Here is a 47,310-nt window from a genome sequence, read left to right as displayed (position 1 = left end):
GTGTTGCACTTGATTTGACAATTCGGGCTTATAATTAAAGTAATATATTTTTAAATGTTAAATTGACAACAATTTGTGCTTTCTCTATAATACATAGGTATGGATCAGTAGCTCAGCTGGATAGAGCATCCGCCTTCTAAGCGGACGGTCGTGAGTTCGAATCTCACCTGATCCACTAATTTAAAAGCAATGGTACTTAATAAGTATCGTTGCTTTTTTTGTATCCAAATCAAAATTATCAAAAAAGAGACTTCCAAAGAAGTCTCTCAATCTATTTAATAATTATTATCCTGACGATCGTAATTAACCTTATTCTTTGTAAAGAATGCTTCTTCCAATTCATCAGCTGAGAATCCCAAACCATGAATTACTAGTTTTAAAAACATGTGCCAAGCATGCGTGTAATCAGAAGAACGATTATACGTATAAGCTGAAAATAACATCGCTTTTAAACCCAAGTATGTTTGATTAAGATTCATCTCTCGCTTGTCGCTACTATACTTCTCTAAAGTTTCATCATCGACAACAATCAAATGATTCCACTGATTTTGATTAGCTAACAGCAAGAAGAAATCAACCGCATCCGCACATTCTTCAAGTAACGTTTCACGAGCCGTCTTGCCATCAGAACTTTTACCTCGATGTTGTTTCCACACCTTAAACCATTCTGAAGCATTAGCAATTTCTGCTAACTCAACATCTAAAGATACATAAGTATTCAAAATTCGATCATTATCTTTAAAAACGATATTGTGTTTGGCACGAATATCACGATCCAATTGAACTGAAGTTTGTAGCATTTTTGCCCAATCCAAATTTATCACCTACATTACAGATTTAAGCTTAAGACTCTTAACATTGTTCATATACCAAGTCCGCATAAAATCATTATCATTCAGAATATTAAAGAGTGAAACAGATTCTTTAGGATCAGCAACTTTCATTGCCCATTGATGATTCTTTTCATCTGTTTCAACAATTGAAAAGACCGTTTCTGATGGCAATTCTAGATATCCACCATTCATATCTTCAACATTCAAGAATACTTTCTTATTTTGATGAGAAGATACAAATAGCTCATCCAAAACTTGTGTTGGTAATCCAAGACTATCCAAGTAGTAAATTTTACTATTTTTAACATCAAACATATTGAAGTCAACTTTAAAATCATAGACTTTTTGTAATAATCTTCCAAATTCAGAAAATAGTTGAATCTGATTGTCTACAACCTGATGATCAATAGTCTCATCATCAGTAAAGTACAATTGATTAATTGCATCAGTATTAAATTCCATGGTCTTAGAACCGAGGTTCATTGAGAACAATGTCCGATTGCTTGCTTGTTCGGTATAGTTCGCAATACCATTATTTGCAACAAAGCGGAAAGTTTGTTCCGTCCCCTTCCATGAATGAAATAATTCTTCAACTGGAGCTTGATCTGAAATGTTTAGATTTAAGTTTGTTGCAACATGATGTAGCTCTAATAAACGAGTCATAAAGATTAGATAGTTGTCACTTGGTTCAAATTGATGTGGAAATCTAACGAACTCACTATCAATTTTAAAATCAAATAGTGCTTTTGCTGAATCAAACAACTCTTTTAAATCAGTAGTGGTCGTCAATGTTCCAAACAACTTAGCAAACTCCTGACCGTGACTTAATCCACTATTAAAATTATCACGGTAAGTTAGTAGTTTGCCCATTAGTTGTTGTTTATTGATAGAACTGGTTTCTTCATTAGCCATTATTCTTCACCGACCCTTTACCAATCAAGCTGGACAAGTAGTCAACGTATAAGCGTTTGACATGATTTTGAAAACTTTCAAAGGTTTTGAATGTATGTGTAAGAGCATCTTTTTCATAACCCAACGTTGTATCTTCTTTTGAAAGAGCTAAGATTTTATTTTGATTATCTTTAATCGTTTGTGGAGCAGAACCGCTAACTTCGTCTAATTTATCTAATTCAGCGATTTGATTAGCAATATCTTGACGTTCTTCTTTTAACTTGCCAGATTCAAAGAGTCCACCCTTATCTGAAAGCTCACTTTGTTGTTTAACTAACTCTTCACGTTTTTTACTACGCTTATCAGCATCTGTTAAATGATTCTGTAAATTTTCATTTTCTTCAGAAAGTTTGACAATCTCGTCTGAATTGATTGTCTTATCATCTTCAATCTTTAGAACTTGTTCTAACTTATCGAGTTCATCAGCTTTGAAATTGAATTCAACGTTCAATACGTCTAATGTTCCAAATTCTCTACGATCCCACCAGTTACCAAAGAACACTGTAAATTGGCCACGTGATACTTCGTGATAGTAAAAGAACGGAAACTTTTCAGCAAGGTAATCAATCAAGTTATCACTCAAAAAGTGAGCAACTTCTTCTCTTTGATCTTTAACCAAATCAAAGGGATGATCGCCATATTTATTTTTATATGAATCAGTAATTTCAGCTTTATAACGTAATGGACCAATTAATTGATAAATTTTTAAATCATCATGGTCATCAATTGCCTGAGCAAGATCATTAATATAGTCATTTTTGAGCTCTAAATGGTGTATTAATAAATCTTTGCTAGACAAAGCTTGATCATTTGGAATATTGTCTGCCATTGTTATCTCTCCATTCTTAATACTATCCCTATGTTACCGAAAAAAACGGTATAAATAAAGTGTTTTCATGATTCATTTCACCCTTTTAAACATATTTAAGTATTATAACTACAAAAAAAGAGACCGAGTTATTCTCGATCTCTTACATAAATTAGATTTTAGAACATTTCCAAATATTGATCACGTTCCCACTGAGTAACTTCTTGACGGTAAGAAGCCCATTCTAACTTTTTGGCTTCTAGGAAGCTTTGATAAATATGATCACCCAATGCTTTTTTCATGATTGGATCAACTTGGAACTCTTTAAGTGCGTTATGAAGAGTCGATGGCAAATCAACAATATGTTGGTCATCACGTTCTTCAGCATTCATCCGATAGATGTTTCGGTCCACAGAATCTTCTGGATCGATTTTGTTCTTAATACCGTCCAAGCCGGCTTCAAGCACTGAAGCAATGGCAAGATATGGATTTGCTGATGGATCAACGCTTCGAACTTCAAAACGAGTTGATAATCCACGACTTGATGGAACTCGAACCAATGGTGAACGGTTGGATCCAGACCAAGCGACATATACAGGTGCTTCAAATCCTGGAACCAAGCGTTTATATGAATTAACAATTGGGTTGCAAACAGCTGTAAAACTACGAGCATGCTTCAAAAGTCCACCTAGGAACCAATAGGCTTGCTGTGAAAGTTGCATATCTTTATCAGATTCATCGTAGAAGATGTTTCCATCTTTTCCGAATAATGACATATTTAGATGCATTCCTGATCCATTAATACCATCAATTGGTTTAGGCATGAAAGTAGCGTGTAAGTTATACTTTCTAGCAACAGTCTTAACGACTAATTTAAAGGTTTGAATATTATCTGCAGCTGAAAGTGCATCAGCGTACTTAAAGTCAATTTCATGTTGTCCGGGAGCAACCTCATGGTGAGAAGCCTCAACATCAAAGCCAAGCTTTTCAAGTTCTAGAACGATATCACGACGACAATTCTCACCTAAGTCCATTGGAGCTAAATCAAAGTAGCTTCCCTTATCATTCAACTTAGTAGTTGGTTCACCGTTCTCATCGAGCTTCAACAAGAAGAATTCTGGTTCAGGTCCAATATTGAAATCTGTAAATCCGGCTTCACGCATTTCGCGTAAAACACGAATTAAGTTATTTCGAGGATCACCTTCAAATGGCTTACGGTCGCTGGTATAAACTTCACAAATAATTCGAGCAACCTTACCATGTTCATTACCCCATGGAAATACCATCCAAGTTGATAAGTCAGGATACAAATACATATCACTTTCTTCAATTCGAACAAATCCATCGATAGAAGAACCATCAAACATTAGCTTATTATCTAATAGTTTGTCTAATTGACTAATTGGAACTTCAACATTTTTGATCATTCCAAATAAATCAGTGAACATCAATCGTAAAAATTGAACATTTTGTTCTTTTACTAAACTACGAATCTCGTCTCCGGTATAGACTTTCTTTGCCATTTGGGCGCCTCACTATTATGTATTTGTTAAATTCGACGGCGTGGTAACTTTGTTAAGTTATCTTCCAACATCCCGCCACTATTTAGCAATTCTTTTCTTAGCATTCGACGAACATCTGCATCAGATAGCTTCTGACTCTCTTCAGCAGCTGCCTGTGCTTTTTTCATTGCATAGACTTTTCGAATGCCTTCCATATTGAAACCATCATTTAGATAATCCTTAATTTCCAATAAACGATCAATATCATTCAATGAGTACATACGGCGGTTTCCTTCGCTTCGTTCCGGAAAAACCAACTCTTGTGTCTCATAATATCGAATCTGTCTAGCACTCAAGGATGTCAACTTAATAACTGTACCAATTGGAAGAACTGCTAATGACCGACGTAGTTGCTTTTCGTTCATATAAACAATCTCCTTTAACATGACATCATTCTACCAATTTTAATTTTGTGTGTCAATTTCCATGTTATAAAACCTAACATCAATTAAAAAAAGTATCCAGAACTGCCCGGCATATCGCAATTTTAACATGTGAATAGTTTAATCCACCTTGAATGTAGAGTGTGTATGGTTCCCGAATTGGACCATCAGCAGAAAACTCGATACTTGCTCCTTGGACAAAAGTACCAGCTGCCATAATGACAAGATCTTCATAACCAGCCATCTCTGAAGCTTCAGGTACTACGTAAGAATCAACCGGAGAATTCTTTTGAATTGCTTGAGCAAAACTAACCATTGACTCTTTTTTACCAAAGTTAATTGTCTGAATTAAATCAGTTCGTGGATCTGACCATTTTGGCGCAACATCCAACCCACATTGCTCTAATATGGCACTTTCAAAAATAGCGCCTTTGATTGCATCACCCGTGACTGTTGGTGCTAAAAAGAATCCTTGGAACATTCTTCTTAGACTGCCTAGTGATGCTCCTTCATCACTTCCAGCCCCAACGTTAGTAAGACGGTTAGCCACTAAATCAATCAGTTTTCGCTTACCAACCACATAGCCACCAGTTTGAGCCATTCCGCCACCGGCGTTCTTAATTAAAGATCCGACCATGATATCTACACCAACTTCAGTGGGTTCAATCATTTCGGAGAATTCGCCGTAACAGTTGTCAACAAAAATCGTGACATCGGGATCGATTGATCGAATAAACTCAACCATTTCTTTAATCTGATCTACTGTAAAACTTGGTCGACTAGCATATCCACGAGACCTTTGAATTGCAACCACTTTGACTTTATTATTCAATTTGCTTTTAATACCATCAAAATCAACTTGATTATCAGAAGCTAATGGGACATAGTCAAAATCAATGCCAAAGTCCTTGAGTGATCCTTTTCCAGGTTCACCAACTACACCTATCACTTCTTGAATTGTATCGTAAGGCATGCCAGTCACATATAATAATTCATCTCCAGGTCTCAGCAATCCAAACAGCGTCGTACTGATTGTATGAGTACCAGAAACAAATTGAGAGCGCACTAATGATCCCTCAGTTTTGAAGGTGTCAGCATAAACTGATTCAAGGACATCACGTCCCATGTCATCATAACCATATCCAGTCGTACCATTTAAATGTTCTTCAGAAACATTTTCTTTCGTAAAAGCATCCAATACCTTTTCCTGATTAAAAGTTACTTGATCGTCAATTTCCATTAATCGTGACTGGATTTGTTGCTCTGTCTTCTCAATAAGCTCTTTTACTTCGGGTTTAAAACTATCTCGCCAATTCATCATTTTCTCCATTGTTCAATCTGACTTTCTACCATTTTTAAACTTTCAGAATCTTTAATTAAATCAAACCAATTCACGTCCATTTTATTTCTAAACCAAGTTAATTGACGTTTAGCATAGTGTCTTGAATCAAGTTTAATTTGATCGATTGTCTCTTGTAATGTTTGTTGAGATTCAAAGTACTCTGGCCATTCTCGATATCCAATACCTTTGTTTGCTTGCTTAACATCAACTTGTCGGTAAAGCCATCTGGCCTCTTCTTCCAATCCCTCATTAATCATCTCATCAACTCTAGAATTAATACGTTTATAAAGCTGTCCACGATCTGTATTCAGACCAATAACAAGAGAGTCATATTTGGGGTGACCATTTTCCTGTTCAGAAAAAGGATGTCCTGTGTTATCAAATACTTCTAAAGCTCTAACTACTCTTCTAACATTGCTAACAGGGATTGAGGTAGCACTTTTACTATCAACTTTATTTAACTCATTCCAAAGTTCTTCTTGAGTATGTTGTTTAGCAAAGTCTTGCCATTTTAATCGATTTTTATTTGTAGCGTCATCACTACCACCTAAGTTCAAGTTATCGAGAACTGCTTGCAAGTAAAATCCCGTTCCACCAACAATGATTGGTAGTTTCCCTCGTTGCGTGATTTCTTCAACTAGATGGTCGACACTCTTTTTGAATTCAGAAACAGAGAATGTTTCTTGAACAGTTCTATTATCAATTAAATGATGCTTAACACCTCGCATCTCTTCGGGTCTAATCTTGGCAGTTCCAATATCTAAGCCCTGGTACACTTGCATTGAATCGCCTGAAATAATCTCACCATTAAACTTCTGGGCAATTTTAATCGATAGACCAGTTTTTCCAACAGCTGTGGGGCCCACGATGGCTAAAACTTGTTTCATTCTTATCCCCCTTGAACCTCTCTTCTAATACTTAAAGCTCGTTCAGGATAATCTGTAATGATTCCCTTCAACTTACGTTTGTAGCAATATCTCATATCATCTTCAGAGTTGACTGTCCAAGGTCGTAATTGAATCCGTGGCAAAAAGAAACGGTGACTTCGTACCCATGCAATGCTTGGATGCCAATCTTGGATTAATTTGCTCTTAGCAAATTTTTTAGCCGATTTAGTTCGCAATTTAAATAAGCTTGCTGCTTCTGTTTCTGGGCAAAGCTTATGAATTAGTTGAACAGTTTTTGGACGAAAACTAGAGTAGATTAAATGAAACGGTATTTCTGTATTTTTAAAATACTTGGCTACTTGTGCCTCAATACCTGAGTATTGAATCTTATCGGTCTTTAGTTCTAAGTTAAATTCACCTTTAAAGTCCATCTTAATTAAGAGTTCAACAACTTCCTGTAAAGTTGGAATACGTGTACCCAAGTATTCATATCCAAAATAAGCCCCAGCATCAAGCTGCTTGAGTTCAGATAGAGTTTTATCAAAAATACGTCCGGTACCATTAGTCGTTCGATCGACAGTTTCGTCATGCATAATAATCATGGCACCATCTTTTGAAAGATGAACATCTGTTTCAATGCCATCAGCACCCTCTTCAATCGCCTTAATAAATGCAGGGATTGTATTCTCTGGACGGATTCCAGAGCTACCTCGGTGTGCAATAACTTGTGTTAGCATGTATAAACTCCTTACTTTATTCTGGTATTTAATAGTGTTTCAGCGCATAATTAGTTTATCAACTAAAGGAGGCTGAGACTATTGAGTAAATTTTTTAAAGGATTCCTATTTGGAATTATTTCAACCATTAGTGCAATCGCTGGTGCGCTATACGCTTTCCATCGGATTGTTGTTCAACCAATTGAAGATCAAGAAAATCGAGCATCAGAGAATAGACGCCGAGCACAACGTAAACAACGTTCAGCACATAATAATTAAAAAGAGATTGGTTACAATAATATTGTAACTCAATCTCTTTTTTAATATTTACTTTTTTTAGTTTTACCATTCCAACGCTGAAAACCAGTTCTTAGGATATACAACTTTGTATATCCTTTTTTTGAAAGATAAAGTGCTGCTCTTGAACTAAGAGTGCGACCTTGATCGTATAAATAAACTGGTAAATCAGTACGTAATTCAGTAAGACGATTTTTTAATTGTGAATAAGGAATATCACGAGCACCTAGAATATGTCCGGCGTCAAAATCCTTTTTCTCTCGCAAATCGATTACCTGAGCTTTACGCATGCCCTCTTTGAAATCTTCTTCATCCAACAGGGTTGAAACGCGACTGCGACGCCACATATTAAATGCTTGATACAAGAAGTAGATAACAATAAGAGTAATCAAGACGGCATTTACCCAAAAACCGCCGGAAAACTTTGCTGATCCAATATACATACAATTACCTCGATTTAATATTATTTATTATGCAAATACGAGGGCTAGTGATGCTGCACCAATAACTCCGGCATCATTACCTAAGCGTGCTAATTTTAATTGTGTTGAAGAACGAACTGTAGAGAAGGCATATTGTTGATAGTACTTGTTAACACGGTCTAACAAGAAATCACCAGCAGCTGAAACTCCACCACCGATAACAATGCTTTCTGGGTTCAAAGTATTAGCTAGGTTACCTAATGCTAATCCAAGTAAGTGTGAAACACGGTCAACAACACGCAATGCTAATACATCACCATTTTTAGCAAGATCGAATACAAGCTTAGAAGTAATATCTTGTCCATCATCTGTTTGTGTCTTTAATTCTGATTCGCCAGAGAATTCTTCTGCCATATCACGAGCAACGTGAACAACACCAGTTGCACTAGCGTATTGTTCTAGACATCCACGTTTACCACATGTACATAAGTAGCCATCTGGTTCAACCGTAACGTGACCAATTTCACCAGCTGCCCCAGCAACACCATGAAGTAATTCACCACCGGCGATAAGTCCACCACCGATACCTGTACCAAGAGTTACAAAAGAAACATCGTTTCCGTTTTCTCCAGCACCCTTCCAGCGTTCACCTAATCCAGCAACGTTAGCATCGTTATCTAACGCAAACTTGATACCTGTACCTTTTTCGATTTCATCTTTAACGTTTTGTGTTTTCTTCCAGTTTAAGTTAAAGGCACCAATAACAGTTCCTTTATCACGATCAACTGTTCCGGGAGTTCCCATTCCAATACCAACAAATTGATCTTTGTCCATCTTATAAAGGTCTAAGTGATGATTAATTGAATCAACAATGTCTGGTACGATATGTGATCCTTCATCAAGAATGTTTGTTTCAACACTCCATTTTTGTTGTACATCACCATTTTCGGTTAAAATAGCAAACTTGATTGTTGTTCCACCTAAATCGACACCAATTAACTTACGTTCCATGTTACTAATTCCTCCATTAAATGTTTTTATTTGGATGTTTCTCTCGAAGCTCTTCAATATGATATTCCCGGCGCAATACCAAGATGGCCTTCATATACTGGTCATCTGGAACGACTCCTGCTTTATGTAAATTCTGTAATTCAATTCGCATCAAATCAATATCCCATTTACGTTTTCCAACATAAACGAAAATCCCAAATTTTTTTAAAAGTTGCTGCACATCATAAAGTGTTCTCATAACATCATCTCAGTCAATTATCCCAGAATATATGCTAGATGTAAACGCTAAATTAACGTCCATCCGCTAATTATTATTAATACTAAAACACTAGTAATTCGCTTCCAATTTGAAACCTTTCCAAACTTCGGAAAACCTATTGCGTAGCTTAATAGGAATCCCCCAATTAGGCCTCCAATATGAGCGAATATATCAATTCCTGTTCCAAAAAAGCTTCCAACCAAACCTAGCCCGATGAATAGTAACATTTGTTGTCCCATTCCACGAAATAGTGGTTGATTAGGATACTGTTCAGCTAGCATCAACCAAATCCCAATAATTCCAAAAATGGCTCCACTGGCTCCAATCGAAACTGTATTTGGATTAGACAATTGAATACTAATCAAATTACCAAAAATACCAGAAAGCATGTAAATGATAAAAAATTTAAAATGACCAATTACTCTTTCCAAAATTCTTCCAATAAAGTACAACATCACCATATTTAAAGTAATATGTTCAATTCCACTATGAAGAAATAATGAGGTAATCAAGGTGTCATAGCCACTACCACTTTTAACTACTGCCGGTATTAACCCACCAAAGTTAATTAGAACATTAATATTAGAACTACCACCACTGAAAAACATTAATACAAAAACAATCACGTTAATTAAAACTAAACCAACCGTTACATAAGGTTGGCTTTGTAGTTCATTAATTCTATTTTTCATAAACCACACCATCTTTAGAAATGATTTGTTCTAAGTCGATATCAAATCCATCAACCGGCCATTCAGGTTTCTCTAGCAATTGTGGCGTAAGAGCTAATCCAACAGTTTTGCCATTATAATCAGCCAGATAGCGATCATAATAACCAGCACCAAAGCCCACTCTAAAACCTGTTTTAGTCTCAAATCCCAATCCTGGAACCACAATTAGATCGATTTGCTCAGGTTCAACTGTATCTTCACCTACTGGCTCTAATATGCCAAACTTTGTTCGTTCTAATCGTGTATTCGCAGTTAACGCATTAAAAAACATTTTACGACCGGCGATTGTTGTACGTGGCACAACAATAGTTTTATTCTCTAACTGAGCTTGTTGAATGACCGGTTTGGTATCAAATTCCAAGTCATCACTCAGTGTTGTTGCAACTGTTTGAGCACTTTTCCAAGATTCTGACTGAAATAACGAATCTAAGATTTGTTTAGACTCCATTTTACGATTATCAGTCGAGAATTCTTTAAGCGCACTAATCTGTTTAACTCGAAAATCTTTCTTATTCATATGGATATCACACCTAAAAGTAAACAAAAATCCGAGACAAAACTAAGTTTTGTCCCGGCTATTTTTGAGTTATTTTGTTTCGCGATGTAAAGTAACTTTACGATCACGTGGGCAATACTTATTCAATTCCAAGCGATCTGGATTGTTACGCTTGTTCTTGCTTGATAGGTATTGTCGATTATGACATTCTGTACATTCTAATGTAATGTGCACGCGCATTGAAATGACCTCCAATATGTTTCATATATAATCTCTAAAATCGTTAACGATAATATGTTACCACGTTTATGACTAATTGACTAGTGTTGATTACCGACTATTTAAATTTTGAGCCGCACTAGTTGAAGTTGCCTTAGTTGGATTCTTTAAAGTTGACTTGTCTTGAACAAGCTTCCAATAGGCTTTATAAATCTCTTTAGCTGCATCCATATTGTTATCTTCAGCATCTAATCCTAATCCTGGCAAAGCGAGGGCTACAACAACGTCGGGGTCATTTGATGGAGCAAATGAGGCTAATGATAATGTAACCGTAGAATGTCCATTAGTTGTTGTTTGTGCTGTACCAGTCTTAGCCGAAATTCCTGGAGAAATACCAGCAAGCGGTCCACCGGTCTTATACTTATTGTTACCATGAACAACATCATATAATCCTTGCTTTACGACTGCACGTTGAGCAGCGCTTTCCTTGACGTAGTTTAATACGTTAGGTGTCGTTGTGTTTTCAACTGCTCCCAACTGACCATCACTTTGAGAACCACGAATTTGTCCAACAATTCTTGGAGCAACACGGTAACCACCATTGGCAATAGTTGACATGTATTGAGCAACTTGAATTGTTGTATAGGCATCGTAGTTACCAAATGAAAGATCCAATGCTTTACCAATATTAGCAAAACCTGTTGGTCCCTTAAATCCTGAAGACTCACCTGGTATATCAATACCAGTCTTAGTTCCTAAACCAAACTGTTCAAAGTAACCACGCATCTTATTGAAAACCATTGGGTTCATCCCAGCCAATCCCTTACCAGAAGCATAAGTGAATCCGCCCTCTTTCATAGCTAACTGCATCATGTAAGAGTTAGATGAAACTTGTAAGGCTGTTGGTGCATCAACAGCCATATTGGCATTACCATCATGATTAAACCATGAACCTTTTGATCCAGTTCCAGCAAGCTTAATTGGTTCATCGGTCAAAACATTATTTTCAGGAGTAATAACCCCATCCATTAACGCACCCGAGACCATAGCACCCTTCACAACTGATCCCATAACAATCGGTTCATTAATCGTACCTAAAGCATTAGTTGTTATTTTACCATCACTAGGTGAACGGTCGACACCTGCCATTGCATAAATGGCTCCTGTTTTGGGGTTCATAACGACCGCATAACCACCCGTTGACTCACCACCAGCACTTTGAACCGTATCATGCATAATCTGTTGAACTTTGTCTTGAAACTTAGCGTTGATAGTTAGAACTAAGTTATCACCCTTTTTACCAGCGTACTTTTCAACTCGCTTAGTAATTTGATTGCTGGAATTTAGTTCTACCTGTGTCTGAGATTTAGAACCTCTTAAAATTGGTTCATATTGTTGTTCTAAATAGCTTTGACCGACACTGTCATTTCGAGCATAACCTTGAGCAAGCAAAGTATTAACTTGATCACTAGGAAGTCCGGACTTAGAACTAGAAACCGTTCCGGTCAAAGACTTTACGCCATTTCCTTCAGGATAACTACGTGTCCAACTCGTTCCAACCTTAACACCTGGCATCTCCGATAGATGTTCACCAATTTCAGAAAGTTCACGTCCTGTAACATCACTTTCTTTAATATAAATAGTTGATAATTGATAGGCACCATCCATTAGTGTATAAATTCGTGCCGCATTTTTTTGACTACTTGTTAACTTAACGTTGTCTTTTTTAACAAGATCTACTGCTTTATTAAATTGAGCTTTTGGTCCTAGCTCACTCTTATTTGAAATCTTAGCCATGTATTTCTTTAAAGTAGTTGGATTAGCTAACAAATATTGAGCAATATTAGTATCAGTTAAATTTGTATCTCCAACATTTAAATACTCACCTAATGTATTGGCAGTTTTATATACGTCAGATGATAGTGTTCCGACACCTTTTGTATACAGAATGGCTTGGTGAGAGTCATTTCCTACCAGTACACGACCAGTTGAATCATAAATCATTCCTCGTTGAACATTACCAGTCTCAATCGTATTGTCTGTTCGGTCTACCTCTGCCTGAAACTTTGATCCATACAATACCTGTAGATAACCTAATTGCCCCACCAGAAGCAATAGGAGTGCAAATACAATGAAAAATATCAAGTTTAATCGAAAGGGTAGCTCAGACTTACGTTGTTGATTGTACTTTTCTCTCTTCATAGTCGTCGAAGCTCCTTAATAATCACTTTGTTAATCATACCAAAAAAAAGCACTTCTTACTATGTAAAGAAACGGTTTTTACCGCATCTTATGATATGCTATTAATACATAGTTGGAGGCCTCATAATGCCAGAAAATAACCATTCAAAATCTAAAAAACTTTTTTTATTTGGTAGTTTTTTTGTACCATTTTTAATATTAATTCTTTACTTTTTTTCACGTCAAATGTTTCCATTTGGCAATTCCAGTTTATTAACTGTAGATATGGGACAGCAATATGTAGAATTCTTTGCTTATTTTAGACACGCAATTCTACATGACCCTCTGAGTATCTGGTATTCGTTCTCTAAAGGCCTCGGCGGTGAAATGACTAGTACATGGTCATATTATCTGATGAGTCCCTTGAACTTAGTTTTACTATTATTTCCACGCGGTACAATTACTGCTGGAATTATGCTGGTAACTCTTCTTAAATATAGTTTAGCAAGTCTTTCTTTCTACTGGATGCTAACTAAGTTATTCAAATTAAATAATTTAATTATGCTCAGTGCATCTGTAGCATATAGTTTATCTGGTTTTGCAATTGCTAATCAACTTAATCTTTTGTGGCTAGATGCCCCGATTATTCTTCCACTGATAATACTTTCATTAATCTGGCTGGTTGATAAGCATATCAAAAGATTCTTTATCATTTCAATGACTGTCATGCTTATCGTTAACTATTACATGGCTTTTATGATTGCAATTTTTAGTTTAATCTTTTTCTTATGGTATGTAACTAAAGAAAACTTTCAAAAAAGTATCAAAGCATTTTTAATTAGCTGGGTAAGTATTATCGGATTAAGTGCTTGGTTATGGATGCCAACATTATGGACGTTATTACAGAGCAAGGCTAATTATACTGAAACAACCCTAAAATGGTCGTTTGAATACTTTCCACTGAATATGTTAACCAAGCTCATAACTGGTGCCTTTAGTTTCCATCAAATGTCCGATGGTTTGCCCAACATCTATATTGCAAGTTTCTTTTTAATTAGTTTTATTACTTACTTCTTCAATACAAAAATTAATTTAAAAACCAGACTTAAGACTGCCTTAGTTACATTGTTTCTGATCATCTCACTTTGCTTTGCTCCATTAGATTTAGTTTGGCATGCAATGCAATTCCCCTGGTGGTATCCTTACCGCTTTAGTTTCATTTTTATTTTTTGGATGATTTTGATTGCATGCAAAAATTTGGAGGTTGGTTCACCCAAGATTTGGATTAGCTCACTAATTACGGTACTAACTTTTATTTTAGTAATTGGTACAAGCTTAATTGCACTCAGAAAAAATGGTGACTATCTATCAATAAATCAAATCGTTATCTCTGGTGTATTTATCTTAACCACCTTGGTATTTATTTCAACTTTTAACAATAGCCAAACCAAAACTTGGCCGGTTGCTTTAATTATTATGTCTTTTGTTTTTATTGATGTGGGAACTAACCTTTTCCTATCATTAAACAAAATTGCTTATGTTACTCAATCTGAGTTTTCTAATTATTCAGATGCATTGACTACTAATATCAATTCAATCAAAAATATTGATTCTAGCGGATTCTATCGCATTGGAACTTCATATCTCAGAACTAAAGATGATCCAATGCAAGCCAACTATAATGGTGGCTCTCATTTTAGTTCGTCACTTGAAACAAATCAGATTAATGCACTTGGAACCCTCGGACAACCGGTAAGTTCCGGAAATGCTTCGTATATTAATGGATCACTCGTTACAGATGCTCTGCTGAACTTTAAATATTGGAGTATTAATAATGGTCAATCAATCGGAAACCCATTACCAACTGCTAGCGTCCGACAGGACCTTCAATACTATTCTAAGATTTCAGGAACTAACTTCGCCAATACTTATCAGAATCCCTATGCACTCGGACTAGGTTGGGCTTCCAGTAATCGAATAAATCATATTACAACTTTTAAACCGATCGATTACCAAACCGATTTATTAAATAAAGCTTTATCCGGAGATCCGAAAGATCCATTATTCACATACGTTAAGTACTTTAAAATTGTTTATCATAATGTAAATATGCCTCAAAAACTAAATGATGCTTTTTTGACTAAGCAAGATTTAGGTAAACCTGCTTCTGTTGATGTGACTTTTACACCAACAACCAAGAACCCAACGTATATGACATTAGGAACCGGTTTATCGCATAAGAATGTTGATATCATTGTTAACGGCCATCATTTCACTGAAAATGCAGAATTCAGAAAAACAATTACAATGGCGATTGCTAGCAATAGTAAATCTAAACCGGTTAAGATAACCTTTAACCTCAAGAAGAGTTCTTTGTTATTAAACGATTTAAGTTTTAATGAGTTGCACATTTCAAGCTTTAAACAAACAATTAGCAAATTAAAACAGCATACTTTAAAAATTCGGCATCACTCGTCGATTAATATTGTTGGCACACTTAAAACAACTAAAGATCAACCTAATCTATTTACATCAATTCCTTATTCCGATGGTTGGAAAGTATTTGATAATGGACATCAAGTTACCTCAATCAAAAGCGGTCGTTATTTCTTAGGTGCTAAGCTTAATCCAGGAACACATCATTTGAAATTGATCTACATTCCGCCCTATCTAATAATCGGAATTGTAATTTCTGTTCTCACGCTTTTGATCACAATCTTAATTTATAAAAGATAGGCAACAAAAAAATCCAATTCACAATAATGTGAATTGGATTTTTTGTATTATTTAACAGATAAAATCTTAACTTGCATTGCTCCAGCAGGAGTTGCAATTGAAACTTCGTCACCTTTTCGTTTGCCTAGCAAGGCTTTAGCGATTGGAGAATCATTAGAGATCTTTCCGGCCATTGGATCAGCTTCAGCTGCACCAACGATAGTATATTCTTCTGGTTCTTCATCAGGAAGTTCTTTAAACTCAACTGTCTTGCCAAGAGATACTTCATCTTTATCAACATCGTTATTGTTGATGATTTCAGCATTGTGAAGCATGTTTTCAATCGTACTAATACGACTTTCCACCATACTTTGTTCATCTTTAGCTGATTCATATTCTGAGTTTTCAGATAAATCACCAAAACTACGAGCAATCTTAATTCGTTCAATAACTTCTGGACGAGTTTTTGTTTTTAATTCTTCAAGTTCTTCTTCTAACTTGTTTTTTCCTTCTTCAGTCATAGGAAAAGTTTTTTCTTCAGCCATTCTTTCACCTCTTAGTATTTATTATAATGTGTGTCGCGACCATCCTCAGAAAGAATGTCTCTCACTTTAGTTACTAATAAATCAATTGCAACTGTATTTTGTCCACCTTCTGGAACTATGATATCAGCGTAACGTTTCGTTGGTTCGATAAACTGATGATACATAGGCTTCACAGTCGTTAGATACTGAGTAATGATTGAATCTAATGTTCTACCGCGTTGTTCCATATCACGACGGATTCGACGAATAATTCTAATATCATCGTCCGTATCAACGTAAACTTTGATATCTAACATATCACGAATACGCTCATCATCTAGAATCAAAACGCCTTCTAAAATAATCACATCGCGTGGCTCTTGTAATACAGTTTCTGCGCTTCTGGTTGACTCCTGATAATCATACACCGGAATTTCAATTGATTGATTCTGCTTTATTTCCATCAGATGTTCCACTAATAAATCAGTGTCAAAAGCAAGTGGATGATCATAATTGACTGCTGCACGTTCCTCCATTGTCATTTCAGCTTGATTCTTATAATAAGAATCCTGTTGAATAACAGAGATAGAGTGCCCAGACAACTGATCATAGATCTTTTTACTTACAGTAGTTTTTCCGCTACCTGAACCACCGGTTACTCCGATAATAATGGGATTATGTGTTGTGCTCATTTATAAATATCCTCGTTATTTACCTTCTGGATTATACTTGCTAACAGCTTCGTTAAATGAATTAATATCCTTGTAGAATAAGACATCACCAACATTGTATTTAGATCCTGGAACCTTCTTAGTAACAGCAAAGAAGAACATATTGCCGTCTCCACGATCCGCATTGACAATCGCCATCACTGATCCTTCACCTGGATTATCAACAGGCCCTGGTGGGAATCCTGGGTTAACACGGGTATTGTATGGACTAGTACTCTTCAAATCTGATTGACTCAACAATTGAGTAGCAGATTTTTTAACAGCATATCTAGTAGAAACATCCGAACCTAAAGTTTCGCCCTTATCGATTCGGTTTAAGAATACCCCGGCAATTTTGGCACGATCTTGTTCTTTGCTACCTTCCATTTCAACTAATGATGCAATACTTAATGCTTCTTGTACGGTTAAGTTATTGCTCTTAAGTTTAGAATAGTAAGGTTTAAGAATTGCATCCTCTTTACCAACCATTTGTGTAACCAAATCCTTTAGACTTGAATCTTTTTGAATTGGATAAACAGCTGGGAATAGATATCCTTCAAGTCGGTATCTAACGTCCTTAGCTTTCATTGCTGAGCCAAGTAAATCAGGATACTTCTTAGCAAGACTACTAATAAAGGATTGATCCTTCATCAAATCTTTGAATTCGCCTTTCTTAAAATGACCACCCTTATCAATGGAATCTGAAATTTGGTCGATCATTTCACCTTCACGAATCAAAATCTTAGGACCGTTAACCAAAATAGGTTGAGCGGCGCCACCCTTTTGTAAGCGAGTTGCGACTTGGTTTAAGGTCATCGAAGGCTTCAAAACATAATACCCAGCCTGGAAGTTGTTCAAATTATGTGACTTAGCATAATAATTAAAAACTGAACCACTCTTAACAACTTTTTTATCTTGTAAGATAGAACCCACTTGTCTAGGAGCTGCTCCGATTGGAACATTAACTTCAATTTGTTGATTACTGTTAGGATTCATTGGTTGCATCGCAGAGTTGAAATATCTATAACCAAGGAAAACTGTTACAGCAACAACCGCAATTAGAATACCAATAACCCATTTTATAATACTAGGACTATTTTGAGGACGAGGCGCATTCATTCTTGAACGGCTTCGACTCATATTATTATCGTCGTTATTCACGCTAAATTCCTCCATACGTAATTACACATCTAGGCTATTATACAAAACATTTACCAATCCTGCATTATCGTAACAGAATTTTAAACATCACCTAATGGTTACACCTAATTCAGTTTTTAGTTGTTCGACTAGTGATTCAAATTCTTGATTAACAACTTCTTCTTGCAAGGTTGCTTTAGAATCTTGATAAGTTAGTTGATAACCCAATGATTTCTTACCTGATGGCAAGTGACTGCCATTGTACACATCAAACAAGTTGATATTTACAAGGAATTTTTGTTTTGAACTATTAATTACATCTAAAATGTTTTGATTTGTAACATCTTCATCCACCAGTAATGCCATATCACGAGAAATACTTGGGAACTTAGAAATCATTTCGTAATGTTGACGTACTTTAGGTTGAGCGATAAGTGTCGACAAGTTAAGCTCAAAAACATATGTTTCAGAAATCTTATATGCTTTTTGCGTCTCAGGATGAACTTGTCCCACAAAACCGATGTATTGATCATCAATAAAGATGTTAGCAGTGCGTCCTGGATGCATTTCTGGATATTGATCTGTTGCACGGTATTGAACAGCACCATTCAAATTAAGGTTTTGAAGATATTGATCTACTACACCCTTCATTTGGTAGAAATCTACTTTTTCATCCTTGTTAATCCAACTACTATCAATAAGTGAACCAGTAATTGCTCCAGCAATATGTTCAATTTCAGTTGGTTGAACATTATCACCAGCTTTTTTAAATACGCGTCCTTGTTCATATAGAGCAATGTTATCAACCGAACGTGCTTCATTATAAGCAATGTCATCAAGTAATCCTGAAATCAAACTCATTCTTAAGGCTTCATGGTCTTTAGTCATTGGCCAATCAACCTTAACAGTTTCGCCGTCTGCCATAATAAAATGACGAGCTTTATCAATTGTCGTCAAGCCATAGCTCATGGCTTGGTTCAATCCAAGACCCTCTAGGGTTGTTCTTGAATCACGAATAATCTTTTGTGTATCAGTTAGACTGCCAATTGTTGTTGGTCCCACTGGTAATGTAGATGGCAAATTATCATATCCATAAATTCGAGCAATCTCTTCTAATAAATCAGCTTCGATAGAAATATCCCAGCGACGAAGTGGTGCTACAACGTTAAAGTTACCATTTACTTCATCCAAATCGTATTCAAATCCAAGACGATCAAAGATGTCTCCAACTTCATCAGCACTTAATTCAGTGCCCAATACTTTATTAATACGCACTAAACTAATTTTGATTTGTTTTTCTTCTGGAATAACTTCATTTCCCACAACCGTGTTTTGAGAAATTTGACCATTACCAAGTTGAGCCATCATTGTAGCAGCTTCATCTAAAGCATTATCAATAGAAGAAAAATCAATTCCACGTTCAAAACGTGTTGCGGCTTCACTGTGTAAAACATGGTAACGAGCTGTTTTACGGACTAAGATTGGATCAAAGATAGCAGCTTCAAGTGCCACCGTCTTAGTTCCATCACTAATTTCTGAATCCATTCCTCCCATCACACCGGCAAGTGCAACAGGAACATCACCAGATTTAATTAACAAATCATCTGCACGAAGATCGCGTTCTTCACCATCTAAGGTTGTAAACTTAACATTTTCGCCAGCCTTATCAACAGTAATAGTTTTTTCTGGTAATTGATCGTAATCAAACGCATGTAAAGGTTGACCATACTTAAGCATAATGTAGTTTGTAACATCCACTAAATTGTTAATTGGTCGAATTCCAGCCTTCATAAGACGTTTTTGTAACCAAAATGGACTATCTTCCACAGTTAAGTTATTAATAACCTTCATTTTATAGACTGGTGCAAATACAGGATCACTGACTTTCACACTGATCTGTTCGTTACTATCTTGATCTGATTGATCTGAATCAGATGGAACGATTGATTCAAATGTCACATCTTCATTCAAGATGGCACCAATCTCAGTAGCATTTCCATTCATACTAAACATGTCACCACGATTTGGTGTGATATCTGTATCAATCACATCGTCATCCATGCCAAGTGCTTCCATGACTGAGTCGCCAGGTTCTACACCACTATCAGCTGGGAAAACATAGATCCCATCAACATAATCCTTAGGAACAACAGCATCATCAAAACCAATTTCTTGTAGAGCACAAATCATTCCGTTTGAAGGAACACCACGCATCTTACTACGTTTAATTTTAACGTTGTCTTTAATTCGAGAACCGTGCATTGCAACGATTACATCTTGATCTGCGGCAATGTTAGGTGCACCACATACGATTTGGATGGGTTCTTCTTCACCAACATCAACTTGAACAATGTGTAAATGATCTGAATCTGGGTGCATTTCAACTTCTAAAGTGTGACCCACTACAATTTTTTTCAATTTGTAGTCTAATCGTTTAACAGAATCCACTTCAACAGCTGTTCGTTCAATTTTTTCTGCTAAATCCTTAGGCTCAATGTTTAAATCTAAATATTCTGATAACCATTCGTATGATAACTTCATTGTTTAACCTCGCTTATTGAATTGTGAAAGGAATCTAACATCGTTCAAATAGAAATTACGAATGTCATCAACTCCGTATCTAAGCATTGCAAATCGATCAGGTCCGAGTCCAAAGGCAAATCCGCCATAAACTTCAGGATCTACACCAGCCATTTTCAATACATTAGGATGTACCATTCCGGCACCTAAAACTTCAATCCAGCCGGTATATTTACATACTTTACATCCCTCACCCATACAATTAAAACACGTCACATCTGCTTCAACTGATGGTTCAGTAAATGGGAAGTAACTTGGACGTAAACGAACTTCAAATCGATCGCCAAAGAGCTCTTGAGCAAGAGTTTCCAAAGTTCCCTTCAAATCACCCATGGTAATATGCTTATCAATCACAAGTCCTTCGATCTGATGGAATTGATGTGAATGAGTAGCATCATCGGTATCACGACGATATACAACACCTGGTGAAATCATCTTTAGAGGACCTTTTGAAAAATCATGTTTCTCCATTGTACGGGCTTGAACGGGTGAAGTTTGTGAACGCATCAAGATTTCGTCTGTAATATAGAAAGTATCTTGCATATCGCGAGCGGGATGATCTTTAGGTAAGTTCATCATTTCAAAGTTATAGCGATCGGTTTCAACTTCAGGGCCTTCCACAACTTGGTATCCCATACCTAAGAATAAATCTTCAATGTTATCAATAATCTGTTGAATAACATGTGGATTTCCTTGAGCAACTGGTTTACCAGGTAATGTAACATCAATACTTTCTCGTTTGAGTTTTCGTTCCAAATGAGCTTGTTCTAGCTCTGAGCGACGTTTCTCAATTGTTTCGGTTAAATTATCGCGAACTTCATTGGCAAAGGAACCAACTTTTGGTCGTTCTTCCTTACTTAACTCACGCATTCCACGTAATACTTCAGTAATTGGGCCTTTTTTACCCAATAGATTAACTCGAACTTCATTCAATTTAGACAAATCAACAGTTTCTTTGATGTCTTTCAAGCTTTTTTGTTCAAGATCTCGTAATTGATCTTCTAAACTCATACTAACTTCCACCTTTCCAAAATAAAAAACGCCCTTTAAAATAAAAGGGACGTTTTAAACGCGGTACCACCCTTGTTTGCTGTTAAGCACACTCGGTAACCACATACGGGCGGTCAACCCAATTTTTTTATCATTTATACAAAGCGAATTCGTTGCAACGTTATCACACTCTTCTCAATCAATAGAATGCATCCCTGTAAAACGCCAAACCAACTACTACTCTTCGTTCTTACTTCAACATCTTACCTAATATAGGCTTTAACGTCAAATTAGTGAAGATACCACTTACTTCAATCTTCACATTTTTCAACGCTAACAGTCTAAATCGGGTAAATAAGACTGATTCTTCCGCCTAACTACGAAACCCAAACGATTCCAAGTACGAATCATCTGGGTTTCTATGTTATGCTCAGAACCAAAACGTCTTATTTACCTCTCTCAAATTAGTACCAGCAATCCGCAAACTCGTGCACGGTTTCCATAACTGGACGTAATGCTTCACCACGTTCAGTAAGTTGATATTCAATCAAAGCTGAGTCTTTGTAGGTCTTACGTTCAACAAGTCCTTCTTTTTCGAGATTCTTTAAACGTTCAACCAAAACTCGATCACTGCATTTATTAACACTGTGAGCTAAGTTCTTGAATCGTTGGGGGCCTTCATTTAAAAGCACTTCTAAAATCAAACCATTCCACTTCTGTCCTAAAATTTCAAAAGTCTTTTCAAACTTTGGACAAAGAGAAAAATCTTCTTGTGTTGTTTCCATTGATTGCATAACAATCCACCTCTTGTTTTAATCCGTTAATTACAATATTAATTAAATTTAGCTAACTTTACTTGGAACTTCTTTCTGAGATGTCCAAAATATTCTTGAACAGCCTGTACATCATCTACCACTGAAACAATCGTACTTTCAGCGTACTTAGGAAACGCAATAGTTGCGCCCCACATATGTTTTAAAATAATATCTTTTTCTTTTGGTGACAACGTTGTGATCTTCTCAGCATTGCGAAGTGCAACACGGGGATGAATATAAGCGTGTGTGCCTAATTCAAATTTAGTTGTACGCCAATCATAGTAGAACAAATCATGAAGCAAACCTGCTCGTGCAACTGACTTATAGTCCAGATGCAGCCTTTTTGCAATTCGATAACTTTCATAGGAAACATCAATAGAATGTTCTAAACGTGTTCCATTGTGATGTTGGGTGTAGTTGTTTAGTTTTTGAACCTCTTTAGTGTTTAATAAATCCGAAACAAGACTAATATACTCACGATCATTTTTCCAATCAGTTAAGCTCATCCAAAGACTCCTCTTTTTCTTTAAGTACACACATGATACAAGCTGTACAAAACAAAATCAAAGATTATTAACTATTGATACCAATTCGTAATATATTCGTTACAGAGTGAACATCAAAACTCCGGCAGCAATTGCAACATTTAAAGATTCAGCCTGACCTTTAATAGGAATATATAAATTCTTAGTTGTTGCTTGAGCAATTTCAGGAGTCATTCCATTACCTTCATTACCAACAATAACTGTAAAGTCATCCGAAGCTATAGCATCCTGATAATCAATTGCATCTTGGTCTAACAATGAGCCATAAGTCTCGTGATGTTGAACCTTACTCTCTTGAATCCAATCTAAAAGATTCGTTCGAACGATTTGAATATGAAATTGACTACCTTGCATAGATCTTAGAATTTTTGGATTATAGATATCTGCAGTTCCAGCTCCTAATACAACACCCGCATAGCCAGCAGCATCAGCCGTTCTAATCATCGTTCCAATATTTCCTGGATCTTGAACGTTATCTAATCCCAACCATTTACCGTCCAAATCTTTAGGAATTGTATTTTGATTTTGATCAATTAATCCAATCAAAAAGATTCCTTGACTATGAACGGTATCACTCAAATGGTTTGTAACAGCATCGTCTATAACAATCAATTTATCTGAATCAATGTCTGTTAACCAGTCTTCTTCAGCATATTCTTCATTAATAACGATGTAATCGTAATCGATGCTTGCTTGAAGTGCCTCTTGAACTGGATGACGTCCTTCTAAAAGATATTGACCAAATTTTTTACGACCATGTGTTGTTCGTAATTTAACCCAGTCTTTAATTTTACTATTTTTTATCGATGTAATTTTTTCCATAGTTGTTCAAAACTCCTTTATATCAGTGTTGATTATAACATATCAAAGGGTAATCCATGTTAATATACTAAATGAGGTGATTAATTATGAAATCTGTTCATTTAAGAGCGATTGGACGTGTTCAAGGCGTCGGATTTCGATATATGACAAAAATGGTTGCTGACCAATTAAAAGTTACTGGTTGGGTTAGAAATTCTATGGACGGCTCTGTGGAAATTGAAGCACAGGCTGAAGATGCAGTGTTAGATCAATTTGTTCAAAAAATTCGATCTTCACCCTCTCCATCCGGAAAAGTCACAAGATTATCCGTTTCTGAAATACCTAATTTTTCACAAAAAGGTTTTATAGTTAAATACTGATTACGGTTGAAAATATGCTACTAATCAAGTATAGTTTTGGTTGTATTTCTGTTTTATGAAGGGACTTATATTAATGAAAAAACTTAAACAGGTTTCAACCATAACTTTAATTTCAAGTTTGGCTCTTTTCCTTTCAGGATGTGTCCAACGAACAAAGTCTGGTAAACCGTACGGAATTATTTACGATACCCTTGCTGTTCCAACTCAACACGTAATGAATGCTTTAGCGCAATTCATCGGTGGTCGAGATGGTTATGGTTGGGCAATCATCTTAGTAACATTTATTGTACGACTCATTTTGTTGCCTCTTATGATTAATCAATCAAGAAAAGCAACTATCCAACAAGAAAAAATGGCGTTTATTCAACCACAGATGAAGGTATTACAAGATCGAAATAAGAATGCCTCTTCTCCTGAAGAAAAGAACGCGGTTAGTCAAGAAATGATGGCCTTGTACAAGGATAACGGGGTTAGCATGACCGGTGGAATTGGTTGTCTTCCAATTTTGATTCAGTTACCTGTCTTTGCTGCTTTATATGCAGCTATTCAGTATTCACCTGAATTACACACAAATGTAAACAGCCACCTATTCTTAGGAATAATCAATCTAGCAACTTCTAAAACTAGTTTGATTTTGGCAGCTTTATCATTTGCAATGTACTTACTTCAAGGTTGGTTAGGTACAATCGGCATTCCTGAAGCACAAAAGAAAACCATGCAATCAATGATGATTGTTAGTCCATTGATGATTTTCTTCTTCACCTTTAGTGCTCCTGGTGGTCTTGGCCTTTACTTCTTCGTTGGTGGTATCTTTGCTTGTATCCAAACTTTAATTATTAATTTCTATCGTCCACGGATTAAAGCAAGTATTCAAGCCGAAATGAAAAAGAATCCACCTAAGATTGTTGAACCAACAGGACCAGTTGATTTAAATGATGTAGAAACTACATCTGACGAACCAACTGAAAATGCTCCAGAAACAGATAGCAAGCCAGTAGAATCAAATCCGTCAAATCATGATAATACATCAAATGATCATCGACGAAATGCTGGTAAACAAAGACACCACAAAGACTAATAACAATTNATTCAGAAAATTTTCTGAATGGCTTTTTTGACCTATTGATCTTTTTTAACATGTTTCATAATTGGTAACTGAATTCGGAAAATCGAGCCATGTCCTACAGAACTCTCAAGCGAAATAGTTCCACCATATTCCTCAATCAAGCGTTGAGCAATCGAAAGGCCTAATCCATTACCACCCTTGTCCCTACTACGGGCTTTATCAACTCTATAGAAGCGATTAAAGACTTGTTTAGCACTTTCCTCTGAAATTCCTTCTCCAAAGTCCTGCACCGCAAATTCAACTGCTTGTGATGTACTAGAAGCCGATAAATGAATTTCCTTGCGATCAACTGAATACTTAACCGCGTTGTCCAGTAGAATAATCAAAACTTGTTCCAAATGATTACGATAAATCTGAACGATTGGATTTCCTTCAATATCGTTATCCAAGTTAAAGGTGAAATCTGGGTGAATCATTTTAAAATCATTGAAAACCTGCGTAAATAATTTCACAACATCAGTTGTTTCATTTGCATAGTTTATTTCAATTTGATCAGCACGTGTTAAATCTAACATTTCAGAAACCAAACTTTTCATTCGCTGTGTTTCCTCTAACGAAGATTCAATTGACTCTGCTAGAATCTGAGGATCATCTTTTCCCCAACGATTTAGCATCTTTAAGTGTCCCTCAATTACAGCAACTGGAGTCCGTAATTCATGAGAAACATCTTCAACGAATTGACGCTGCTGATCAATATAACGTTGCATCCGATCAATCATGTTATTGAATTCATCGGCTAAATCAGATAATTCATCATTTTGGTTAAGTTTTGGGATTCGAGCGTCGGTTTGAGGATCATTTCCTAATTCAACCATCGTATCGTGAACTAAGTTAATTGGTCGTAATAGATAAGCCGCTAGTGCATAACCAAAGATTGAAATAATTAAAAGAATTAACAGCGTGGATAATCCGAATACCCAGATCAAACGATGATAAGTGCTCGAGTACTCTCTCATGGTATCTACAACTTGCACAAAGCCGATTTTCTTACCATTACGGTCAAAAAGCGCTGTCCGACCAACTAAATAGTTATTATGGTTCACTCGTTCCATTCGAATATTTCGAGTAGATGGAAAAACAAAATCCACCTTGGGTTGTTTAGATGAAAACAAGGTGCTCCCCTGCATATCATAAACTGAAACAATGATATCTTGACGAGATAAACTAGCAATCAAACTATTACTATAAGGTCCAATACTATCAGAAGGTGATTTACTAACACCGTGATCTGGTCGTAAAATTTGGACTGATTTTTGATCAATTTTCTGAATACCTTGTAAACGACTAGATACCAAATTCATAGTTGATTCAACCCGGCTGTGTTCTTGGCTATATGCTGAGTTAGCAATTACACGAAAAATAAAAAAAGAAAACAGGCCAAAGATTAGAAGCACTCCTACTCCAGTTCCCATCGCCCATTTCCATTTTAAAGAAATTCTTCGTGGTGTTTTCAGAAGTCTTTCTTCATTTTCCATTGATTATGTCCTCATAACGTATCCAGTACCACGAACAGTCTGGATATAACTTGGTCGGCCATCAACGTCAATTTTATTTCTTAGATAACGAATATAAACATCAACAACGTTAGTTTCAACTCCGTCATCTACACCCCAAACTTTATTAAGCAAAGTTTCACGTGATTGAACCACATTAACGTTTTCCATCAATAATAATAATAATTCATACTCACGCTTAGTTAAGTTGATTACTTCATCATTACGACGAACTACACGATTTTCTTTTTCAATCACAATATCTTGAAATTCAACCTTTGTTTGATGAAATTCAGAATCTTCTGTTTCCAAATCAACTCGCCGAAGTACGGCGCGAAGACGTGCTAGTAATTCTTCAATCGCAAATGGCTTCACAATATAGTCATCTGCTCCATGATCTAATCCTGAGACACGATCAATAACAGAGTCACGGGCAGTCATCATAATAATTGGCGTAATTTTTTCACGTCTAATTCTACGGCAAACTTCAATTCCGTTAATTTCAGGTAACATTAAATCTAATAAGATACCGTCAAAATCTTCATTTAAAGCAGCTTCTAATCCTGTACGACCATTGTATTGAACCTCAACATCGTAACCTTCATGTTGCAATTCAAGTTCAACAAATCGAGATAGGCTTTTTTCGTCTTCAATAATCAATATTCGACTCATTTTTACGCTCCATAATTAAAAAATTTTAATACTCACATTGTTAAATTCTAACATTAAATATTTAATTTGCCTAGAGTACAAAAAAAGAGCCCTTTTGGACTCTTCTTATTATGAGTAAATTTTTATTGTTCTTCATACCATGAATAATGGAATGTACCTTCGCGGTCAACTCGTTCATAAGTATGAGCACCAAAGTAATCACGTTGTGCTTGAAGCAAGTTAGCTGGAAGTACTTCTGAACGATATGAGTCAAAGTAAGCAACAGCTGCTGAGAATGCAGGCACTGGAACACCAGCTTTAACAGCTAAAGCAACAACATCACGAACTGCTTCTTGATACTTAGCAGCAATATCTTTAAAGTAGTCGTCCATCAACAAGTTGCTTAGGTTAGCATCCTTATCAAAGGCATCTGTGATATTTTGTAGGAAACGGGCACGAATGATACATCCAGCACGCCAAATTTTAGCAATCTCGCCAAAGTTCAAGTCCCAGTCGTAATGTTCTGAAGCAACCTTCATCTGTTCGAATCCTTGAGCATAACTCATGATCTTACTGAAGTAGAGTGCTTCACGAATCTTTTCAACGATTTCTTTCTTATCGAAGTCAACGTTACCAGCCGGTGCAGGTAATACTTTACTTGCAGCGACACGTTCGTCCTTCAAAACAGAAATATAACGAGCGTAAACTGATTCTGTAATTAATGATTGTGGAATACCGAGTTCTAGAGCATTTTGTGAGCTCCACTTACCAGTTCCCTTGTTTCCACCCTTATCCATAATTAGGTCAACAATTGGCTTGTCAGAACCTAGATCATCTTTACGAGTAAGAATATCAGCAGTAATGTCAATCAAGTAGCTATCAAGTTCGCCCTTGTTCCATTCACCGAAGATTTCAGCAATTTCATCAACTGATAAACCAACCATCTTACGAAGAAGATCATAACTTTCATCAATTAATTGTTCGTCACCATATTCAATTCCGTTATGAACCATCTTAACATAATGGCCAGCACCATTAGGGCCAATATAAGTAACACATGGAGCACCATCTTTAGCCTTAGCAGCAATTTTTTCAAAGATTGGTGCAACAAGGTCATAAGCTTCTTTTTGACCACCAGGCATCATTGAAGGTCCTTGTAATGCACCAAGTTCACCACCAGATACACCAGTACCAATAAAGTTAATACCTGAATCGTCTAATTCTTTATTACGACGCATTGTGTCTTCGAAGAATGTATTTCCACCGTCAATTAAAACGTCACCCTTATCAAGGAATGGAAGTAATTCAGCAATAACTGCATCAGTTGCTTTTCCGGCTTGAACCATCATCATAATACGACGTGGTGTTTCAAGAGATTTTACAAAGTCTTCAATTGTGTATGCTGGAACAAGATTCTTTTCAGCATGATCTTTCATAACTTTTTCAGTTTTAGCTGCTGTACGGTTATAAATTGCAACGGTATAACCTCTGCTCTCCATATTCAAAGCGAGGTTCTTTCCCATTACAGCCATTCCGACAACACCAATTTGTGGTTTGTTCATTAGAATTCCTCCTGTATTTTAAGTCCAACTAATTCTATCAAAATAACCTAATATATTAAAGCGTTAAGGTTACAATATTGTCCAAAAAGCAACAAAAAAAGACCAAAGGACCATGGCTCCTTCGATCTTTTTGAAAACTAATCCTAGATTAGTTTGCTTTAACGTCAACTACTTGTTTGCCGTTATAGTAACCACAACTTGGGCAAACACGATGTGAAACTCGTAATTCACCACAGTTTGGACATGGTGCCAAACTTGGAGTTGTTAGTTTAATGTGTCCACGACGATTACGTTTACGCGCCTTTGATGTTCTTCTTGCTGGTACTGCCATCAATGAGCACCTCCTTTAAGAGAATTACGGTTTCCCGCGTTTTAAGTCCTGCTAGTTTTACTCCGAATCTTCGTCGAAAAGATCCTTTAGCTTGGCAAGACGTGGATCAACTTTTTGAGTACGCTCCTCAGATTCTTCATCTTCAGAAATCACCGACCATTCATTACCGGTAGGCATGATTCCTTTTGACTCCTCTTCGGGCGTTAAAATCTGCATCGGAACCTGAAGAATAATGTTATCTTCAACGGCTTCCGTGATATTCACTTTGTCATGATCAACTACAATCACAACTTCATCATCAGCATAATCATCCAGTTTGTCACCATCTTCAACATAGATTTCGCTAATCATAGTATCGATAGGCAATGTAACCGGCTGTAATGATCTTGACGATGGAACAACTAAGCTTCCTTTAATGGTGGCATCAATAATAACCGAACCATTATCGGCTGTTGCTAAACCTTTAAATTCAAACTTTGAACTATCAAGGACTTGTTCAGGAAATCTTTGTTTTAGGCTATCACTCAAATCGAGTATTTCGTCAAAAGCAAACGGTTCCTTATGTTTGCGTAACTCACTAAAATTCCAGCTCATTAACGTTCCTCCAATGCAACAGAAACAATTATACCATGTGGTCGTGCTTTGTCAACGTCTACTCCTTGACAACCTAAATAAAAATCGGTTTATTAGGAACTGAATCACTATTTTTCAATTGATAAACGTCATCTGCTCGCTGTGTGACTAAGTAATTTGAACGATAATCATCATTACTTAATCGTACAGCAAGTTTCTCACTAAGTCCTGTTTCTTTTAAATATTTGCGGCCCAATACTGAACTACCAAGCAATCTAGGCTTCAACTTCATATTATCATGTTCCGATTTTGTAAAGTTAAGTAAGATTGATGTACAGATTCTTTGCAGTTTAGTGTACGTATAACGTTTACTTTTTAATTGTTCAATGAAATCAGTGAGCCCATGACTACTTTTTATTACTTTTTTAATGCGAAATTCAATACCTTCATCAATATTAAATAAACTAGCTAAATCAGATTCCGAACTTACTAGAACTCGATACCTGATCAATGGCCAATACTGTTCAAAAGATGTTTGTGAATTATTCAATGTTCTAAATACATCGCTTGGAACTACTTGCTTAATATCATGTGAGTTTAACTGATTTTCCAATACAGATTTTCGAATAGCTGTTGCACTGGCAACACTACCTTTAACTTCTGTTGAATGAAAATCATTACCTATTCTTTGAATAGGTACCAGTTTAAACTGAGAATACAACTCATCCCACCAATGCGCATAATTAATTCCTAGAATATCATTGGCATCGTTAATCTTTTGGCCTGTTTGATCTTCTATATTTCTAAACAATTGTGTGGCATAAGATTCGTTTGAACGAACCGGTAGGTCTCGACTTTCTTTCAAATATCTACCTAGCTCTACAAAATCGAGCTGTGGATGTTCACTGCCAAAGGCTAGATAGTCAATTTGCATTAAATTAGCCATCATGATTCCAGCTTTAGCAAAATCATTTGCCGAGCTAATCACAAACTCAGTTGGAATTTCAATAACTAAGTCAACTCCATTTTCCAGAGCCCATTTAGTCCGGGTCCACTTATTAACAATTGATGGCTCACCACGTTGCAAAAAATTCCCACTCATAAATACGATAATAGTATCAGCATTAGTTAGCCGGCGTGCCTGTTCGATTAAATAAGCATGTCCATTATGAAATGGATTAAACTCCGCAATAATTCCGCATGTAGTCACTCTTACTTACCTCCGACAATTAAAAAACCATCGAGTACTTGTATCATCAGGCGTTGATTCACCAAAATTCGTTGTCACTTCAATCTGAGTAAAACCAGCTTGTTTTAAAGCATCTAAATATTCTGCTAATTCATATGTGGTTTCAGTGTGCAACTCATTAACCTTATCAAACATATCTTCTTTATTTTTAATAAAGAAAGTTAAATCATGTTCAACCCGATGACCTTCGTCCACTCCAAAACTACTCCACAAGAATGACTTATCTTCATCTTGATAATTAAACATATACCCTGGATAAATTTCGTCCGTTTGGTATGGTGTAATAACATCAAAGATAAATTGTCCGTCTTTCTTTAAATGCTGTGCAACTTGTTGGAAAGCCCCTTGAACGTCATTTAGACTTGGTAAATAACAAAATGAATCAGCATAACAAGAAACCACTTGATATTGTTCTAATCCCGACAGATCCAGCATGTTACCTTGAATAAGAGGTAAATCCACCCCTTCTTCAACCGCATGATTTTCAGCCAACGATAACATTTCCTCTGATAGATCAAAACCTGTTACGTCTTGACCCTGCTTAAGCAAATTAATCGCCAAGTGACCTGTTCCACAAGCTAATTCTAGCCATTTTAGATTCTTACCATGCACTCGACTATTTGTATAATCTAACCAATTCTGATACTCTTCTGGATCAAATAGCTCATCATAAAGCTGAGCAAAGGTTTGATAAATCATGCTTCAACCCAATTTGCTACATCAACAACATCAGCATCTGACCATAACTTTTCCAAATTATAGTATTTTCTTTGATCTGTTTGGAATATGTTAACAACAACGTCACCAAAATCAATTAGAATCCATTCAGAAGCTTTTTGTCCTTCAGCACGTAGTACAGGAACATTATTTTCTTTTGCAGCTTCTAAAACAGCATCGGCAATTGCTCCAACTTGACGTTCAGAATCTGCACTAGCAATTACAAAGTAATCAGCTAAAATACTTACCTTTTTCATATCTAAAGCGATAATATTTTCTGCACGTTTACTATCTGAGGCTTTAACAGCCATTTCTAAAATTTCTTTAATTTCCAAATTAGTTCTCCTATTTTTATAATTTAACCCTTTGAACCCAAGCGTTGTACGCATCAATCATTTCTGGGTAAATTGGTTTCTGATTTTCAACTAAATAACTTGTAGTGTGTTCCAATTGGTACAACACACCTTCTTGTAAACTCTTCGACGTTACTTCTCGGGCCTCTTTCACACCATCAAAATCACGGCCATCTTCAATGTAGTCAGCCACAAATGTGATTTGATCTAATAATGTCATGACAGGTGCTCCAATTGTGTGTCGACGAACAGCATTTAGGATTTCTTCATCATATATATTTAACTCTGACTTTATAATCTCAGCACCAACGACGCCATGCCAAATTGCATTACCATAATCCAATAGAATCGGTTTTAATTCATACTTATTAATATACTTTATAAATTCTGCATCTGATCTTTGTTTTGCGTAGTCATGGAGTAAAGCAGCAATACTAGCTTTTTCAATATCACCATTGTATTGTTCGGCTAATTCAACAGCCTTCTTTTCAACTCGTAAAATATGATTAAATCGGCTTTCGTTAACACTTTTGCTAACTCGTTCTATTAATTCTGATCTCGTATACTTAATATAATTATTTTGATACTCTAAGTCATTAACGTTCATATAAATGATGCTCCTTTATATAATCTGCAACTTTAGATGGGACTAAGTATTTAATCGACTGTTTTCGGTTCACTTTAGTTCTGATCAATGTTGAGCTGATGTCTAACTGAGGTGCATCGACCCATATAACTGGGTATTTAGAATACTCCATCTGAGTTCCTCGCCTAACACCTACAAATTGAACTAATCGAACTAAGTCGTCAATGCGATACCATTTTGGCAAATAATCAACCATGTCACTACCAATAATAAAGTAATATTCATTTTCAGGATGCTGCTGAACTAACTCTGACACAGTATCGAAAGAATAGCTTTTGCCTTTGCGCTCAAATTCTCGCAAATCCAGTTTAAATCCTGGATTATCTTCAATCGCTAATTTAACCATCTCAATTCGATTTTCTGCACGGATTGGATGCTTCTCATCCACATGAGGTGGTAAATAGTCCGGAATGAATAAAACTTCATCCAAACCTAATTGATCACGAACTTGTTCAGCCATTACTAGATGTGCTAAATGTGGTGGATTAAATGTTCCACCCATAATGCCAACTTTTTTTCGCTTTTTATCCTTTAAAGGTTGTTCAACCACTTCAACATCAGCAATAGTAGTTGTCTTTAAATTACTTACCACTCTGGTAGTCATCTTATTACATCCTTAATTACACTAATAAATTAGATATCAGCAACTTCATCTGAAATCCGTCTTTTATCTTCATCAATCGAGACTTTGAATAACACCAATACGCGTCCAATAATTTGGACAACTTGAATATCAGTTCGTTCTTCAATGAATGCTTGAACTTCCTTTGGTGAAACATCAGCTGATTGTTGTAAATTAATTTTAATCAATTCATGATTGTCTAAAGCCCCATCCAGTTGTTCAACCCAACTATCTGTTAGTCCATTTTTACCAACTGAAAACATTGGGTGGAAGCTATGAGCTGTTGCTCGTAAAAATCTTTTTTGTTTACCTCTTAATTGCATAAATTCCTCCATTAAATAAGTGCTGGTCTTGTAATTACTGAAATACCTTTAGGTGCCCAAGCTGTGATGCTGGCTCCACCATGAACGGTGATCCAACCTAAGCCTTCAAATACCACATCCGTTTTGCGCTCAGTTCTAAATGAGTGTGAAACTAATTCTGGTAAGTCTTTAAAGTTTTCAGCAGTTGGTGGAACTAAGAGCTCCCCCGCATGACGATCATAAAAGTCGTCTGCATTGCTTAGCTTAGTTCTATGGATATTTAAATTATTTTCAAAGTAAGTCGTTACAGGTCCCACAGAGTTAGTATAATCAAAACGAGCTAAAGCACCCATAAATAACGTTTGATTGTCATTTAATTGGAACACTTTGGGTTTGATTGTCTTTTGTGGTGCGATATATTTTAAATCTTGAGCTGCTAAAACATGAGCCATCTGATCATTGTGAATAATTCCGGGAGTATCAATCAAATTACTGTGTTCATCAAATGGAATTTCAATTCGATCTAATGTAGTTCCGGGAAAACGAGAAGTTGTAATAACATTATCAACTCCATTTTGCATTTTAATCATTTGGTTGATCAAAGTTGACTTACCAACGTTAGTAACACCAACAACATAAACGTCACGGCCTTTACGATAACGTTCGATTTGGTGTAATAATTCCTCAACCTGATGGTTATTTTTAGCACTTGTTAGTTGTACATCGATCGGTCTGAGTCCGTTAGCATGTGCTTGTTGTTTAACCCATTCTTTCATCTTGGAGCGTTTAATTGATTTAGGGAAGATATCCTCCTTATTCCCAACAATCATAACGGGATTATCACCAACGAAACGATGCAACCCTGGGATTAAGCTACCATTGAAATCAAATAGATCAATTACATAAACAATTAAAGCATCTGTATCCTGAATTTGGCTCAACAAACGTCTGAAATCATCATCAGTTAATTCGACTGGAACAATTTCATTGTAATGACGTAATCTAAAACATCTTTGGCAATATAATTCGCCACTTTCAATTCCCTTATCCAAAGCAGATTTAGGCGTGTATCCGGCCTTATCTTTATCTGTTGTTTGTAAGTGTGATCCACATCCAATGCAGATTAAATCCATATCAGTGTTATCCATTTATTTATCTAACTCCCTTTTCCATTCCATATCTGGGTACTTTTTACGTAAACTGCGCTTAATGAACTTTTCAAACCAGCGATTTATTTTAGTGTTCCATGCGTCTGTTGTTACTAAAGGTTTTACTAAAACACCACGAACGCCCGATAAATTAGACGCTACCATATCAGTAATATATTGATCTCCAACCATGATAACTTCTTGTTTAGTTAAATGATTATTACGCAACGCACGCATAATACCAACAGTTAATGGTTTCAAAGCCCGCGCCTGGTACTTCAATCCAAAACCTTCAACCGCTTTAGCGACCCGTTCATTACTATTATTGGAGACGACAATCACCTCAATTTGAGCTTGCTTTAACTCTTCAATCCACTGATGCAACTCTGGGGTGCCATCCGGGTTATCCCAGGCAATTAGAGTATTATCAAGGTCTGTCAGAACAGCTTTAATCCCCAAGCTTTTTAAATTATCGGTTGAAAGGTTATAAATTCTTTCAACCATCCAATGTGGTTTGAAAATGTGCATTATTCAATTCTCCTCTTTTGTCTATCCTTAGTATTATAGTAAAAATTACGCTACTTTGCATTCTTTGAAGCGGAATTGTTTAAATATCCTCATAAATATAATATGCTAACACTAAATATATAGGAGGTATTCGCTCATGAAAGCTTATGGTATGAAACAATTTGGTGATATTGATCATTTAAACGAGATAGAACTAGAAACTCCTCAACCAACAAAAGGACGTATTATAGTACAAACTAAGGCTATTTCATTAAATCCATATGATTTAACTGTTATCGATGGATCAGCTGCTGAATATCGACCAATCAATCTACCTGCTATTCCTACCAGTGATGTTAGCGGAATTGTTGTCGATAAAGACGAATCCGTAACTGAATTTGAAGTCGGTGACCGTATTGTCGGACGTGCCAACATTGGTGGACTGGCTGAGTTCGTTTCGGTTCCACACTTGAAAGCTACTAAAATTTCTGACAATATTTCATTTGAAACGGCCGCTGCCTTACCAAACGCAAGCATATCCGCATATGATATTGTACTGGACATTCTAAAAGATAAAAATATTGATCATAGCTTGGTTATTGGGGCAACCGGTGCAGTTGGAGCAACCACTGTTCAACTTTTGAAACAAGCTGGATCTACAGTATCCGGTGTTTTATCTTCCAAAAATAATGAATATGCCCAACAACTTGGAATAGATCAAATTATTAATTACGATCATGACCAGAATACCATCACTAAGAAGTATGATGTCATTATCAATTTTGCTCCAGTAACACCTAGTACCAGTTCATATGTGGAACATCTAAAAGAAAATGGTATTTTCATCTCAACTACCGGACTTGGTGATATCAATTTTAAAAATGCAATTGATTTTAACGATGTTGCATTTCACAACAATCGACGTGCTCTAGAATATCTCGTTCAACAAATTGATCAACAAAAACTGACTGTAAGGATTGCTGAGAAATTTAATTTTGATTTAACTTCAGTACAATCCGCTTTTAAAAAGCTATCCGAACATCATAAGCCGGGCAAACTCGTTATTGTACTATAACGAGTTTGAATCCATAAAAAAAGAACTGTAAACATGGTTTACAGTTCTTTTTGTCTGTAGTTTTATGCAAGTGCCTTTTTAGCTTCTTCAACAAGTGCTGTAAATGCAGCAGCATCGTTAACAGCTAAGTCAGCTAACATCTTACGGTTCATATCAATGTCAGCTTCTTTCAAACCGTGCATTAATTTGCTGTAACTAATGTCATTAAGACGCGCTGCAGCGTTAATACGAGCAATCCATAACTTACGGAATTCGCCTTTACGGTTACGACGGTCACGGAATGCGTACAAACCGGACTTCATAACTTGGTCTTTAGCAACCTTAAATTGAATATGTTTTGCACCGCGATAACCTTTAGCAAGTTTTAAAACGCGTTTGCGACGACGATGTGTAACTGTTCCACCTTTAACTCGTGGCATAATAATTCCTCCTCAAACTGGAAAACCAGTCTACTCTTTAAATTTGTTATTAATTACTTAGCTGTAGAAAGCATCTTTGTATAACGTTTGACATTAGTACTGTCCATCATACCCAACTTGCTTAATTGACGACGTTGCTTCTTTGTCTTACCGTGGAAACGGTGACTAGTATAAGCATTGGCACTCTTAAATCCACCATTTGCTGTTCGTTTGAAACGCTTAGCAGCAGCGCGGTTTGTTTTCATCTTAGGCATATCAATATTCCTCCAAATTAGTATTTATTACTTTTCTGCTATTGGTGCTAGCACAAGAAACATACTACGACCATCCATCTTGGGACGAGCCTCGACGGTAGCGATATCAGTAGTTTCTTTAGCCATTCTTTCTAACACTTGGCGACCAATCTCTTTATGAGTAATCGCACGACCTTTAAACCGAATTGAAACACGAACTTTATCGCCCTTTGATAAGAACTTTTGTGCATTTTTCAACTTGGTATTGAAATCGTTTGTGTCGATTGTAGGACTCAAACGAATTTCCTTAAGGCTAAATGTTTTTTGCTTCTTACGAGCTTCACGTTTCTTCTTTTGTTGCTCGAAGCGATACTTTCCGTAATCCATGATTTTGGCAACGGGTGGTTTAGCTTTGGGTGAAACTAAAACTAAATCTAAATTAGCAGTTTCAGCTAAACTCATTGCTTCGCTAGTTGTTTTGACACCCAATTGGTCACCATCGGCACCGATTAGACGTACCTCACGAGAACGAATACCGTCATTTACCATTACATCATTTGCTATGGTACTTCACCTCCATAAAAAAATCCGAGAAAGCAGAAAAACGGATGGCACAATGCCACCCGTTTTGTATTGATCAATATTTGATCATTCAACGACTTAGCCCAGCAATCAAAATTACAAGGCGAGAAGCGGTGGCTTCTGCTTTTATCTCAACGTTTAATAGAATACCAATTTAACAGCGGTTTGTCAAACTATTTTGATTCACGACTGTAGTTAGCAATCTCATCAACCAAATTGTTTACAAATACGTCGGAAGATTCATTCTTAGAATCATCTTGTCCGTACTTACGAACACTGACACTGTCATCAGCTACTTCGCTATCACCAACAACTAAGATATATGGAATCTTTTGTGTTTGAGCTTCACGAATCTTGTAACCCATCTTTTCATTACGGTGATCAACTTCTGCACGGATGTTTTCTTTAACCATCTTAGCCTTTAGTTGATCAGCATATTCGCCATGAACATCATCTTTAACTGGAATGATTGTTACTTGCTTAGGAGCTAACCATGTTGGGAAGGCACCTTTATAAATTTCCGTTAAGTAAGCTGTGAATCGTTCCATTGTTGAAACTAGTCCACGATGAATCATAACTGGACGATGTTCTTCACCATCGGCACCAACATAATGTAGATCAAATTGCTTTGGAAGCATGAAGTCTAATTGGATTGTTGATAATGTTTCTTCATTACCAAGAGCTGTCTTAGTTTGAACATCAAGCTTAGGACCGTAGAATGCGGCTTCGCCTTCTGCTTCAACATAATCCAAACCTAAATCATCCATAGCACCTTTCAACATTGATTGAGAATGGTTCCACATTTCATCATCATCAAAATACTTTTCAGTATTCTTTGGATCACGATAACTAAGACGGAATGAATAGTCTGTAATATCAAAGTCCTTATATACTTCAACCATTAATTGAAGTATTTGTTTAAATTCATCTTGAATTTGTTCTGGTGCAACGAATGTGTGACCATCATTAAGCGTCATTTCACGAACACGTTGTAATCCAGAAAGTGCTCCAGATTTTTCATAACGGTGCATCATGCCAAGTTCAGCAATCCGAATTGGCAACTCACGGTAAGAGCGAATATGATGCTTGTACACTTGAATATGTGAAGGACAGTTCATTGGACGTAATTCCAACATTTCACCATCACCCATGTCCATTGGTGGAAACATGTCTTCACGATAATGCTGCCAGTGACCTGATGTCTTATAGGCATCCAAGTTCATCAAAATTGGTGTGTAAACATGTTGGTAACCATTGTTCACTTCTTTATCAATGATATAACGTTCAATCGTACGACGAATTGTTGCACCGTTTGGCATCCAGTAAGGAAGACCAGCACCAACTTTTGGATCAACGAAGAATAAGTCTAGGTTATTACCAATCACACGGTGATCACGTTCACGAGCTTCTTTTTGACGTTCGATTTCTACTTCCAAATCTTTTTGCTTAAAGAAAGCTGTTCCATAAATTCTTTGAAGCATTGGGTTACTTGATTTACCTTCCCAATAAGCTCCGGCAACTGATAGTAATTTCAAAGCTTTAACATCACCAGAGTTTGGTAATACTACTGCATCACTGACGATTACATGATCTTTTACTTTATAGATTTGGATTTGTCCGTCAACAGCATTGCGTTTGATGATTTGAGCTTGGTATGGATCTCCATCAACTTGTTTTAATGCTTCATCAACAGCGATTTTTGATGGCTTCAACTCAATCTTTTCAGAAACCATTTCTTTCATACGATCTTGAATTGCTGGTAATTCGTCAACACTGATTTGCTGATCCTTTTTGTCTGTATCAGCATAAAAACCATGTTCAATATTACCAATTTCACCAAATTCTACATTTTGATAAATATCTTCAATTGCTGCAGTTAAAAGTACGGCAGCAGAGTTCCACATTACAATATTTGCATCATCGGAACCTTGAGTAATAATCTCAATTTTGGCATCTTTTTCAATTGGAGTATTGATAGCTACCATTTTTCCATCTAATTTTCCGACAACAGCTTTTTTAGCTAAACTAGTACTAATTGATTTAGCTACATCAAACACAGATGAACCATTGTCAAATTCTTTAACACTGTCATCTGGAAACATAAGTTTAATTTTTCCCATATCCATACTCTCCTTTAATTTTTATGTATAAAAAAATCCCTGGTATTTAAAATACCAGGGACGCAGAATTATTAATTTACGCGGTTCCACCCTCGTTGCAATGACAAAAAAGGTCATTACCACTTCATTATCCAATAACGGCGGAACCGGACTTGGATTTTCCCCAAGTCGTTGTTAAGCAAGTGGTAAAAGAATTGATGATTGGCTTTCAGTCACGGCCGCACTCCCTGCACTTATTCTTTCATGTCTTACTTATCACTTTATGAATATTTAATTACATTTTACTAAATAAAATGCTAATGTCAAATCTAATTTCGATGATTAGTGCCAACCATCTTAATTTCAGTAGACAAAAACTTAATACGTTCCATAATTCTTTTCGCTTTTAACGGCTCTGACTCACCCTTTTGATTAACTGTTAAATGCTCTGACTCAAGTTGAGCCATATCGAAGTTAGACGTAAAGAATGTGCACAATTCTTCTTGCATTCGATATTCTAAAATCACTCCTAAAACATCGTCACGAATCCAACTCGAAATGTTATCTGCCCCAATATCATCAATAATCAGAACAGGTGCTTTTTTAATTGCATCTAACTTATCAAAAGTATTGGTCTTTCCAATCGAGTTACGCATCTCAACCGCAAAACTTGGAAAATGGATAATAGTTGATGAATAACCATGGTCAGCAAGTTCGTTTGCCATCGCACCCATCAAATAAGTTTTTCCAACTCCAAAACTACCAGTTAGATATAATCCCTTATGAAAGTCTTTGGGTGCATCAAGAAATGACTGAACAAAGTCAATCACAGCATTTAAAGCGGCTGTCCGTTCTGGTTCTCGGTAATAATCTTCAAGACTGGCATTTCGAATTAGTTTCGGCATGTTAATCGATTTAACACGTTTTGCACGAGCTTGAGCTTGTTCTGATGCGATTAGTTTTTCAGTTGGTGTATATTCAATATCAATTAAATGATTACTTAAAACTAAAACTGGACGATACCCGGGCAATAATTCATTATGATTTTGATTAGCTTTATTTCGTTCATTCACAAATTCATATAACTTTGCGGCCCCACGATCCAATGCTTCTTTTGAGAGTTCATTTTTATGTTGTTCACAAAAAGCAATTACATCCGGATCAGAATAAACCTTGTCCATCACGTCAGTAAATCTTTGATCCAATTTACGTCGGTTCATTAATTCCTTTAAAGTCTCACGAACATTCTCCATGGTTATCCCTCCTTTTTATGTGTTTTTCTTAATTTACTAAGTTTATCATCTAGTTCTGAGTTTTGAACCGTTGCTTGTTTAGCAGTGCTTTCTTTTTTACTTGAAGATGAGTCTGCCCAATCCGGCAATGTCTCTTTTTTGATGACCGTTTTTTTATAAGTCTGCTGTCTTCTTGTTTGTTGCTTCTCAATTCTTTGCTTAATTTGCTTTAATGCACCTTCAGGAGTTTTTATGTTGCGCTTACTCCAATCATTTGCAATGGCATCAACAAAGTTTTTATTAAGTGTTGGGCGTTCTTGATCCACCAAAACATAATAAATCAGAAAATTGATTACACTAATTGGCAGAACCCCGTAAGAAACAACAGATTCAAGTACACGTTTCTCACTGCTAGTTGGGTACCCTCCAACCTCAGACTTGATTGATTGCAGAAAATCACTTGGATTATAGGCATAGCAAGCCTTCATGATTTCATTTTCAACAGCCGTCAAGCCAGTATCATCGACGCTTGGTTGCACCGGTTGTTCTTCTAAATCACTTTTAGCATTACCCTGTTGCTTAACTTTCAAATCAAATCTTTGCGCGATCAGTTGTTTCAATAAATCCGTATCAATTCGATTAGTTTCAAAGTTGGTTGCACTATTAATTATTTCTGCCATTTGGGTTTCAGAAATACCGTAAACGGTTTGCTCCACTTGGATTAAATGTTCATTTGCAACTAAATCATCCAAATTCAGATAACTCTTAGAAAGTAAGTTTCTCAATAGCCCAAAATCAAACTGTTGATTTAATTCGGACATAGATTCGTCACTACTAGAGTTAGAGTTGTCAAAACTTTGCTGAGATTGCTTTACCTTAGATAAGTTATTTGAAACACTATCCATACTAAAAATGTCGTCCAGTTTAGCTGAAACATTCGTATATCCATCCGTTGGAATTCGTTTGCTCTTGAATTGACTAACCAATTCATCAAAAGTATCGTTACCCACAACACCCAACAGAATTGTCGCCAAAAGATCCGACGTAAAGAAATCTTGCGGAGTTTTAGGTATCTTCAGTTCGTAAATAAACTGATTAATTCGGTTTGTAGTATCAACATATGTATCGAGTAATCCCAAAGCTTCAAGATAACTTCGGGCAGTATTAATCGCCTTAATATCGATTCCTAGCCAATTCAATAAGCGAATATGATTATACTGTTCACTTACAAATTGGCCCTGCTCTGCAATACTCCATAAACTATTTAATAGACTATATGCATCAGACGACATTAAGGGACGATAAAGAACCGTTAATGACTGACGTTCAATATCTGAAATCCCACGTTGACTTGTGACCACAAACTTATCGTTTGGGGCTAAACTATCAAACGTCATACTCATTAACTAGTCCTCCTTTTTATTATTTGCTCGTTCTTTTTTGATCATTTCTTGTAGTTCAGACATAAAGACATTCATGTCTTTGAATTGACGGTAAACACTGGCAAAACGAATATAGGCAATCTCATCAACATCGGCCAATAAATTCATGACGTACTCACCAATAATCTGACTTGAGACTTCACTCTCACCCAGTGCTCTGATTTTATTTTCTACTTTATCAACAATTGCTGTCATTTCGTCCATCTTAACTGGACGTTTTTCAGCGGCTCGAATAATCCCTCGTAAGAGTTTGTCACGATCAAATTCTTCACGGGCACCATTCTTTTTAATTACTAACAATGGTGTTACTTCAACACGCTCAAATGTTGTAAAACGAAAACCACATTTTTCACATTCCCGACGACGACGAATAACACGTCCTTCATCAGTTGGTCTGCTATCCACAACTCTTGATCCATTATTATTACAATGGGGGCATCTCAATTAGTTCCACCTCAATTTTTTCTTATATCCACTAGTTTATTATCAACAAGCCATTTTAACACTTGTTTTTGTGTATCGGCAACGGTGCCCGAGTTATCAATAACAATATCAGCATGCTTAACTTTTTGTTGTAAAGGCATTTGTGCCGTAATTCTTTTTCTTGCATCAGCCTGTGTTAGTTTATTTCGTCTCATTAATCGACTTAATTGAATTGACTCATCACTAGTCACAACCATTACAACATCGACCATGCCGGCATACCCTTCTTCAAATAATAAAGGGGCATCTAAAACCACCAAATTGTGGTTTTGATTTAGAGTTTTAATCTCATTCACTATTTTAGTTCTAATTGCTGGCTGGATAATTTGATTCAATTCCCTTAGTCTTGCTTCGCTACCAAAAACAATTTGCCCTAATTTCTTACGATCAATGCCTTTAATACCGGCTACATCAGATCCAAATTGTTCTTTGATAGCACTAATTACTGATAAATCAGATTCTAATACTTGATGTGCAATTTTATCAGCATCGACTATCGGAAATTCTAGTTCTGATAAATATTTGCTAATCATCGACTTTCCTGTCGAGATTCCACCAGTTAATCCTAAAAGCATGTTACTACCTCAATTTTTGACAATGTGGGCAAAAATGGGTTCCTCGTTGTGCAACTTTAATTTTTTTAATTAATGTTCCACATCGATGGCAAGGTTGTCCCTGACGTTGATATACATTTAGTTCATTTTGGAAGTTACCTGCATGACCATCTGCATTTAGATACGAGAAAACGGTAGTGCCTTTAAAATCGATTGCCTTTTTCAGCTCATCAATAATGTTCTGCCGTAGATTAACAATCTCTTCATCAGTCAATGTATTTGATGGTTGAAGTGGATGGATTTTGGTCATCCATAGCACCTCATCAACATAAATATTTCCCAGACCCGCGACATTATCTTGGTCTAATAGGAAGCTCTTCATCCCACGTTTACGGCTTCGAACACGTTGTTTCAAATATTCTACAGTCAATGTTTCCGGCGTTGGTTCCGGGCCAATTGTTTTAAGCCCGCCGATAGTAAACTCTTCTCCAGTTGGGACGAGATTCATTCGACCAAACTTACGAGTATCGTTATATCGTAAATCTTGGCCATTTTCTAATTCGAAAATAACATGATCATGTTTGTTTAATTCTTCACTATGATCATGAACAGAATACTTTCCTTCCATTCGCAAATGAGAAACTAACGTTAAATCATGATCAAATCTAAATAGTAAGTACTTTCCTCGTCGATCAATATCAATTATTTTGCGTCCCTTTAACATTGATGCAAACTTCTTAGCATCAGGAGTAACCATTTTGTCGTATCGGATCTCGACCTTTTTAATTGTTGCGCCCTTAACTAGTCCAACTAATCCTCGACGTACTGTTTCAACTTCTGGTAATTCAGGCATTTAAACATCTCCTACTTTGCTTCGTACCAATTATTTCCCCATGATGTTTCAACTTTAAGTGGCACATCTAATTTCATTGCTGAATCCATCACACTAGGAACCAACTGCTTAATCTCAGTCATTTCGTTATCTGGAACTTCAAAAATAAGTTCATCATGAACCTGTAACAACATTTTTGTTTTAAGATTTCTTTTTTCTAATTCGTTTTGCATTTTAATCATCGCTATTTTGATGATATCAGCTGCACTACCTTGAATAGGTGTATTCATCGCGGTTCTTTCAGCAAATGAACGCTGACTAAAGTTACTTGAGTTAATATCAGGTAAATAGCGACGACGATGTGAAATGGTTTCAACATAACCCTGGTCTTTTGCAATCTTCACCATGCCATCAACATAATTCTTCACACCGGGGTATTCAGCAAAATAAGTTTCAATAAATTGCTTAGCTTGCTTTCTTGTAATACCAATATTTTGAGAAAGGCCATAATCACTAATGCCATAGACAATTCCAAAATTAACTGCCTTAGCTTGACGTCTGATATTTGGAGTAACTTCGCTGGCATCTTTCAAACCAAAGATACGCATAGCAGTACTTGCATGAATATCTTGATCATTTTTAAAAGCCTCTTGCATATGCTTGTCGCCCGTCAAATGAGCTAAAACACGCAGTTCAACTTGTGAATAATCTGACGAAAGAATATGCCATCCTTCATGAGAAGGCACAAATGCCTGGCGGATTTTCTTCCCTTCTTCAATCCGAATTGGAATGTTCTGCAAATTAGGTTCAATTGAAGAAAGACGACCTGTTTGCGTTAAAGTTTGTAAATAAGTTGTGTGGACCTTTTGATCAGACGAATGAATCACTTTCAAAAGTCCTTCAACATATGTTGATTGAATCTTAGCAATTTGACGATAATTTAAAATATTGTCAATAATTGGAGATTCACCACGTAACTTTTCAAGTACATCCACAGCGGTAGAATAGCCTGTCTTAGTTTTTTTAATAATTGGCAAGCGCATCTTTTCAAATAGCACTACTCCCAGCTGCTTAGGTGAATTGATATTAAATTCTTCACCAGCCTCTTGGTAGATATCGTGTTCAATTTCGCTTAACCGCTCAGCAAACTCACTTTGCATCTGATGTAATCTATCTTGATTAACTTTGATTCCAGCAATTTCCATTTTGGCTAAAACAATCGCAAGCGGAAGTTCAATGGAGCTATATAATTCCAACTGCTCGTTTTGTTTCAAATCATCGTTAAGTTTTTCACCTAAGATGTTAAGTGCATGAACTTTACGAACCAAATGTTGAAAGAGAATTGTGTCATCATCTGGAATCGCACGTTTGGTTCCTGTGCCATAAACTTCAGAATCAGAATCAATATCCATATATCCATGTTCGTGGGCTAACTGTCCTAAATCATTCGAGTTATCGTTAGTATCCAACAAGTATGACTGTAGTAACACATCATATCGAATGTTATTAATGCTGATGCCTAATCGATTAAGACCCACGAATGTCCGTTTAGCATCAAATACATCAATACTGTAGTCTGCATCATTAAACATTTGAGTGAATACCGATTCATTTAACAGTTCAACATTCCGACTAACATAAAATGAATCATCTGTCCCAATTGCAAAGCCAGCAAATTCTGAAAGATGATAATTCTTGTCTGGCAATTCTAAATAGAAAGCTAGTTGTTTTGGTAACTCTTGTACTAACGATAAATTATCTTTAGTTAGTTCTGTATATTTAAGCTCTTTTTTCTCAACAGGTTCCATATCCGATTGCATATTCTTTAGGAAAGACTGAAAGTCCATTCTTTGATAAAAATCAATCAAATAGTCTTTGTTAGCACCTTTATATTGAACATCATCGAGCGTGATTTTAATCGGAGCATCCCGATTGATAGTTGCTAATTTTTTAGACAAAAAAGCGGCTTCTTTATCTTCAATCAAATGTTCCTTCATTTTGCTTTGCTTTAACTCATCAACATGGTCGTATAAGTTTTCAACTGATTCAAATTGATCTAAAAGCTTTAACGCCGTCTTTTCACCAACTTTAGTTACCCCAGGATAATTATCAGATGTATCACCTGCTAATCCTTTTAAATCAATAATTTGAGAAGGTGTGATTCCAAGTTTTTCTTTGACATGTGCTGGAGTGTATTCTTCTACCTCACTGACGCCCTTGACTGTCACAGCAACCGTTGTTTGGTCAGTTGTTAATTGAGTTAAATCACGATCTCCCGTAACAATTGTCACTTGATAACCATCATCTTCAGCTTCACGAGCTAAAGTTCCAATAATATCGTCAGCTTCATAGTCGGGTAACTCATATGACTTAATTCCATATCCAGTTAATAGTTCTCTCAAATATGGCATCTGTTCACTTAATTCTGGTGGAGTTTTGGAACGACCACCTTTATATTCATCAAACATTTTAGTTCTAAAAGTTGTTTTACCAGCATCGAAAGCCACTAACACTGCTGTAGGATCAAACATATCTAAAATATTATCAAGCATTTTATTAAAGCCATAAATAGCATTAGTATGTAGACCATCAGCGTTAGTAAATCGGCTCAATGAATTGTGCAAAGCAAAAAAAGAACGAAATGCTACGCTGTTTCCATCGATTAAAAGTAAGTTCTTCTCTGTCATATTTATCCCCCAGTTTCCTAGTGTTAATCATACCAAAAATATTGTTATTAATGAAATTAATATGAACCCCGAATTGTCAAATCAAGTGCAACAC

At 36.3% G+C, this 47,310-nt stretch carries 51 protein-coding genes, 1 tRNA gene and 1 other annotated feature; of the genes, 6 read left to right on the top strand and 46 right to left on the bottom strand.

What is annotated here, in order from left to right:
• The first annotated feature begins 101 nt into the window (after positions 1 to 101).
• A tRNA-Arg gene (locus IV88_RS04060) sits at positions 102 to 175 on the top strand.
• Positions 176 to 275: 100 nt separating this feature from the next.
• Here IV88_RS04060 and IV88_RS04055 read toward each other — a convergent pair.
• The 8 genes from IV88_RS04055 to IV88_RS04020 form a co-directional block, all read right to left on the bottom strand.
• Positions 276 to 815, bottom strand: a complete 540-nt coding sequence (locus IV88_RS04055; protein WP_057799042.1) for a dUTPase — start codon at positions 813 to 815, stop codon at positions 276 to 278.
• 9 nt (positions 816 to 824) lie between these two features.
• Positions 825 to 1,745, bottom strand: coding sequence for a hypothetical protein (locus tag IV88_RS04050; RefSeq protein ID WP_057799040.1), 921 nt, complete (start codon positions 1,743 to 1,745; stop codon positions 825 to 827).
• Positions 1,738 to 2,613 (bottom strand): hypothetical protein, encoded by an 876-nt coding sequence (locus IV88_RS04045; protein WP_057799039.1) that lies wholly within the window; start codon positions 2,611 to 2,613, stop codon positions 1,738 to 1,740. The genes IV88_RS04050 and IV88_RS04045 overlap by 8 nt, the downstream gene beginning before the upstream one ends.
• 158 nt (positions 2,614 to 2,771) lie before the next feature.
• Positions 2,772 to 4,115 (bottom strand): type I glutamate--ammonia ligase, encoded by a 1,344-nt coding sequence (gene glnA / locus IV88_RS04040; protein ID WP_057799037.1) that lies wholly within the window; start codon positions 4,113 to 4,115, stop codon positions 2,772 to 2,774.
• 26 nt (positions 4,116 to 4,141) lie between these two features.
• The gene (locus tag IV88_RS04035) at positions 4,142 to 4,519 is read right to left on the bottom strand and encodes a MerR family transcriptional regulator (protein ID WP_057799034.1); all 378 of its coding nucleotides are present in this window, start codon (positions 4,517 to 4,519) and stop codon (positions 4,142 to 4,144) included.
• 79 nt (positions 4,520 to 4,598) lie between these two features.
• Positions 4,599 to 5,858 carry a methionine gamma-lyase family protein gene (locus tag IV88_RS04030; protein WP_057799032.1) on the bottom strand — a complete coding sequence of 420 codons (1,260 nt, stop codon included), beginning with the start codon at positions 5,856 to 5,858 and terminating at the stop codon, positions 4,599 to 4,601.
• Positions 5,855 to 6,766, bottom strand: coding sequence for a tRNA (adenosine(37)-N6)-dimethylallyltransferase MiaA (gene miaA / locus IV88_RS04025; RefSeq protein ID WP_057799030.1), 912 nt, complete (start codon positions 6,764 to 6,766; stop codon positions 5,855 to 5,857). The genes IV88_RS04030 and miaA overlap by 4 nt, the downstream gene beginning before the upstream one ends.
• 2 nt (positions 6,767 to 6,768) lie before the next feature.
• Entirely contained in the window at positions 6,769 to 7,503 is a 735-nt protein-coding gene (locus tag IV88_RS04020; protein ID WP_057799028.1) for a glycerophosphodiester phosphodiesterase, read from the bottom strand.
• Positions 7,504 to 7,584: 81 nt separating this feature from the next.
• Between IV88_RS04020 and IV88_RS09080 the strand changes: the two genes are divergently transcribed.
• Positions 7,585 to 7,761, top strand: coding sequence for a DUF3042 family protein (locus tag IV88_RS09080; protein WP_083486838.1), 177 nt, complete (start codon positions 7,585 to 7,587; stop codon positions 7,759 to 7,761).
• Between the two features lie 41 nt (positions 7,762 to 7,802).
• Here IV88_RS09080 and IV88_RS04015 read toward each other — a convergent pair whose 3' ends face one another.
• The 7 genes from IV88_RS04015 to IV88_RS03985 form a co-directional block, all read right to left on the bottom strand.
• Positions 7,803 to 8,222 carry a rhodanese-like domain-containing protein gene (locus tag IV88_RS04015; protein WP_057799025.1) on the bottom strand — a complete coding sequence of 140 codons (420 nt, stop codon included), beginning with the start codon at positions 8,220 to 8,222 and terminating at the stop codon, positions 7,803 to 7,805.
• A gap of 27 nt (positions 8,223 to 8,249) precedes the next feature.
• Complete coding sequence (locus IV88_RS04010) at positions 8,250 to 9,212, bottom strand: ROK family glucokinase (protein ID WP_057799022.1); 963 nt, start codon at positions 9,210 to 9,212, stop codon at positions 8,250 to 8,252.
• Between the two features lie 16 nt (positions 9,213 to 9,228).
• Complete coding sequence (locus tag IV88_RS04005) at positions 9,229 to 9,450, bottom strand: YqgQ family protein (RefSeq protein ID WP_057799020.1); 222 nt, start codon at positions 9,448 to 9,450, stop codon at positions 9,229 to 9,231.
• 47 nt (positions 9,451 to 9,497) lie between these two features.
• Positions 9,498 to 10,163, bottom strand: a complete 666-nt coding sequence (locus IV88_RS04000; protein WP_057799018.1) for a rhomboid family intramembrane serine protease — start codon at positions 10,161 to 10,163, stop codon at positions 9,498 to 9,500.
• Positions 10,153 to 10,719, bottom strand: a complete 567-nt coding sequence (locus IV88_RS03995; protein WP_057799015.1) for a 5-formyltetrahydrofolate cyclo-ligase — start codon at positions 10,717 to 10,719, stop codon at positions 10,153 to 10,155. Before IV88_RS03995 ends, IV88_RS04000 begins: the two co-directional genes overlap by 11 nt.
• Positions 10,720 to 10,788: 69 nt before the next feature.
• The gene (gene rpmG, locus IV88_RS03990; RefSeq protein ID WP_057799013.1) at positions 10,789 to 10,938 is read right to left on the bottom strand and encodes a 50S ribosomal protein L33; all 150 of its coding nucleotides are present in this window, start codon (positions 10,936 to 10,938) and stop codon (positions 10,789 to 10,791) included.
• 90 nt (positions 10,939 to 11,028) lie between these two features.
• Positions 11,029 to 13,119 carry a peptidoglycan D,D-transpeptidase FtsI family protein gene (locus IV88_RS03985; protein WP_057799011.1) on the bottom strand — a complete coding sequence of 697 codons (2,091 nt, stop codon included), beginning with the start codon at positions 13,117 to 13,119 and terminating at the stop codon, positions 11,029 to 11,031.
• Between the two features lie 126 nt (positions 13,120 to 13,245).
• On the opposite strand from IV88_RS03985, the gene IV88_RS03980 reads away from it, so the two are divergent.
• Positions 13,246 to 15,834 (top strand): YfhO family protein, encoded by a 2,589-nt coding sequence (locus IV88_RS03980; protein WP_057799009.1) that lies wholly within the window; start codon positions 13,246 to 13,248, stop codon positions 15,832 to 15,834.
• Between the two features lie 47 nt (positions 15,835 to 15,881).
• Here the strand turns inward: IV88_RS03980 and greA are convergent, their stop codons facing one another.
• From greA to IV88_RS03940, 8 genes are all read right to left on the bottom strand, one after another.
• A complete protein-coding gene (greA, locus tag IV88_RS03975; RefSeq protein WP_057799007.1) occupies positions 15,882 to 16,358 on the bottom strand; it encodes a transcription elongation factor GreA in 477 nt (158 codons plus the stop codon).
• Positions 16,359 to 16,369: 11 nt separating this feature from the next.
• Positions 16,370 to 17,029 carry a uridine kinase gene (gene udk / locus IV88_RS03970; RefSeq protein ID WP_057799005.1) on the bottom strand — a complete coding sequence of 220 codons (660 nt, stop codon included), beginning with the start codon at positions 17,027 to 17,029 and terminating at the stop codon, positions 16,370 to 16,372.
• Between the two features lie 15 nt (positions 17,030 to 17,044).
• Positions 17,045 to 18,208: an endolytic transglycosylase MltG gene (mltG, locus tag IV88_RS03965; protein ID WP_236698599.1), complete on the bottom strand. Its 1,164-nt coding sequence runs from the start codon at positions 18,206 to 18,208 to the stop codon at positions 17,045 to 17,047.
• An 87-nt stretch (positions 18,209 to 18,295) separates the two neighbouring features.
• Positions 18,296 to 20,728 (bottom strand): phenylalanine--tRNA ligase subunit beta, encoded by a 2,433-nt coding sequence (gene pheT / locus IV88_RS03960; RefSeq protein ID WP_057799000.1) that lies wholly within the window; start codon positions 20,726 to 20,728, stop codon positions 18,296 to 18,298.
• A 3-nt stretch (positions 20,729 to 20,731) separates the two neighbouring features.
• Entirely contained in the window at positions 20,732 to 21,778 is a 1,047-nt protein-coding gene (pheS, locus tag IV88_RS03955; protein WP_057798998.1) for a phenylalanine--tRNA ligase subunit alpha, read from the bottom strand.
• A gap of 443 nt (positions 21,779 to 22,221) precedes the next feature.
• Positions 22,222 to 22,551: a winged helix-turn-helix transcriptional regulator gene (locus IV88_RS03950; protein ID WP_057798996.1), complete on the bottom strand. Its 330-nt coding sequence runs from the start codon at positions 22,549 to 22,551 to the stop codon at positions 22,222 to 22,224.
• Between the two features lie 38 nt (positions 22,552 to 22,589).
• The gene (locus tag IV88_RS03945; protein ID WP_057798994.1) at positions 22,590 to 23,078 is read right to left on the bottom strand and encodes an HD domain-containing protein; all 489 of its coding nucleotides are present in this window, start codon (positions 23,076 to 23,078) and stop codon (positions 22,590 to 22,592) included.
• 99 nt (positions 23,079 to 23,177) lie between these two features.
• Positions 23,178 to 23,939, bottom strand: coding sequence for a TrmH family RNA methyltransferase (locus IV88_RS03940; protein ID WP_057798992.1), 762 nt, complete (start codon positions 23,937 to 23,939; stop codon positions 23,178 to 23,180).
• 86 nt (positions 23,940 to 24,025) lie between these two features.
• Between IV88_RS03940 and IV88_RS03935 the strand changes: the two genes are divergently transcribed.
• Together IV88_RS03935 and yidC are read left to right on the top strand one after the other, a co-directional pair.
• On the top strand, positions 24,026 to 24,298 hold the full coding sequence (locus tag IV88_RS03935; protein ID WP_057798990.1) for an acylphosphatase: 273 nt from the start codon (positions 24,026 to 24,028) through the stop codon (positions 24,296 to 24,298).
• Positions 24,299 to 24,371: 73 nt separating this feature from the next.
• Entirely contained in the window at positions 24,372 to 25,376 is a 1,005-nt protein-coding gene (gene yidC / locus IV88_RS03930) for a membrane protein insertase YidC (RefSeq protein ID WP_057798988.1), read from the top strand.
• A 41-nt stretch (positions 25,377 to 25,417) separates the two neighbouring features.
• Here the strand turns inward: yidC and IV88_RS03925 are convergent, their stop codons facing one another.
• The 13 genes from IV88_RS03925 to IV88_RS03865 form a co-directional block, all read right to left on the bottom strand.
• Positions 25,418 to 26,899 (bottom strand): HAMP domain-containing histidine kinase, encoded by a 1,482-nt coding sequence (locus tag IV88_RS03925; RefSeq protein WP_057798986.1) that lies wholly within the window; start codon positions 26,897 to 26,899, stop codon positions 25,418 to 25,420.
• A 3-nt stretch (positions 26,900 to 26,902) separates the two neighbouring features.
• Positions 26,903 to 27,589, bottom strand: coding sequence for a response regulator transcription factor (locus IV88_RS03920; RefSeq protein WP_057798984.1), 687 nt, complete (start codon positions 27,587 to 27,589; stop codon positions 26,903 to 26,905).
• A 122-nt stretch (positions 27,590 to 27,711) separates the two neighbouring features.
• Positions 27,712 to 29,130, bottom strand: coding sequence for an NADP-dependent phosphogluconate dehydrogenase (gndA, locus tag IV88_RS03915; protein ID WP_057798982.1), 1,419 nt, complete (start codon positions 29,128 to 29,130; stop codon positions 27,712 to 27,714).
• Positions 29,131 to 29,278: 148 nt separating this feature from the next.
• Complete coding sequence (gene rpmF / locus IV88_RS03910; protein ID WP_057798979.1) at positions 29,279 to 29,461, bottom strand: 50S ribosomal protein L32; 183 nt, start codon at positions 29,459 to 29,461, stop codon at positions 29,279 to 29,281.
• Positions 29,462 to 29,518: 57 nt separating this feature from the next.
• A complete protein-coding gene (locus IV88_RS03905) occupies positions 29,519 to 30,055 on the bottom strand; it encodes a YceD family protein (protein WP_057798977.1) in 537 nt (178 codons plus the stop codon).
• A 73-nt stretch (positions 30,056 to 30,128) separates the two neighbouring features.
• On the bottom strand, positions 30,129 to 31,244 hold the full coding sequence (locus IV88_RS03900; RefSeq protein ID WP_057798975.1) for a nucleotidyltransferase: 1,116 nt from the start codon (positions 31,242 to 31,244) through the stop codon (positions 30,129 to 30,131).
• Positions 31,245 to 31,250: 6 nt separating this feature from the next.
• The gene (locus tag IV88_RS03895; protein WP_057798973.1) at positions 31,251 to 31,982 is read right to left on the bottom strand and encodes a class I SAM-dependent DNA methyltransferase; all 732 of its coding nucleotides are present in this window, start codon (positions 31,980 to 31,982) and stop codon (positions 31,251 to 31,253) included.
• Positions 31,979 to 32,335 carry a ribosome silencing factor gene (gene rsfS, locus IV88_RS03890; protein ID WP_057798971.1) on the bottom strand — a complete coding sequence of 119 codons (357 nt, stop codon included), beginning with the start codon at positions 32,333 to 32,335 and terminating at the stop codon, positions 31,979 to 31,981. The genes IV88_RS03895 and rsfS overlap by 4 nt, the downstream gene beginning before the upstream one ends.
• A 16-nt stretch (positions 32,336 to 32,351) precedes the next feature.
• A complete protein-coding gene (gene yqeK / locus IV88_RS03885) occupies positions 32,352 to 32,960 on the bottom strand; it encodes a bis(5'-nucleosyl)-tetraphosphatase (symmetrical) YqeK (RefSeq protein ID WP_057798970.1) in 609 nt (202 codons plus the stop codon).
• Positions 32,950 to 33,603 carry a nicotinate-nucleotide adenylyltransferase gene (locus tag IV88_RS03880; protein ID WP_057798967.1) on the bottom strand — a complete coding sequence of 218 codons (654 nt, stop codon included), beginning with the start codon at positions 33,601 to 33,603 and terminating at the stop codon, positions 32,950 to 32,952. Before IV88_RS03880 ends, yqeK begins: the two co-directional genes overlap by 11 nt.
• A gap of 29 nt (positions 33,604 to 33,632) precedes the next feature.
• A complete protein-coding gene (gene yhbY, locus IV88_RS03875) occupies positions 33,633 to 33,944 on the bottom strand; it encodes a ribosome assembly RNA-binding protein YhbY (protein WP_057798965.1) in 312 nt (103 codons plus the stop codon).
• 11 nt (positions 33,945 to 33,955) lie between these two features.
• Positions 33,956 to 35,071 carry a ribosome biogenesis GTPase YqeH gene (gene yqeH, locus IV88_RS03870; protein WP_057798963.1) on the bottom strand — a complete coding sequence of 372 codons (1,116 nt, stop codon included), beginning with the start codon at positions 35,069 to 35,071 and terminating at the stop codon, positions 33,956 to 33,958.
• The gene (locus IV88_RS03865) at positions 35,072 to 35,599 is read right to left on the bottom strand and encodes a YqeG family HAD IIIA-type phosphatase (protein WP_057798961.1); all 528 of its coding nucleotides are present in this window, start codon (positions 35,597 to 35,599) and stop codon (positions 35,072 to 35,074) included.
• Between the two features lie 136 nt (positions 35,600 to 35,735).
• On the opposite strand from IV88_RS03865, the gene IV88_RS03860 reads away from it, so the two are divergent.
• Complete coding sequence (locus tag IV88_RS03860) at positions 35,736 to 36,653, top strand: NADP-dependent oxidoreductase (protein ID WP_057798958.1); 918 nt, start codon at positions 35,736 to 35,738, stop codon at positions 36,651 to 36,653.
• A 62-nt stretch (positions 36,654 to 36,715) separates the two neighbouring features.
• On the opposite strand, the gene rplT is transcribed toward IV88_RS03860, so the two are convergent.
• The 10 genes from rplT to polA all read right to left on the bottom strand — a co-directional run bounded on the left by rplT (position 36,716) and on the right by polA (position 47,216).
• Positions 36,716 to 37,072 (bottom strand): 50S ribosomal protein L20, encoded by a 357-nt coding sequence (gene rplT / locus IV88_RS03855; RefSeq protein WP_057798956.1) that lies wholly within the window; start codon positions 37,070 to 37,072, stop codon positions 36,716 to 36,718.
• A 53-nt stretch (positions 37,073 to 37,125) separates the two neighbouring features.
• The gene (gene rpmI / locus IV88_RS03850) at positions 37,126 to 37,326 is read right to left on the bottom strand and encodes a 50S ribosomal protein L35 (protein ID WP_057798954.1); all 201 of its coding nucleotides are present in this window, start codon (positions 37,324 to 37,326) and stop codon (positions 37,126 to 37,128) included.
• 27 nt (positions 37,327 to 37,353) lie between these two features.
• Positions 37,354 to 37,854, bottom strand: a complete 501-nt coding sequence (gene infC / locus IV88_RS03845; RefSeq protein WP_057798952.1) for a translation initiation factor IF-3 — start codon at positions 37,852 to 37,854, stop codon at positions 37,354 to 37,356.
• A 41-nt stretch (positions 37,855 to 37,895) separates the two neighbouring features.
• Positions 37,896 to 38,019 (bottom strand) — a sequence feature (ribosomal protein L20 leader region).
• Between the two features lie 41 nt (positions 38,020 to 38,060).
• Complete coding sequence (gene thrS, locus IV88_RS03840) at positions 38,061 to 40,007, bottom strand: threonine--tRNA ligase (protein WP_057798950.1); 1,947 nt, start codon at positions 40,005 to 40,007, stop codon at positions 38,061 to 38,063.
• A 308-nt stretch (positions 40,008 to 40,315) separates the two neighbouring features.
• Positions 40,316 to 41,239, bottom strand: coding sequence for a primosomal protein DnaI (dnaI, locus tag IV88_RS03835; protein ID WP_057798948.1), 924 nt, complete (start codon positions 41,237 to 41,239; stop codon positions 40,316 to 40,318).
• 2 nt (positions 41,240 to 41,241) lie between these two features.
• Positions 41,242 to 42,621: a replication initiation and membrane attachment family protein gene (locus tag IV88_RS03830; RefSeq protein WP_057798946.1), complete on the bottom strand. Its 1,380-nt coding sequence runs from the start codon at positions 42,619 to 42,621 to the stop codon at positions 41,242 to 41,244.
• A gap of 3 nt (positions 42,622 to 42,624) precedes the next feature.
• Positions 42,625 to 43,104, bottom strand: a complete 480-nt coding sequence (nrdR, locus tag IV88_RS03825) for a transcriptional regulator NrdR (protein WP_057798944.1) — start codon at positions 43,102 to 43,104, stop codon at positions 42,625 to 42,627.
• 11 nt (positions 43,105 to 43,115) lie between these two features.
• Positions 43,116 to 43,718: a dephospho-CoA kinase gene (gene coaE / locus IV88_RS03820; protein ID WP_057798943.1), complete on the bottom strand. Its 603-nt coding sequence runs from the start codon at positions 43,716 to 43,718 to the stop codon at positions 43,116 to 43,118.
• Positions 43,719 to 43,722: 4 nt separating this feature from the next.
• Positions 43,723 to 44,550, bottom strand: a complete 828-nt coding sequence (gene mutM, locus IV88_RS03815; protein ID WP_057798941.1) for a bifunctional DNA-formamidopyrimidine glycosylase/DNA-(apurinic or apyrimidinic site) lyase — start codon at positions 44,548 to 44,550, stop codon at positions 43,723 to 43,725.
• 11 nt (positions 44,551 to 44,561) lie between these two features.
• Positions 44,562 to 47,216, bottom strand: coding sequence for a DNA polymerase I (gene polA / locus IV88_RS03810; RefSeq protein WP_057798939.1), 2,655 nt, complete (start codon positions 47,214 to 47,216; stop codon positions 44,562 to 44,564).
• Positions 47,217 to 47,310 lie beyond the last annotated feature (94 nt).

The sequence above is a fragment of the Pediococcus argentinicus genome, assembly GCF_001437605.1.
Lineage (GTDB): Bacteria > Bacillota > Bacilli > Lactobacillales > Lactobacillaceae > Pediococcus > Pediococcus argentinicus.
Note: the sequence above shows the minus strand (reverse complement) of the source record. Positions and strands in the feature narration are given on the sequence as shown.

Coding starts and splice junctions, on each gene's coding strand:
- IV88_RS03895 (WP_057798973.1), bottom strand. CDS start 31,982: ATGATTTATCAAACCTTTGCTCAGCTTTATGATGAGCTATTTGATCCA.
- miaA (WP_057799030.1), bottom strand. CDS start 6,766: ATGAAACAAGTTTTAGCCATCGTGGGCCCCACAGCTGTTGGAAAAACT.
- pheS (WP_057798998.1), bottom strand. CDS start 21,778: ATGAGTTTAGAAGATCAATTACGAGATCTTGAACAAAAAAGCTTGAAA.
- rpmI (WP_057798954.1), bottom strand. CDS start 37,326: ATGCCTAAGATGAAAACAAACCGCGCTGCTGCTAAGCGTTTCAAACGA.
- pheT (WP_057799000.1), bottom strand. CDS start 20,728: ATGAAGTTATCATACGAATGGTTATCAGAATATTTAGATTTAAACATT.
- rplT (WP_057798956.1), bottom strand. CDS start 37,072: ATGCCACGAGTTAAAGGTGGAACAGTTACACATCGTCGTCGCAAACGC.
- mutM (WP_057798941.1), bottom strand. CDS start 44,550: ATGCCTGAATTACCAGAAGTTGAAACAGTACGTCGAGGATTAGTTGGA.
- IV88_RS03980 (WP_057799009.1), top strand. CDS start 13,246: ATGCCAGAAAATAACCATTCAAAATCTAAAAAACTTTTTTTATTTGGT.
- IV88_RS03880 (WP_057798967.1), bottom strand. CDS start 33,603: ATGACTACCAGAGTGGTAAGTAATTTAAAGACAACTACTATTGCTGAT.
- IV88_RS04045 (WP_057799039.1), bottom strand. CDS start 2,613: ATGGCAGACAATATTCCAAATGATCAAGCTTTGTCTAGCAAAGATTTA.
- IV88_RS04020 (WP_057799028.1), bottom strand. CDS start 7,503: ATGCTAACACAAGTTATTGCACACCGAGGTAGCTCTGGAATCCGTCCA.
- IV88_RS03935 (WP_057798990.1), top strand. CDS start 24,026: ATGAAATCTGTTCATTTAAGAGCGATTGGACGTGTTCAAGGCGTCGGA.
- IV88_RS04005 (WP_057799020.1), bottom strand. CDS start 9,450: ATGAGAACACTTTATGATGTGCAGCAACTTTTAAAAAAATTTGGGATT.
- IV88_RS03995 (WP_057799015.1), bottom strand. CDS start 10,719: ATGAATAAGAAAGATTTTCGAGTTAAACAGATTAGTGCGCTTAAAGAA.
- IV88_RS04015 (WP_057799025.1), bottom strand. CDS start 8,222: ATGTATATTGGATCAGCAAAGTTTTCCGGCGGTTTTTGGGTAAATGCC.
- yidC (WP_057798988.1), top strand. CDS start 24,372: ATGAAAAAACTTAAACAGGTTTCAACCATAACTTTAATTTCAAGTTTG.
- IV88_RS03950 (WP_057798996.1), bottom strand. CDS start 22,551: ATGCAATCAATGGAAACAACACAAGAAGATTTTTCTCTTTGTCCAAAG.
- infC (WP_057798952.1), bottom strand. CDS start 37,854: ATGGTAAATGACGGTATTCGTTCTCGTGAGGTACGTCTAATCGGTGCC.
- thrS (WP_057798950.1), bottom strand. CDS start 40,007: ATGGGAAAAATTAAACTTATGTTTCCAGATGACAGTGTTAAAGAATTT.
- udk (WP_057799005.1), bottom strand. CDS start 17,029: ATGAGCACAACACATAATCCCATTATTATCGGAGTAACCGGTGGTTCA.
- IV88_RS03905 (WP_057798977.1), bottom strand. CDS start 30,055: ATGAGCTGGAATTTTAGTGAGTTACGCAAACATAAGGAACCGTTTGCT.
- rpmG (WP_057799013.1), bottom strand. CDS start 10,938: ATGCGCGTGCACATTACATTAGAATGTACAGAATGTCATAATCGACAA.
- IV88_RS04010 (WP_057799022.1), bottom strand. CDS start 9,212: ATGGAACGTAAGTTAATTGGTGTCGATTTAGGTGGAACAACAATCAAG.
- yqeK (WP_057798970.1), bottom strand. CDS start 32,960: ATGAACGTTAATGACTTAGAGTATCAAAATAATTATATTAAGTATACG.
- yqeH (WP_057798963.1), bottom strand. CDS start 35,071: ATGGATAACACTGATATGGATTTAATCTGCATTGGATGTGGATCACAC.
- IV88_RS04035 (WP_057799034.1), bottom strand. CDS start 4,519: ATGAACGAAAAGCAACTACGTCGGTCATTAGCAGTTCTTCCAATTGGT.
- IV88_RS04050 (WP_057799040.1), bottom strand. CDS start 1,745: ATGGCTAATGAAGAAACCAGTTCTATCAATAAACAACAACTAATGGGC.
- dnaI (WP_057798948.1), bottom strand. CDS start 41,239: ATGGAGAATGTTCGTGAGACTTTAAAGGAATTAATGAACCGACGTAAA.
- greA (WP_057799007.1), bottom strand. CDS start 16,358: ATGGCTGAAGAAAAAACTTTTCCTATGACTGAAGAAGGAAAAAACAAG.
- IV88_RS03985 (WP_057799011.1), bottom strand. CDS start 13,119: ATGAAGAGAGAAAAGTACAATCAACAACGTAAGTCTGAGCTACCCTTT.
- IV88_RS03945 (WP_057798994.1), bottom strand. CDS start 23,078: ATGAGCTTAACTGATTGGAAAAATGATCGTGAGTATATTAGTCTTGTT.
- IV88_RS03925 (WP_057798986.1), bottom strand. CDS start 26,899: ATGGAAAATGAAGAAAGACTTCTGAAAACACCACGAAGAATTTCTTTA.
- IV88_RS03940 (WP_057798992.1), bottom strand. CDS start 23,939: ATGGAAAAAATTACATCGATAAAAAATAGTAAAATTAAAGACTGGGTT.
- glnA (WP_057799037.1), bottom strand. CDS start 4,115: ATGGCAAAGAAAGTCTATACCGGAGACGAGATTCGTAGTTTAGTAAAA.
- gndA (WP_057798982.1), bottom strand. CDS start 29,130: ATGAACAAACCACAAATTGGTGTTGTCGGAATGGCTGTAATGGGAAAG.
- polA (WP_057798939.1), bottom strand. CDS start 47,216: ATGACAGAGAAGAACTTACTTTTAATCGATGGAAACAGCGTAGCATTT.
- IV88_RS03865 (WP_057798961.1), bottom strand. CDS start 35,599: ATGCACATTTTCAAACCACATTGGATGGTTGAAAGAATTTATAACCTT.
- IV88_RS03860 (WP_057798958.1), top strand. CDS start 35,736: ATGAAAGCTTATGGTATGAAACAATTTGGTGATATTGATCATTTAAAC.
- IV88_RS03830 (WP_057798946.1), bottom strand. CDS start 42,621: ATGAGTATGACGTTTGATAGTTTAGCCCCAAACGATAAGTTTGTGGTC.
- IV88_RS03920 (WP_057798984.1), bottom strand. CDS start 27,589: ATGAGTCGAATATTGATTATTGAAGACGAAAAAAGCCTATCTCGATTT.
- rpmF (WP_057798979.1), bottom strand. CDS start 29,461: ATGGCAGTACCAGCAAGAAGAACATCAAAGGCGCGTAAACGTAATCGT.
- yhbY (WP_057798965.1), bottom strand. CDS start 33,944: ATGCAATTAAGAGGTAAACAAAAAAGATTTTTACGAGCAACAGCTCAT.
- IV88_RS04000 (WP_057799018.1), bottom strand. CDS start 10,163: ATGAAAAATAGAATTAATGAACTACAAAGCCAACCTTATGTAACGGTT.
- IV88_RS04030 (WP_057799032.1), bottom strand. CDS start 5,858: ATGATGAATTGGCGAGATAGTTTTAAACCCGAAGTAAAAGAGCTTATT.
- coaE (WP_057798943.1), bottom strand. CDS start 43,718: ATGCTTTTAGGATTAACTGGTGGAATCTCGACAGGAAAGTCGATGATT.